At 69.1% G+C, this 44,767-nt stretch carries 38 protein-coding genes and 1 riboswitch (1 of these 39 only partly in view); of the genes, 24 read left to right on the top strand and 14 right to left on the bottom strand.

Translation table 11 applies throughout. The annotated features are described in order from the left end of the window. Nucleotides 1–975 (top strand): HNH endonuclease signature motif containing protein (locus DL991_RS34905; protein ID WP_148106375.1); only part of this gene is annotated, 975 nt, incomplete at its 5' end. Nucleotides 976–1,015: 40 nt separating this feature from the next. Here DL991_RS34905 and DL991_RS34900 read toward each other — a convergent pair. Beyond that, a complete protein-coding gene (locus DL991_RS34900) occupies nt 1,016–1,567 on the bottom strand; it encodes a hypothetical protein (RefSeq protein ID WP_199754193.1) in 552 nt (183 codons plus the stop codon). A 292-nt stretch (nt 1,568–1,859) separates the two neighbouring features. Here DL991_RS34900 and ileS point away from each other — a divergent pair, with 292 nt between their 5' ends. The 9 genes from ileS (at nt 1,860) to DL991_RS34855 (ending at nt 13,774) form a co-directional block, all read left to right on the top strand. Continuing rightward, entirely contained in the window at nt 1,860–5,021 is a 3,162-nt protein-coding gene (ileS, locus tag DL991_RS34895; RefSeq protein WP_125788620.1) for an isoleucine--tRNA ligase, read from the top strand. A gap of 207 nt (nt 5,022–5,228) precedes the next feature. Further along, nucleotides 5,229–6,833, top strand: a complete 1,605-nt coding sequence (locus DL991_RS34890) for a penicillin-binding transpeptidase domain-containing protein (RefSeq protein ID WP_125788619.1) — start codon at nt 5,229–5,231, stop codon at nt 6,831–6,833. A gap of 43 nt (nt 6,834–6,876) precedes the next feature. Then, nucleotides 6,877–7,560 (top strand): helix-turn-helix transcriptional regulator, encoded by a 684-nt coding sequence (locus tag DL991_RS34885; protein WP_125788618.1) that lies wholly within the window; start codon nt 6,877–6,879, stop codon nt 7,558–7,560. Between the two features lie 111 nt (nt 7,561–7,671). After that, nucleotides 7,672–9,150, top strand: coding sequence for a potassium/proton antiporter (locus DL991_RS34880; protein ID WP_125788617.1), 1,479 nt, complete (start codon nt 7,672–7,674; stop codon nt 9,148–9,150). Between the two features lie 131 nt (nt 9,151–9,281). After that, entirely contained in the window at nt 9,282–9,965 is a 684-nt protein-coding gene (locus DL991_RS34875; RefSeq protein WP_125788616.1) for a M23 family metallopeptidase, read from the top strand. Between the two features lie 161 nt (nt 9,966–10,126). Next, nucleotides 10,127–10,241, top strand: a riboswitch (SAM riboswitch). 32 nt (nt 10,242–10,273) lie between these two features. Next, nucleotides 10,274–11,647: an aminotransferase class V-fold PLP-dependent enzyme gene (locus DL991_RS34870; RefSeq protein WP_125788615.1), complete on the top strand. Its 1,374-nt coding sequence runs from the start codon at nt 10,274–10,276 to the stop codon at nt 11,645–11,647. A 19-nt stretch (nt 11,648–11,666) separates the two neighbouring features. Continuing rightward, the gene (locus DL991_RS34865; RefSeq protein WP_125788614.1) at nt 11,667–12,263 is read left to right on the top strand and encodes a hypothetical protein; all 597 of its coding nucleotides are present in this window, start codon (nt 11,667–11,669) and stop codon (nt 12,261–12,263) included. Between the two features lie 24 nt (nt 12,264–12,287). Next, nucleotides 12,288–12,851, top strand: a complete 564-nt coding sequence (gene lspA / locus DL991_RS34860; protein ID WP_034319164.1) for a signal peptidase II — start codon at nt 12,288–12,290, stop codon at nt 12,849–12,851. Further along, the gene (locus tag DL991_RS34855; protein ID WP_125788613.1) at nt 12,848–13,774 is read left to right on the top strand and encodes an RluA family pseudouridine synthase; all 927 of its coding nucleotides are present in this window, start codon (nt 12,848–12,850) and stop codon (nt 13,772–13,774) included. Before lspA ends, DL991_RS34855 begins: the two co-directional genes overlap by 4 nt. Nucleotides 13,775–13,889: 115 nt before the next feature. Here the strand turns inward: DL991_RS34855 and DL991_RS34850 are convergent, their stop codons facing one another. Beyond that, nucleotides 13,890–14,912, bottom strand: a complete 1,023-nt coding sequence (locus tag DL991_RS34850) for an AsnC family protein (RefSeq protein ID WP_125788612.1) — start codon at nt 14,910–14,912, stop codon at nt 13,890–13,892. Nucleotides 14,913–15,046: 134 nt separating this feature from the next. Here DL991_RS34850 and DL991_RS34845 point away from each other — a divergent pair, with 134 nt between their 5' ends. The 4 genes from DL991_RS34845 to DL991_RS34830 all read left to right on the top strand — a co-directional run bounded on the left by DL991_RS34845 (nt 15,047) and on the right by DL991_RS34830 (nt 20,826). Further along, on the top strand, nt 15,047–18,370 hold the full coding sequence (locus DL991_RS34845; protein WP_125788611.1) for a DUF885 family protein: 3,324 nt from the start codon (nt 15,047–15,049) through the stop codon (nt 18,368–18,370). Nucleotides 18,371–18,407: 37 nt separating this feature from the next. Beyond that, nucleotides 18,408–19,448, top strand: coding sequence for an LLM class F420-dependent oxidoreductase (locus DL991_RS34840; RefSeq protein ID WP_125788610.1), 1,041 nt, complete (start codon nt 18,408–18,410; stop codon nt 19,446–19,448). A 202-nt stretch (nt 19,449–19,650) separates the two neighbouring features. Next, the gene (locus DL991_RS34835) at nt 19,651–20,607 is read left to right on the top strand and encodes a Ppx/GppA phosphatase family protein (RefSeq protein WP_125788609.1); all 957 of its coding nucleotides are present in this window, start codon (nt 19,651–19,653) and stop codon (nt 20,605–20,607) included. Nucleotides 20,608–20,646: 39 nt separating this feature from the next. After that, complete coding sequence (locus DL991_RS34830) at nt 20,647–20,826, top strand: hypothetical protein (protein WP_125788608.1); 180 nt, start codon at nt 20,647–20,649, stop codon at nt 20,824–20,826. Nucleotides 20,827–20,920: 94 nt separating this feature from the next. Here the strand turns inward: DL991_RS34830 and DL991_RS34825 are convergent, their stop codons facing one another. Genes DL991_RS34825 through DL991_RS34815 form a run of 3 tightly spaced genes read right to left on the bottom strand, consistent with a single transcriptional unit; the run spans nt 20,921 to nt 24,620 of the window. After that, nucleotides 20,921–23,281 carry a glycoside hydrolase family 65 protein gene (locus tag DL991_RS34825; protein ID WP_199754188.1) on the bottom strand — a complete coding sequence of 787 codons (2,361 nt, stop codon included), beginning with the start codon at nt 23,279–23,281 and terminating at the stop codon, nt 20,921–20,923. Continuing rightward, nucleotides 23,278–24,012, bottom strand: coding sequence for an HAD family phosphatase (locus DL991_RS34820; RefSeq protein WP_125788607.1), 735 nt, complete (start codon nt 24,010–24,012; stop codon nt 23,278–23,280). Before DL991_RS34820 ends, DL991_RS34825 begins: the two co-directional genes overlap by 4 nt. A gap of 44 nt (nt 24,013–24,056) precedes the next feature. Continuing rightward, nucleotides 24,057–24,620 carry a TetR/AcrR family transcriptional regulator gene (locus DL991_RS34815; protein ID WP_233599176.1) on the bottom strand — a complete coding sequence of 188 codons (564 nt, stop codon included), beginning with the start codon at nt 24,618–24,620 and terminating at the stop codon, nt 24,057–24,059. 71 nt (nt 24,621–24,691) lie between these two features. Between DL991_RS34815 and DL991_RS34810 the strand changes: the two genes are divergently transcribed. Next, nucleotides 24,692–25,198 carry a PaaI family thioesterase gene (locus DL991_RS34810; protein ID WP_125788605.1) on the top strand — a complete coding sequence of 169 codons (507 nt, stop codon included), beginning with the start codon at nt 24,692–24,694 and terminating at the stop codon, nt 25,196–25,198. Here DL991_RS34810 and DL991_RS34805 read toward each other — a convergent pair. From DL991_RS34805 to DL991_RS34795, 3 genes are all read right to left on the bottom strand, one after another. Next, on the bottom strand, nt 25,195–25,548 hold the full coding sequence (locus tag DL991_RS34805; protein WP_125788604.1) for a nuclear transport factor 2 family protein: 354 nt from the start codon (nt 25,546–25,548) through the stop codon (nt 25,195–25,197). The genes DL991_RS34810 and DL991_RS34805 overlap by 4 nt on opposite strands. A 53-nt stretch (nt 25,549–25,601) precedes the next feature. Continuing rightward, entirely contained in the window at nt 25,602–26,804 is a 1,203-nt protein-coding gene (locus tag DL991_RS34800) for an ROK family protein (protein ID WP_125788603.1), read from the bottom strand. 208 nt (nt 26,805–27,012) lie between these two features. Then, the gene (locus DL991_RS34795; RefSeq protein ID WP_125788602.1) at nt 27,013–27,741 is read right to left on the bottom strand and encodes a zf-HC2 domain-containing protein; all 729 of its coding nucleotides are present in this window, start codon (nt 27,739–27,741) and stop codon (nt 27,013–27,015) included. 58 nt (nt 27,742–27,799) lie between these two features. Between DL991_RS34795 and sigC the strand changes: the two genes are divergently transcribed. From sigC to DL991_RS34770, 5 genes are all read left to right on the top strand, one after another. Next, nucleotides 27,800–28,369 (top strand): RNA polymerase sigma factor SigC, encoded by a 570-nt coding sequence (gene sigC, locus DL991_RS34790; protein WP_125788601.1) that lies wholly within the window; start codon nt 27,800–27,802, stop codon nt 28,367–28,369. 179 nt (nt 28,370–28,548) lie between these two features. After that, nucleotides 28,549–30,795 carry a xanthine dehydrogenase family protein molybdopterin-binding subunit gene (locus tag DL991_RS34785; RefSeq protein ID WP_125788600.1) on the top strand — a complete coding sequence of 749 codons (2,247 nt, stop codon included), beginning with the start codon at nt 28,549–28,551 and terminating at the stop codon, nt 30,793–30,795. A 26-nt stretch (nt 30,796–30,821) separates the two neighbouring features. Beyond that, nucleotides 30,822–31,277, top strand: coding sequence for a (2Fe-2S)-binding protein (locus tag DL991_RS34780; protein ID WP_125788599.1), 456 nt, complete (start codon nt 30,822–30,824; stop codon nt 31,275–31,277). Between the two features lie 140 nt (nt 31,278–31,417). Next, nucleotides 31,418–32,659, top strand: a complete 1,242-nt coding sequence (locus DL991_RS34775; protein WP_125788598.1) for a CdaR family transcriptional regulator — start codon at nt 31,418–31,420, stop codon at nt 32,657–32,659. A 9-nt stretch (nt 32,660–32,668) separates the two neighbouring features. Continuing rightward, complete coding sequence (locus DL991_RS34770) at nt 32,669–33,481, top strand: aldo/keto reductase (RefSeq protein ID WP_125788597.1); 813 nt, start codon at nt 32,669–32,671, stop codon at nt 33,479–33,481. Here DL991_RS34770 and DL991_RS34765 read toward each other — a convergent pair. The 5 genes from DL991_RS34765 to DL991_RS34745 all read right to left on the bottom strand — a co-directional run bounded on the left by DL991_RS34765 (nt 33,441) and on the right by DL991_RS34745 (nt 38,209). Beyond that, nucleotides 33,441–34,364: a TIGR03564 family F420-dependent LLM class oxidoreductase gene (locus DL991_RS34765; RefSeq protein ID WP_125788596.1), complete on the bottom strand. Its 924-nt coding sequence runs from the start codon at nt 34,362–34,364 to the stop codon at nt 33,441–33,443. The two genes, DL991_RS34770 and DL991_RS34765, sit on opposite strands and share 41 nt — an antisense overlap. 12 nt (nt 34,365–34,376) lie before the next feature. After that, nucleotides 34,377–35,048, bottom strand: a complete 672-nt coding sequence (locus DL991_RS34760; protein ID WP_125788595.1) for a TetR/AcrR family transcriptional regulator — start codon at nt 35,046–35,048, stop codon at nt 34,377–34,379. Nucleotides 35,049–35,105: 57 nt separating this feature from the next. Beyond that, a complete protein-coding gene (locus tag DL991_RS34755; protein ID WP_125788594.1) occupies nt 35,106–35,864 on the bottom strand; it encodes a class I SAM-dependent methyltransferase in 759 nt (252 codons plus the stop codon). A gap of 343 nt (nt 35,865–36,207) precedes the next feature. After that, entirely contained in the window at nt 36,208–37,242 is a 1,035-nt protein-coding gene (mgrA, locus tag DL991_RS34750; RefSeq protein ID WP_125788593.1) for an L-glyceraldehyde 3-phosphate reductase, read from the bottom strand. 10 nt (nt 37,243–37,252) lie between these two features. Next, complete coding sequence (locus DL991_RS34745; protein ID WP_233599174.1) at nt 37,253–38,209, bottom strand: YafY family protein; 957 nt, start codon at nt 38,207–38,209, stop codon at nt 37,253–37,255. Between the two features lie 62 nt (nt 38,210–38,271). Between DL991_RS34745 and DL991_RS34740 the strand changes: the two genes are divergently transcribed. Genes DL991_RS34740 through DL991_RS34730 form a run of 3 tightly spaced genes read left to right on the top strand, consistent with a single transcriptional unit; the run spans nt 38,272 to nt 41,960 of the window. Next, nucleotides 38,272–39,711: an MFS transporter gene (locus DL991_RS34740; protein ID WP_125788592.1), complete on the top strand. Its 1,440-nt coding sequence runs from the start codon at nt 38,272–38,274 to the stop codon at nt 39,709–39,711. Nucleotides 39,712–39,732: 21 nt separating this feature from the next. Beyond that, nucleotides 39,733–40,614, top strand: a complete 882-nt coding sequence (locus DL991_RS34735; protein WP_125788591.1) for a MoxR family ATPase — start codon at nt 39,733–39,735, stop codon at nt 40,612–40,614. Beyond that, entirely contained in the window at nt 40,611–41,960 is a 1,350-nt protein-coding gene (locus DL991_RS34730) for a VWA domain-containing protein (RefSeq protein WP_125788590.1), read from the top strand. The genes DL991_RS34735 and DL991_RS34730 overlap by 4 nt, the downstream gene beginning before the upstream one ends. Before the next feature lie 20 nt (nt 41,961–41,980). Here the strand turns inward: DL991_RS34730 and DL991_RS34725 are convergent, their stop codons facing one another. Further along, on the bottom strand, nt 41,981–42,808 hold the full coding sequence (locus tag DL991_RS34725) for a lytic transglycosylase domain-containing protein (RefSeq protein WP_125788589.1): 828 nt from the start codon (nt 42,806–42,808) through the stop codon (nt 41,981–41,983). Nucleotides 42,809–43,083: 275 nt separating this feature from the next. Between DL991_RS34725 and DL991_RS43110 the strand changes: the two genes are divergently transcribed. After that, nucleotides 43,084–44,767, top strand: partial view of a cellulase family glycosylhydrolase gene (locus DL991_RS43110; protein WP_199754186.1) — the 5' portion only. Its footprint extends 20 nt past the window's final position; 1,684 of the gene's 1,704 nt are visible here — the first part of the coding sequence; it begins with the start codon at nt 43,084–43,086; its stop codon lies off the right edge, out of view.

The following is a 44,767-nucleotide window of genomic DNA, read 5'->3' as shown; positions in this document are numbered from 1 at the left end:
GGCACCGTGCCACCCCTGGCACCCTTGACCGCTCGAGCCGCCGCCGAGGGCGCGATCGGCGGCTCGCAGATCGACGCCATCATCCGCACCCTCGCCCGCATCCCCTCCACCGTCCCCGACGAAGACACCCGAGCCGGGGAAAAGATCCTCGTCGACCTGGCCCGGCACGCCGGGCCGCGGCAGATCGCCCGCGCCGGACGCCGCCTGCTCGACAAACTCGACCCCGATGGCAAAGAACCCCGCAACGAGGATCCGAAGGACGTCCGTCCGGAAATGCGGTTCGTCAAACACCGCGATGGCACCCTCGGCCTGAAAGCCACCCTCGACCTCGAAACCTACGCCCGCCTCAAATCCGATTTGGATCCCATGGCCAAACCCCACAAAGCCATCGACGGCATCCGGGACTCCCGCACCCAAGACGAACGCTACGGCGACGCCTTCACCGACTACGTCCGACTCAAAACCACCAGCCGCAACCTCCCCGGCCAAGCAGGCGAGGCCACCCACATCCTGGTCACTATGTCCTACGACGACTTGATCCGCGACATCGGCGAAGCCCACCTCGACCTCGTCGGACCGATCAGCGCCACCGACGCCCGCATCCTCGCCTGCGACGCCCGCGTCCGACCAGGTGTCCTCGGCACCGCGGGCGAACCCCTCGACATAGGACGGTCGAAACGCACCGTCTCCCTCGCCCAGAAGTATGCGTTGACCCTCCGCGACGGCGGCTGCGCGTTCCCCGGCTGCGACATGCCCGTCCCCCGCTGCACCGCACACCACATTGTTTTCTGGCGCCACCACGGCGACACGAAAATCGACAACCTCGTACTCCTGTGCACCAAACACCACCGGCTCATCCACCACAGCACATGGAAAGTCCAGATCGCCCAAGACGGACTACCCGAATTCACCCCGCCCGCCTACCTCGACCCCACCGGGACACCAAGGAGGAACACCATGCACCTCAGGATCTAGGCCGACCCGCGGCCGTATAACGACCTACACGTCCTCGCTCTCAGAAAGCTGCGAGGTGGATTTGGCGCGCCGTGTTCCACGGGACGCGGTCGACCGCGACAAGATCGGTGAAGGCGAGGACCGATTCGTCGAGTCGTTGGAAGATCAGCCCGCCCTCGTGCGTCTCCTCCAGTTCACCCGCGACCAGTGCCAGCGGCCGTGCTCCGATCCGGAAGTGAACCTCGGCCAGGAAATGCCGCTCGTGGAAGACGGCGACGTGATCGACCGGACCGGTGGGTAACTCGGGAAAGGACCGCCAGCGATAGATCCCGTTCCAATGGTCGTCATCGGACGCTTTGTCCGGCGATTGGCCGTGGAGGCCGAAGCCATCGTCGTCCTGACAGGTGCCGATCTCCAGCGCACTGCCGTCATCCAGCCAAGCTTGAAGCCAGTACAGCTGAAGGCAGGGAACGTCGGGGTCTGCGAATTGCGGGCCGGTACCCGCCACATCTTCCCGCAGTGCCATCTCCACGCCGGTCCACTTGTCGACCCGCTTGCCGTGCAGTGCGGTGAAGGTCCGTGTCTGTCCGGCCAGCCAGTCGTCTCGCGTCATGTCCGCAGTATCGATAAGCCCACCCCGGACAACCCGGTTGCCCCCGCGCGCTACCCTTGAATCAACTGGCACCGATCCGGTCATCACCGGGGAGCCTCCGGAAGAACAGGGCCAAGGCCCTCAGTAGAACCGGACGGGTACGGCCCGTCACAGCCGTCGAATGAGCGGCCCAGCCGGAACACCGCCGGCCGGGCAAGCGGGGTGGTACCGCGGAACGCGCCGGAAACGGCCGTCTCGTCCCCGTGTGGGCGCGAGCCCGTACGAGAGAGACGAACCGCGAGGAGCACCGAAGATGTATCCCAAGGCACAGATGGACGGCGAGACCGGCGTCCCGTCCCAGCCTTCGTTCCCCGAGTCGGAAAAGCGCGTCCTCGCGTACTGGGAATCCGATCGGACCTTCCAGGCTTCGATCGACGCCCGCGACCCCGGCGTCAACGGTTCGAACGAGTACGTCTTCTACGACGGCCCGCCGTTCGCCAACGGTCTCCCGCACTATGGTCACCTGCTCACCGGGTACGTGAAGGACCTGGTGCCGCGTTACCAGACGATGAAGGGTAAGCGCGTCGAGCGCCGCTTCGGCTGGGACACCCACGGCCTGCCCGCCGAACTCGAGGCCATGCGCCAGCTCGGGATCACCGAGAAGTCCGAGATCGACGCGATGGGCATCGACGTCTTCAACGAGGCCTGCCGCGAGTCCGTGCTGCGCTACACCGGCGAATGGCAGGACTACGTCACCCGCCAGGCCCGCTGGGTCGACTTCGACAACGACTACAAAACGCTCGACCTGTCCTACATGGAGTCGGTCATCTGGGCGTTCAAGCAGCTGTGGGACAAGGGCCTGGTCTACGAGGGCTACCGGGTCCTGCCCTACTGCTGGCGCGACGAGACACCGCTGTCCAACCATGAGCTGCGCATGGACGACGACGTCTACGCCAGCCGCCAGGACCCGGCCGTCACGGTCGGTTTCCGCTTGGAGGGCAACGACAACGAGCTCGACGGCACGTACCTCCTGATCTGGACGACGACCCCGTGGACGCTGCCGTCCAACCTCGCGACCGCGGTGCACCCCGACGTGCGCTACGTCGTGGTGGAATCCGGCGGCAAGCGGTTCCTGCTCGCCGAAGCACGTGTCGCCTCGTATGCTCGCGAGCTCGGCGAAGAGCCGGCCGTCGTCGGGCACTACACCGGCACCGAACTGCTCGGAACCCGTTACGCCCCACCGTTCCCGTTTTTCACCGGACACGAGAACGCGCACCGCGTACTGTCCGCGGACTACGTCACCACCGAGGACGGCACCGGTGTCGTCCACATCGCGCCCGCCTACGGTGAAGAGGACAAGGCCGTCACCGACGCGGCAGGCATCGTGCCGGTCACCCCGGTCGACGCGCAGGGCAAGTTCGACGCCACCGTCTCGGACTACGCGGGCCAGCAGGTGTTCGACGCCAACCCGAACATCATCAAGGATCTCAAGAACGGCACCGGATCCGCCGGCCGTCAGGGCGCGGTGCTGCTGCGCCACGAGACCTACGAGCACCCGTATCCGCACTGCTGGCGCTGCCGCAACCCGCTGATCTACCGCGCCGTCTCGTCGTGGTTCGTCGCGGTGACCGAGTTCAAGGACCGGATGATCGAGCTGAACCAGCAGATCACCTGGTACCCGGAGAACGTCAAGGACGGCCAGTTCGGCAAGTGGCTGGAGAACGCCCGCGACTGGTCGGTCTCCCGCAACCGGTACTTCGGCACGCCGATCCCGGTGTGGCAGTCGGACGACCCGGCGTACCCGCGCACGGACGTCTACGGCTCGCTCGACGAACTCGAACGCGACTTCGGCGTGCGGCTGGAGAACTTGCACCGGCCGTTCATCGACGAGCTGACCCGGCCCAACCCGGACGACCCGACCGGGAAGTCCACCATGCGCCGGATCGAGGACGTGTTCGACGTCTGGTTCGACTCGGGTTCGATGCCGTACGCGCAGGTGCATTACCCGTTCGAGAACACCGAGTGGTTCGAGCACCACTACCCGGGCGACTTCATCGTCGAGTACATCGGCCAGACCCGCGGCTGGTTCTACCTGCTGCATGTGCTGGCGACCGCGCTGTTCGACCGGCCGGCGTTCCGCACCTGCGTCTCGCACGGGATCGTGCTCGGCTCGGACGGCCAGAAGATGTCCAAGTCGCTGCGCAACTACCCGGACGTCAACGAGGTCTTCGACCGCGACGGCTCCGACGCGATGCGCTGGTACCTGATGGCGAGCCCGATCCTGCGCGGCGGGAACCTGGTCGTCACCGACAAGGGCATCCGCGACGCCGTCCGCCAGGCCGTGCTGCCGCTGTGGAACTCGTACTACTTCCTCGCGCTCTACGCGAACGCCGAGGGCGTGGAAGGCCAGTGGCGCACGGATTCGAAGCACGTCCTCGACCGGTACGTGCTGGCGAAGACACACGAACTGGTGACCGACGTCGAGCACGCGCTCGACACCTACGACGTCGCCGGCGCCTGCTCGACCGTCCGTGACTTCCTCGAAGTGCTGACGAACTGGTACGTGCGCCGGTCGCGCGACCGGTTCTGGGCAGGCGAGCAGGACGCGATCGACACCCTGCACACCGTGCTGGAGGTGACGTCGCGGGTGGTGGCGCCGCTGCTGCCGCTGACCACCGAGGTCGTCTGGCGCGGGCTGACCGGCGGCCGCTCGGTGCACCTGACCGACTGGCCGAACGCGCTCGACCTGCCCGCCGACGCGGCGCTGGTGACGGCGATGGACCGGGTCCGCCAGGTGGCGTCCTCGGCGCTTTCGCTGCGGAAGTCGAACAAGCTGCGGGTGCGGCTGCCGCTGGCCAAGCTGGTCGTCGCCGCGCACGAGGCCGGCTCGCTGCGCGAGTTCACCGACATCCTGCGCGACGAGGTCAACGTCAAGTCCGTCGAGCTGACCACGGACGTCGCCGCGCACGGCGGTTTCGAGGTCGCGGTGAACGCGCGTGCCGCCGGACCGCGGCTGGGCAAGGACGTCCAGACGGTGATCAAGGCCGTCAAGGCAGGCGAGTGGACGACGTCGGAGAGCGGTGCCGTCGTGGCCGCCGGGATCGAACTCGTCGAAGGCGAGTACGACCGGCGTCTGGTCGCCAAGGGCGGCGGCGCGGCGGCGGAACTGCCGGGTGGCGCCGGGCTGGTGCTGCTCGACACCGAGGTGACCGGCGAACTGGCGGCCGAGGGTCTCGCCCGCGACCTGGTCCGGGTCGTGCAGCAGGCCCGCCGTGACGCCGGGCTCGACGTCGCCGACCGGATCGCGCTGACGGTCGACGCGCCGGAAGACGTGGTCACGGCCGCGAAGACGCACGAGGAGTTCATCGCTTCGGAGACGCTGGCGACTTCGGTGGCCTACGGCGCCGTCGCCGACGGCTCCGCCGGGACGGTCGGGGAGGGCACCAAGGTGACCGTGGCGGTCGCCAAGGCCTGACTCTCGCAAGTGACATGAAAGGCCCCTTCATTGCAAATTTTGCAATGAAGGGGCCTTTCATTGCATCCGGGAGGTCCCGATCGCCGGGATCACGAATCGGATTCGGAACAGCCGCTTTCCCGCCCGAAGGCAGCCTTGCCCCTGGGGAAATCGGCAGGCTGGCCCGAGGCGCGCGAGGGGCGCGCCGCACTGGGGGAGAGCGAATCCATGAGTCCTGCCCGGAAAAGAGGGATCCTGATCGGCGCCGTGCTGGCGGTCGTCGCCATCGTGGTGGCCGCGGTGGTGTTGCTGGTCAAGGAGGATCAGGCGCCCGCGGCCGACGGGGGACCAGGCGAGCCGGCCGCGAACGTGCAGGAGAGCCCGGCGCAGGTCGCCGCCCGGTTCCTGCGGCTGTTCGACCTCGGTGACCTGAGCACGGCCCCGGTCGACGATCCGGCGGCGGCCACGGCCGCGCTGACGGGGACGCGCAACACGCTCAACGGGGCGTCCGTCAAGACGTCACTCGGCGAGGTCCCGACGACGCCGGGCGAGGCGACCTCGACGTCGGCCACCTTCCACGCCGCGTGGACCTTCGCGGGCAACAGTGTCTGGAAGTACGAAGGCAAGCTGGACCTGGTGCGCAACGGCGGGAAATGGGTGGTCCGCTGGGCGATGTCGGCGATTCACCCGAAGCTCGAAGCCGGGCAGCGGCTTTCCGTCGCTCCGGTTTCGGCCAAACCGGTCGTGGCCGACCGGGACGGCAAGGCCCTCGTCGGCGGTGACTCGGCCGGTGTCGCACCGATCCTGCAGGGGGCGCTGTCCAAGGTCGCCTCCGAGCAGAACGGCGGCACCGGGACTCCGGCCACCGTCACGGTGTCGCGCGTCGACGCCTCCGGCAAACCGGTCGAAACGCTCTTCGGACAGGCTGCCGAGACCGAAAAACCGCTGGTCTCGACGTTGAGCGTGGCGTCACAGGCCGCCGCGCAGAAAGCCGTCGACGGCTTCGGCGGATCGGCGATCATCGTCGCGATGAAGACCTCGGGCGAACTGCTGGCGATCGCGCAGAACGCCGCCGCCGGGAACCAGCCGAAGGCGCTCAGCGGTCTCTACGCGCCGGGTTCGGCCTTCAAGATCGCCACGGCGGCCGCGGCGTTGCAGCAGGGCGGGGTTTCCGCCGACTCGCCGGTGGCCTGCCCGGGCAGCGAGCAGATCGGCACCCGCACGCTCAAGAACGACAACGGGTTCGACCTGGGGACGGTGTCGCTGAAGACGGCGTTCGCCGCGTCGTGCAACACGACCTTCGGGCGGCTCGCCGGGCAACTGCCCGCGGACGGCCTCGCGAAGGCCGCGAGCCAGTTCGGCCTCAACGCCGACTTCGAGATCCCGGGGCTGGCCACCGAGACCGGCAAGGTGGAGTCGTCGGGTAGCGGCGACGAGCAGGTCGAGGCCGGGATCGGTCAGGGAAGGGTGCAGGTCAGCCCGCTGGGCGCGGCGCTGATGGCCGCGACGGTCGCCACGGGGAAACCGGTGGTGCCGAAGCTGTGGCAGGGGCTGGAGACCAAGGTCAACGCCGGTTACCAGGCTCCGTCCGCCGGGGTGTTGAACCAGGTCCGCGCGATGATGCGCGAGGTCTGCACGACAGGGACCGCGAAGGCGCTGAAGGGCAGCGGAGCAGTCTTCGGCAAGACGGGGACGGCGCAGTTCGGTTCGGGTGCCGACGCCAACGGCTGGTTCGTCGGCTACCGCGGGGACGTCGCCTTCGCCGTCATGCTCGAGGGTGCCAACGACTCCAAGCCCGCGGTGCAGCTGGCGGCGAAGTTCCTGGCCGGCTGACGGTTCGGCGCTCGCCGAAGCGTCGGTCTTCTACGGTGAACGCATGGAAACGATCGCACTGGCCGAGGTCGCGGCCGTGCTCGCCGATCCGAGTCGCGCGTCGATGTGCCTCGCGCTGCTCGACGGGCGCGCCTGGACGGTGACGGAGCTGGCAGGCGCGGCCGAGGTGGCCGCGTCGACGGCGAGCGAGCACGTGACGAAGCTGACCGAGGCCGGGTTCGTCGTGCGGGTGAAACAGGGACGGCACAGTTACGTCCGGATAGCCGACCCCCGGGTGGCGGAGCTGATCGAGCATCTGGCGCAGCATGCCGAGCACCGCCCGGTGAAGGGATTGCGTTCGTCGGTGCGGGTGAAACGGCTGGAGTTCGCCCGGACCTGCTACGACCACCTCGCCGGGAGGGTCGGCGTCGCGCTGCGGGACGGGATGCTCGCCGGCGGGCTGATCGACGAGGCCGACGGCCTGACGCTGACCGGTCGCGGACGCGAGGTGCTCGGCGGGCTCGGGGTGGAGATCGCCGACGGCCGCCGCCCGATACTGCGCGACTGTCTGGATTGGACGGTCCGGCGTGATCATTTGGCGGGCCGGGCCCCCGCGGCGCTACTGTCTCACGCAGTGAGTGCCGGCTGGTTGTCCCGTGAGGGCAACCGCGCGGTGAAAGTCCTGCCCGCGGCGGAGAAACCGTTCGCGGACCTCGGTGTCGACCTGGTGGCCCTGCGCAGTCCCTAGTGGACAGTCTGTAACACAGGCTATCCGGACGCTTTCCGGCCGGTACACGAACGAGTGACGACCACCGCCTCACTATTCTGGAGCCCTCACGGCGGCCGGACGGGAGGCGACATGGAGCAGCTCCCGCTCATTCTCGGTACCGGTGGTGCGGTGCTCCTCGTCGCCGTGATCGCCGTCCGGGTGTCGATCCGGGTCGGCCTTCCCTCGCTGCTGCTGTACCTGGGGATGGGGGTCCTGCTCGGCGAAGCCGGGTTCGGCATCCAGTACGACAACCCCGAGCTCACCCAGTCACTCGGCCTCGCCGCGCTGGTGATGATCCTTTCCGAGGGTGGCCTCACCACCCGCTGGACGGCCGTGAAACCGTCGCTGGGCATCGGAATCGCACTGTCCACAGTGGCCGTCGTGGTGAGTATCGCGGTCACCGGCGCGGCCCTGCACTGGTTGCTGGGCCTGGACTGGCGGATGGCGTTGCTGTGGGGCGCGGTGCTGGCCTCGACCGACGCCGCCGCGGTCTTCTCCGTGCTGAGATCGGCGGGGATCGGCAAACGGCTGGTCGGCGCGCTGGAGATCGAGTCGGGGATCAACGACGCCCCGGCCTACATCGCCGTCGTCGTGCTGGCCGAGGGCGCGACCGTCGACTGGTCGCTGCCGCTGCTGGTGGTCTACGAACTGGCCGCCGGCCTGGTGATCGGCCTCGCGTTCGGCTGGGGTGGGGCGTTCGCGCTGCGCCGGGCGGCGCTTCCCGCCACCGGTCTGTACCCGTTGGCCACGGTCGCGGTCTGCGTCGTGGCGTACTCGAGCGGTCAGCTCGCCCACGCGTCGGGCCTGCTCGCCACCTACGTCGCGGCACTGGTGCTGGGGAACTCGAAGCTGCCGCACCGGTCGGACACGCTGTCCTTCGCCGAGGGGCTCGGCTGGCTCGCGCAGATCGGGCTGTTCGTGCTGCTCGGCCTGTTCGCCTCGCCGAGCAGGATCCTCGAAAGCCTGGTCCAGGGCCTGGTCGCGGGCGCGGTCGTGTTGTTGCTCGCCCGTCCGTTGTCGGTGGTGCTCTCGGCGCTGCCGTTCAAGATCCCTTGGCGAGAACAGGTGTTCCTGTCCTGGGCGGGCTTGCGCGGGGCGGTCCCGATCGTGCTCGCGCTGATCCCCCTGTCGTCGGGGGTGCCCGGCGCGCAGGAGCTGGTCGACGCGGTGTTCGTGCTGGTCATCGTGCTGACGCTGCTCCAGGGCGCGACGCTGACCCCGCTCGCGCGCGTGCTCGGACTCGCCCAGCACACCGAAGCGCACGAGATCGACGTCGACTCCGCCCCGCTCGACGAGATGGGCGCGGAACTCCTGCAGGTCCGGATCAACGCCGGATCCAAGATGCACGGCGTCTACCTGGCCGAACTACGGCTGCCCATCGGGGCGACGATCAGCCTCCTCGTCCGTGACGGCACCGGCTTCACGCCCAACAAGAACACCCGGCTCCAGGAACGGGATCAGTTACTCGTCGTGACCACCGCCGAAGTCCGTGACGCGGCCGAGCGGCGCCTGCGGGCCGTCGACCGCGCCGGACGCCTCGCCAGGTGGAAGGGCGAATCCGGCCAGTAGGTCACGGCCCGGCACCAGCTGTTCGTCGGTTGATCTCAGATAATTCTTCCCTTGCGTCCTCCTTTTGGATTACTTTCCCGGCAATCGACTCCATCGAATGGGTGAGTGTCGCGGGGTAAGGAGTACGCAAGGTGACGAAACTTCCTGTGCGGTTCGCCGGTCTGGGGGTCGCCGCGGCACTCGCCGGGGTGGTTCTCACCGCCCCGGTGGCGACAGCGGCCGGCGCGTTTCCCGTGTTCGGGCTGCCCTTCGAAACAGGCCAGTCGGTCTACTCGGCGGGGATCCACTCGGACAACGGGACCTCCGGCGTGAAGAACGCCATCGACTTCAGCCCCGGCGACCGGACCGTTCGCGCCCCGCTGGCGGGCACGGTCCGGATCCAGCACTGCGACGGCGGCGACTGGGTGACCGTCGACCACGACGGCGGCTGGCGGACCGGGTACTACCACCTGGAAGGCATCGCGGTCACCGACGGCCAGAAGGTCGCCCCTGGCGACGCACTCGGCCGGACCGGTAACGCGCTGCCCTGCGGTGGCAGCAGCACCGGCGCCCACGTGCACTTCACCCTGTGGACGCTGCCCGCGGCCGCCGCGCAGGGCGGCGACTCGCGCGACTTCGGCGTCGGCGCGGGCAACTGGAACGGCATGTCCTACGACGAGGTCTCCACCAAGGTCGCGGCGGCCTACGGCGAGGCCGTCGACGGCAAGACCTTCGGCGGCTGGCAGTTCACCGCGGGCACCGATCAGTACTCGGGGACCGCGACCTCGGTGTCCTCCCGCGCGATCGTCCCGCTGCCCGGCCGATTCCGCGCCTGACCTGCCGCAATTCGGCACCTGATTGCGCTGGTCCAGGCCGCGAACCAGCGCAATCAGGTGCCGAATTGCGGGTTTCCTCGCTTGCGGAGCACGTGAGCGGCGTCTCAAGATGCGGACGAGGGGTGGCTCGATCGCCTGCCCGTCCGCTAACTTCGTCCGTAGGTCACGAGTGTCAGCGTCAAGCCCCGGCTAGCTGACCGGCAACCCTCCTTCCGCGGTGGGGTGCCCCGGGTGAGGACCTGGCTCGTCGCGTGGTGCGACGGGCAAGCGCGGGATCCTCGTCGGGTCCCCTGGCCCGGAGGATGACGATGACTCTCGCTATCGAACGCACCAACACCCCCGCCGCTGTCGCGGAAACCGTTGCCACACACGAAATCCCGACGGTCGCGTGCGCCGATCTGCGGGTCCCGCTGGTGACCGGCGGCGGCAGTGACCATATCGGATACGCCAACCTCGACCACGCGGCGAGCGCCCCCTGCCTGGACAAGGTGCGTGCCGCCGTCGACGAATTCCTGCCCTGGTACGCCAGCGTGCATCGCGGCGCCGGGTTCGCTTCGCAGATCTCCACCAAGCTTTACGAGCGCACGCGCGGAATCCTGCGGGACTTCGTCGACGCGCGGTCGACCGACGCCGTCGTGTTCACCCGCAATACCACCGATTCCTTCAACCTTCTCGCGCGCAGCCTGCCGAAGCACACGTCGGTCGTCGTGTTCGACACCGATCACCACGCCGCGCTGCTGCCGTGGCGGGGCCCGAACGTCCGCCGGATCCAGACCCCTCGCACCCGTCTCGCCGCGGTGTCCGCTGTGGACGAAGCACTCGCGGACTGCCCACAGGGGCCGCGGCTGGTGGTCATCACCGGCGCGTCCAACGTGACCGGGGAACTGTTGCCGGTCAAGGAGATCGCCGCGGTCGCGCGGCGGCACGGCGCCCGGATCGCGCTCGACGCGGCGCAGCTCGCCCCGCATCGGAAGATCTCGGTGCGTGAACTGGACGTCGACTACGTCGCGCTGTCTGGCCACAAGCTGTACGCGCCTTTCGGTGCCGGAGCGCTGATCGGCCGCGCCGACTGGCTGCGCGCCGCCCAGCCGTACCTCGCCGGTGGCGGTGCGACGAAGCTCGTCAACCGTGACTCCGAAAACCTCGGCGTGGTCTGGAATTCCGGCCCCGAGCGGCACGAAGCCGGTTCTCCCAACACCGTCGGCGTCTACGCGCTCGGTGTCGCCTGCGAGACACTGGCCGGGAACTGGGACGCGATCGTCGCCCACGAGGACGAACTGCTGGCGCGGCTGCGTCGCGGTCTCGCCGCGGTTCCCGGATTCGCCGAACTGCGGCTGTTCGACGCGCCGGTCGACAGGGTCGGCACGCTCAGCTTCGTCGTCGACGGGTTCGACCCGGGCTGGCTCGCTGCGGTCCTTTCGGCGGAGTACGGCATCGGCGTGCGGGACGGCGCGTTCTGCGCGCACATCGCCACCAAACGGCTGATCTCCGCCGCCGGTTCGACCGGGCAGCAGGCCGTCCGGGTCAGCCTCGGCCTCGGCAGCACCACCGAACACGTCGACCGGCTCGTGCTGGCACTGCGCCAGATCGTCGCCCGCGGCGCCCGCTGGCAGTACGAGAAGCCCGAGGGCCGCTGGGTGCCGGAGAACGATCCGCGGGAACTGCCCCCGTTCTGCGCCTGACCCACTAGCCTCACCCCGCATGGGGAACGAGCGACCACGTTATTGGTTTCCGCTGGCGTTGCTGGGATTCGCCCAGCTGGCGGTGGTGGCCCTGTCCGTCGGCGCGCGCCGGTCCGAGGGATGGTTCGCCTACGCGCCGTACGCGAACGGCGGCATGTTCGGATCCGTCCACGGCGGGGAGACGAGCCGTGAGGCCCTGACCGCGGTTTCGGTCGTCGGCATGGGCAGGATGGACAACTGGCTGTTCGCCGTCCTCGCGGTCTACCTCGGCACGGTGCTGTTCTACGCGTTCCGGGCGAAGACCGTTCGGTGGTGGAAGGTCGCCGGGATCGCGCTCGGCGGGCTGGTCGCCATCGTGCTGGCGGATCTGGTCGGCTACTGGGAACTCGACATGGACGGCGACGCGCGGAGCGCGGTTCTGCTGACGCTCGGCCTGGTCGGGCTCGCCTGGCTGGAGCGCAGCGTGCTGGTGCTCGTCGTGGCCGCGGCGTTCGTGCTCTGCGCGGTCGTGCTCGCGCGAGGGCAGCTCGCGTTGGTGCTGTCGTCGCTGGTCGCGCTCGCCGGCGCGTTCGCGGCCCTGCTGAGCAGGCCGAAGACAGCCGCCGAGGAGGCCTGAGCGGGCTCAGTGGACAATGGGAGAGTGAGTACAGAGCCCGAAACCGCGCCACCGTCGCCGCCGCTGCCCAAGAAGCGCGTCGCTGTGGTGTTCGCCGTCGCCGCGGTGCTGTGGGGGATCGACCTCCTCACCAAGCAGATCGCCGTGTCCACGCTCGAGGGCAAGCAGCCGGTCGAGTTCCTCGGCGGGCTGGTGTACTTCCAGCTGGTACGCAACCCCGGCGCCGCCTTCTCGATGGCGACCGGGCTCACCTGGGTGCTCGCGCTGGTCGCGATCGCCGTCGTGATCGCCATCGTCTGGCTGTCCCGGCGGCTGCGCTCGGTGGGCTGGGCGATCGGTCTCGGCCTGGTACTGGCCGGTGCGCTCGGCAACCTCACCGACCGGATCTTCCGCGCGCCGGGCCCGCTGCAGGGACACGTGGTCGACATGATCTCCGCGTTCGCGCCGAACGGGCAGGGCTGGGCGATCTTCAACGTCGCCGACTCCGCGATCTGTGTCGGCGGCGTGCTCATCGTGATCCTTTCCTTGCTGGGCAAGGACTACGACGGAACATCCACAAAAGACAAGAAGAAAGCGGCGAGCGAATGAGCGCGCGGATGTTGCCCGTTCCCGATGGGCTCGACGGCATGCGCGTCGACGCGGGGCTGGCGAAACTGCTGGGACTTTCCCGCACGATCGTGGCGGAACTGGCCGAATCCGGCGAGATCCTGCTCGACGGCAGGCAGGCCGGGAAGTCGGACCGGCTGACCGCAGGCGGGCTGCTCGAAGTGACGCTGCCCGATCCGGCCTCGCCCATCGAGGTCGTCGTGGAACCCGTCGAAGGCATGAAGATCCTGCACGACGATGACGACATCGTGGTGATCTCGAAGCCGGTCGGCGTCGCCGTGCACCCGAGCCCCGGCTGGACCGGGCCGACCGTCGTCGGCGGGCTCGCCGCCGCCGGGCTGCGGATCGCGACCTCGGGCGCCGCCGAACGCCAGGGCGTCGTGCACCGGCTGGACGCCGGCACCACCGGCGTTATGGTCGTGGCGAAGAGCGAGCACGCGTACACCGTGCTGAAGCGGGCGTTCAAGGAACGCACCGTCGACAAGGGCTACCACGCCATCGTGCAGGGCCACCCCGATCCGACGCGTGGCACCATCGACGCGCCGATCGACCGGCACCCCCGGCACGACTACAAGTTCGCGGTCGTCCAGGGCGGGCGGCCCAGCGTCACGCACTACGAGGTCGTCGAGGCCTTCCGCGCCGCGTCGCTGGCGCAGATCAAACTGGAGACCGGCCGCACGCACCAGATCCGCGTGCACTTCTCGGCGCTCAAGCACCCCTGCGTCGGTGATTTGACCTACGGTGCCGACCCGGTGCTGGCGCGCAAGCTCGGGCTTTCCCGGCAATGGCTGCACGCGAAGACGCTCGGCTTCGCCCACCCGTCCGACGGGCGCTGGGTCGAGTTCGAATCGGAGTACCCGGACGACCTCGCCACCGCGCTGCGGATCCTGCAGGACGAAAACTAGGCACGATGTGACCGGTGGGGCCGGGCGGCGCGAAGGGCGAGTTCCCTCGGCTGAGCCGCGTGAAGGGGCCTTCACGCGCAGCCGTTGTGACGTGTGGGGTTTCTGTGACGGGGGATCAGTCGTCGATGGACCAGGTCAGCGTGCGCTCGTCCGGCTCGGGCCGGGGCGACCAGCGCACGGCGACCACGCGGGTGGCGTCCGGCAGCACATAGACGGTGTGCCCGCCGAGGGTCTCACCGGGCCGGACGCCGATCTTGTGCGGCGGCCGCGAGGTCAGCGAGACCGGCGCCTTCGCGATCGGCTTGCCGTCCGCGGTGAGCAGTTCGAGGTAGTTGTCCGGAAGCGACACGAACGGGATGTTCCCGCGGTTGGTGATCTCGGTGTGCACGACGACCGATCGTTCGCCGGCCTCCAGCGAGTAGCCCGCCGCGCTGAACAGGTAGTCCGCCGGGTCCTGGACCTCGAGCAACTGGACGGTGAGCTGTTCGCCCTCCAGGCCCTGGGTCTCCATCACGTCACCGGTCCGGCCCTTCTTGCCCTCCGGGGCCGCCTGCGGGGTGACCTGCTGTTCGTCGCCGCGGGCCCAGGACGCGGTCTGCGGCACGCCCCAGGTGCTCATCACCGGGTCGGCGGGCGCCATCGGGGGCGGGGCGAACTGCTGCTGCGGCGGGGCGGGTGGCCGCGGCGGCGGCGCCATCGGCTGGCGCACCGGGGCCGACGGCGGGCCGGGATAGCGCCCCGACGGCGTGCCATGGACGTTGTACGCGCCCGACGGCGTGCCGTGCACGTTGTACGCGCCGGACGGCGTCCCCTGGACGTTGTACGGCCCCGAGGACGTGCCATGGATGTTGTGCGGCCCGGAGTGACCGGGTGGACGCTGGGGCTGCTGTGGTTGTTGAGGCTGCGGGGGCTGCTGAGCCCAGGAGGGCGGCGCCCCGGCGATGGCGGCCCGTAGCCCGTTCGGGTCGCTCTCGACGCCGACGAGCAGCGGCAATCCGCTGCCGGAGAGGGCGACCAGGCGGTACGCGACCTCGCGCGGATCCATCCCGACCTTGGCCGCGAGTTCGTGTACGGCCGCCTTGCCCAGGTCCGCGAGGGCGGCGAGCAAGCGGATGTCCACGGGATCGGTCACGGCCACGTCCGGGAACGCTACCGCCTCGCCTCCGGCGCCGCGTGAAGAGGCCGTCCGAGTGCCGCAAAACCCGGCTTCGGTAGGTCGCGGTCTCCATTAGGGTCGGGGATACCGCCTCCACCGATCACTGGGGAAGAAACATGAGCGAAGTCTCCGCCCTCGCCGACGAGTTCGTCGAAGCCCTCTTCGACGCCGAGCCGGTCATGCCCGCTTTGCAGGGCTTCCGTCCGGAATCGACCGGGCTCACCGATCTCGGCGAGGCCGCGGGAGACGCCTTCCGCGCGCAGCTGGCCGGGCTCGCCGAGCGGGCCGAGGCGCTCATCACCGAGGGGCTGAGCGCGGAGGAGAAGACCACCCGCGACGTCCTGATCGCGATGGCGCGGGCGAGGATCGCGCTGCTGGACTCGCGGTTCGTCGAGTTCACCGTCAGCGACCTGTTCATCTCGCCCGCCGCCGAGGTGCTCACCGTGCTGCCGATGATGTCGGTCGGGACGGGCGCGCAGGCGGAGGCGCACCTCGGGCGCATCGCCGCGATCCCCGAGTACCTGCGGCAGGCCGCGCAGCGGCATCGTGACGGCGTCGCCCGCGGCCTGGTCCCGGTCGCGTACCTCGTCGACGCCGCGGTCGCGTACCTCGACCGGCACCTCGCCGATCCGTCGGCCGATCCGCTGCTGCGCCAGCCCGCGCCGGACGAAGACTTCGAGACCCGCCGCGCCGACCTGTTGCGTGACGTCGTCCGGCCCGCGATCGCCGAGTACCGCGAGGTGCTCGCGAAGGAGATCGCGCCGCACGGCCGTCCCGAGGACAAGCCCGGCGTCTGCTGGCTGCCCGACGGCGAGCGGATCTACGCCCTGCTCGCCGAGATGCACACGACGACCGTCCGCACCCCGCGTGAACTGCACCAGACCGGGCTCGACGTGATCGCGAACCTGGCCGCCGAGTACCGCGAGTACGGCTCCCGGGTCTTCGGCACCAGCGACCTGGCCGAGATCTTCACCAAGCTTCGCAGCGACCCGGCACTGCGGTGGTCCAGCGCCGACGAGATGCTCGACTCCGCCCGCGCGGCCATCACCAGGGCCGAGGCCGAGGCGCCGAAGTGGTTCGGCCGGATCCCGCCGCAGCCGTGGACGGTCGAGCCGGTCCCCGCCGAATCCGCGCCCGGCGCGCCCGCCGCGTACTACATGTGGCCCGCGGTCGACGGCTCCCGGCCGGGCATCTACTTCGCCAACACCCACAAGGCGGAGGAGCGGTTCCGGCACGCGGCCGAGGCGACGGCGTTCCACGAGGCCATCCCCGGCCACCACTTCCAGCTGAGCCTCGCGCAGGGACTCACCGAGCTCCCGCTGCTGCGCCGCATCGGCGACTTCACCGCGTACGCCGAGGGCTGGGGCCTGTACACCGAGCGCCTCGCCGACGAGATGGGCCTGTACTCCGACGACGTCGCGAAGCTCGGCATGCTGACCATGGACTCGATGCGCGCCGGACGGCTCGTCGTCGACACCGGGCTGCACGCGCTGGGCTGGAGCCGCCGCCAGGCCATCGACTTCCTCACCGAGAACACGCCGATGGCGCTGGTGGAGATCGAGTCCGAAGTGGACCGATACATCGCGTTCCCAGGGCAGGCGCTGTCGTACATGGTGGGACGGCTGGAGATCCAGCGCATCCGCGCGCGGGCCGAGCTGACGCTGGGCAGCCGGTTCGACATCAAGGCCTTCCACGACGTCGTGCTCGGCGGCGGGGCGCTGCCGCTTTCGGTGCTGGACGGGGTGGTCCGCGACTGGATCGCCGGGCACGGCGACACCCCGAACGGTCTCGCCGACGAGCTGATGGAGCTGAAGTTCGAGGAGCTCCCGCTGTGGCGGTCCCTGCTCGGGCTGCCCGGCGACCACGGTGCGCTGCCCGATCCGAGTGCGGAGGCCGCGGCCGCGCAGCGCGCGTCGGCGGCCGACATCGCCGAGCGGGCCGAAGCCCTTGCCACCGAAGGACTTTCCCCGGCAGAGGCGGTCACCCGCGAGGTCGTGATCCAGCAGGCGAAGGCGATGATCGACGTGATCGACGCCCGGGCCGCCGAGTTCTCGGTCAGCGACGGGCTGGCGTCGCCGGCACTGTTCATGCTGAACGAACTCGCGGTGCTGTCGCTGAACGACGAGGAAAAGGTCCGCGGCTACCTGAAGCGGCTGGACGGCATGGGCACCTACCTGGACGCTTTGATCGTGCGCCAGCGCGCTGCGGCGGCCGAAGGGCTGGTCCCGCCCGGGTTCCTCGTCGAAGGCGGGATCGCTTACGTGGAGCGCTATCTCGGTGACGAGGCGGGTGACCCGCTGGCGCTCACCGCGTCCGTTTCCGTGGAGGGCTACGAAACCGAACGGGATCGGCTGCTGGCCGAGGTCGTCCGGCCCGCCTACGCCCGGTATCGCGACTTCCTCGCCGACGAGCTGCGTCCCGTGGCGAAGCCCGAAACCGAGCCGGGTCTCTGCGCGCTCCCTGGCGGGCAGGAGAAGTACGCCGCGCTGATCCGGGCGCACACCTCCACCGAGCGCACCGCGCGGGATCTGCACGACACCGGGCTCGGCATGATCGCGAAACTGGCCGACCAGTACCGCGAACTGGGCGACAAGATCTTCGGCACCAAGGATCTCGACGAGATCTTCGAGCGGCTGCGCACCGACCCGGCCCTGCGCTGGCGGGACGGCGACGAACTGCTCGACGCCGCGCGTGACGCCATCATCCGCGCCGAAGCCGTTGCCCCGCAGTGGTTCTCGACCGTCCCCGAGCAGCGGTGCCAGGTCGAGCCGGTCCCGCCGGCGGAGGCGCCCGGCGGCACGCTGGCGTACTACATCGAGGCGGCGCTCGACGGATCGCGGCCGGGCACCTACTACGCGAACACCCACGAGGCCGAGCAGCGCCCGAAGCACACGAGCGAGGCGATCGCCTTCCACGAAGCCGTTCCTGGGCACCACTTCCAGATCTGCATCGCGCACGAACTCGAAGGCCTGCCGATGTTGCGCGGCCACGCCGACGTCAACGCCTACGTCGAAGGCTGGGGTCTCTACTCGGAGCGCCTCGCCGACGAGATGGGCCTGTACTCCAGCGATCTGACCAGGTTCGGCATGCTCACCCAGGATTCGATGCGCGCCGGACGGCTGGTCGTCGACACCGGGATGCACGCGCTCGGCTGGAGCCGTCAGCAGGCCGTCGACTTCCTCGCCGAGAACACGCCCATGGCGAGGGTGGAGATCGAGGCCGAGATCGATCGCTACGCCGCCGTTCCCGGGCAGGCGCTGTCGTACATGGTGGGACGGCTGGAGATCGAGCGGATCCGTGCCGAGGCCGAGGCCGCGCTCGGCGACCGGTTCGACATCAAGGGCTTCCACGAGGTCGTGCTGAGCAACGGGATCCTGCCGCTGCGGGTGCTGGACGACGTCGTCAAGGAGTGGGTGGCCGCGCACGACCCCTCGGTCTAAGCTAAGCGAACGCTCAGTAACTTGTGAGGAGATGTCGATGAGGATCGGGACCGCGATCAGCTACGCCGGTGGTTTCGCCGACAGCGTGGCGGACATCGTCGAGCTGGAGAAGGCCGGACTGGACATCGTCTTCGTCCCCGAGGCCTATTCGTTCGACGCGGTCAGCCAGCTCGGCTACGTCGCGGCGAAGACCGAGCGGGTCCAGATCGCGTCCGGCATCTTCCAGATCTACACGCGGACGCCGACGCTGACCGCGATGACCGCCGCCGGGCTCGACTTCGTCTCCGACGGCCGGTTCACCCTCGGCATCGGCGCGTCCGGTCCGCAGGTCATCGAAGGTTTCCACGGCGTGAAGTACGACGCGCCGCTCGGTCGCACGCGCGAGATCATCGACATCTGCCGTCAGGTGTGGCGGCGGGAGAAGGTGGTGCACTCCGGCACGCACTACTCGATCCCGCTGCCACCCGAGCAGGGCACGGGCCTCGGCAAACCGCTGAAGCTGATCAACCACCCGGTGCGCGAGCGGATCCCGATCCTGCTGGCCTCGATCGGCCCGAAGAACGTCGCGCTCACGGCCGAACTCGCCGAGGGCTGGGAGCCGATCTTCTTCCACCCGGAGAAGGCGGCCGACGTCTGGGGAGCGTCTTTGGCCGAGGGCAAGGCGAAGCGCGACCCGTCGCTGGGCGAGCTGGACACCTTCGTCGGCACCGCGCTGGCGATCGGCGACGACGTCGACGGGATGCTGGACCACCTGCGCGGCATGCTGGCGCTCTACATCGGCGGGATGGGCGCGCGCGGCAAGAACTTCTACAACAGTCTCGCTCAGCGGTACGGCTACGAGGCCGAAGCGAAGCTCATCCAGGACCTGTACCTGGACGGCAAGAAGGACGAAGCCGCCGCGGCGGTGCCGAAGGAGCTGATCAAGGCGATCTCGCTGATCGGGCCGGAGGGTTACGTCAAGGAGCGGCTGGCCGCCTTCCGTGAGGCCGGCGCGACCACCCTGGTCGTCAACCCGCTGCTGCCCGGCCGCGAAGCCCGTGTGGCGCAGGTTTCGAAGCTGCGCGAACTCATCGGCTAGGCACGCGGGGGAGGTGAACCTCTCACCTGTATCGATACGGTATACTTGACCTGCGCCGGTGTATCTTCTTCGTGGTCAAAAAGCGTCCTTCCGGTGGAAAGAGAACGTAAACCACGCCTGAACGGCGGGAAAATCCGCCATTATCAGGAGTGGAAGCGAGACCTCGGGGGAATACGTTCGCGATGAAGGTGAGGTGCCTCGCGTGCGCAAGCAGATCGGGGAACCGTCCGCCGCGGTCCTGGACGTCGGGTCGTTCAGTGCACGGCTGGTGGTTCTGGCCAAGGGTGGCTCGCCGCTCGATCCCGTGCTGAGCCACCAGACGCGACTGCGGCTCGACAGGGAACTCGACGACGGCGGGAGCCTGACCCGGCGCGGTATCGACGCCGTCTCGTCCGCGGTCGAGGCGGGGATGACCATGGCCGCCAAGCACAGCGTCGGGGACGTGTTCCCGCTGGCCACTTCTTCGATCCGCGACGCGGCCAACGTGAAGCAGGTCGTCCGCGACGTCGCGAAGGCCACCGGGGTCGAGCTGCGGTTCCTCACCGGCCGCCGCGAGGCCGAGCTGGCATACGTCGGCGCGCGCCGGTGGTACGGGGCTTCGGCCGGCGGTCTGCTGGTGCTCGACATCGGCGGCGGGACCGTCGAACTCGCCGCGGGAAGCGCCGAAGAAGCCGAGTTCGCGCACTCGCTGCCCCTCGGCGCGCGTTCGCTGACGCGGGACTGGTTCGCCACCGAATGCCCGTCGCCCAAGGTCGTGCGGGCGATGCGGGAGCACGTGCTCGACGAGGTCCGCGACGCGATGCAGGACGTTCTGCCGCAGATCCGCGACCATCGCGCTGTCGGCTGCTCCAAGGTGCTGCGGCAGCTCGCCCGGCTCGCCGGCGACCGGCCGTCCCGTGCCAGGGAACTGCACCTCGAGGACCTTCGCGCGTGGATCCCGAGGCTGGCGAAGCTGCCCGCGAAACGCCGCGCCGAACTGCCGGGCATCTCGCGGCAACGCTCGCATCAGGCACTCGCGGGCGCGATCGTCGCCGAGGCGCTGCTGACGCTTTCCGGTGGCCAGGTCGCCATCTGCCCGTGGTCCACCAGGGACGGACTGCTGCTCGGCATGCTCGACGGGCTCGTCACGCTGGAGGGCAAACCGGCGAAAGCCGCCTGAAAACTGGCGTTTCCGGCCGCGAGCGGGTACCCCGGACACATGAGGGAAAGCAAGAAGAACTTCGGGCAGGACGACGAAGAAGACCTCGACGACCTCCGCGGGATCCAGCCGAAGACCGACGTGCCGAGCGCGCCCAACCGTGACGTCGGCCCGCACGGCACGAAGGACGTCGACGGCGTGCCGGGCAGTGGCGAAGTGCCGATCGAACCCCCGGACTGACTTGGTGCCGCGCGTGCGATGAAGGGGCCTTTCATTGCAAAATTTGCTATGAAAGGCCCCTTCATTGCAACCGTGGCCGGACTGAGCGGCCCGGTCACCCGTCCTTCGGTCGCCTCCGTACCGGAGCGCGGCCCGCGGGCTGCATCGGCGTCGGACCCGGATCGACCACCGGGATCGGCAGCCGCACCGGCACGGCGGTCACCGTGAACGTCTCGCCGTGGTGCGCCAGTTCCAGCGGCTCCCCGGTGATCACGTGATACGTCGCGCCCTCGCCGTCGATTTCGACCTGGAACCGGGTGCCGCGGAAGGTCAGCCGGAACGCGATCCGCCGGAGTTGCGGCGGTAGCCGCGGCGCGAAGGTCAGCCGTCCGCCGTGATCGCGCAGCCCGCCGAACCCGGCGACGGTGCCCTGCCACGCGCCCGCCAGCGAGGCCAGGTGCAGACCGTTGCGGACGTTGTTGTGCACGTCGTGCAGGTCCGTGAGCGCCGCTTCGGCGAGGTAGTCGTACGCCAGTTCCAGATGCCCGACCTCGGCGGCCACCACGGCCTGCGTTCCCGCCGACAGCGAGGAATCCCGCACCGTTCGAGCCTCGTAGTAGGCGAAGTCGCGCGCCTTTTGCTCCGGGGTGAAGGAATCCCCGCACAGGTGCAGCGCGAGTACCAGATCCGCCTGTTTGACGACTTGCTTGCGGTACAGGTCGAAATACGGGAAGTTCAGCAGGAGCGGGTAGAAGTCCAGGTCCGTGCTCTCGAAATCCCACTCGTCGTGCTCGAGGAACCCTTCGGACTGCGGATGGACGCCGAGGTCCCCGTCGTAGGGCACCAGCATCGCCTCGGCAGCCTTGCGCCACGAGGCGACTTCCTCCTCGCTGACGTCGAACCGCCGCGCAACGTCGTCGTGCTGGCCGACGATTTCGGCGGCGTAGAACAGGTTCCGGCGGGCCATCAGGTTCGTGTAGACGTTGTTGTCCGCCACCGCGGAGTACTCGTCCGGTCCGGTGACACCGTCGATCCGGAACCGGCCCTGCCGGTCGAAATGCCCCAGTGACGCCCACATCCGTGCGGTTTCGAGGAGCAGTTCCGCCCCGCAGGTCCGCATGAACTCGTCGTCGCCGGTGGCGTTGAGATACCGCACGACGGCGTCGGAGATGTCCGCGCTGACGTGGAACGCCGCGGTACCCGCCGGCCAGTACGCCGAACATTCCGCGCCGTTGATGGACCGCCAAGGGAACGCCGCGCCGCGCAAACCCAGCTGTGCGGCCCTTTCCCGGGCTTTGTCCAAAGTGGAGTGACGCCAGCGCAGTGCGTCGCGGGCGGCGTCCGGCATGCTGTAGGTGAGCACGGGCAGCACGAAGGTCTCGGTGTCCCAGAACGCGTGGCCATCGTAGCCCGGGCCGGTCAAACCCTTGCCCGCCAAGGCCCTCGTCTCGCCACGGGCCCCGGCCTGCAGGAGGTGGAAGAGCGCGAACCGTACGGCCTGCTGCAGTTCCGGGTCGCCCTCGATTTCGATGTCCGAGGTTTCCCAGAAGTCGTCGAGGAATTCCTTCTGCTCGGCGAGCAGGCCCTTCCAGCCGGTCTGCCGGGCCCCGGCCAGCGCGGCCTCGACCTGGGCTCGCACGGCCGGCACCGAACGTTGCGCGGACCAGCCGTAGGCGAGGTACTTGGTGATCCGCAGCCGTCCGCCCTTGGGCACGTCGACGGCGATGGTGAGCCGTGCCAAATCCTCTTCGGCCTCGATATGCGTGCGCACGCCGTCGGAGACGTCGATCTTGTGGTCCATCGCGGCGGCCATCCGCAACCCGGACTTCCGGGTCTGATGCACCAGCACCGCGTGGTACGCGTCCGCGTGGTGGTATTCCGAGACCAGCGGCGACTCCAGCGCCGCCGCGACCCGCGGGTCACGAGTGTCGGACTCGATCGGTTCGTTCGCCAGCAGATCCGACTGCGCCACCAGCTGGAGCTCGTCGTCGAGCGGTTCGACCTCGTACCGGATCGCGGCGACGGCACGCTGGGTGAAGGAGACCAGGCGTTCGGTCTTCACCCTGACCCGGCGGCCGGTCGGTGACGACCAGACGGTGTGGCGCGCGAGGGTGCCCTTCCGGAAGTCGAGCACGCGGTCGTGCTCCGTCGCCTGTCCGTACCGCATGTCGAGTGGTTCGTCCTCGACCAGCAGCCGGATGATCTTGCCATCGGTCACGTTGACGACGGTCTGCCCCTCTTCGGGGTAGCCGTAGCCGGTCTCCGCGTAGGGAAGATCGTGCTGCTCGTAGAAACCGTTCAGGTAGGTGCCCGGCAGGCCACGCGGCTCGGCCTCCTCCAGCGTCCCGCGCAGGCCGATGTGCCCATTGGACACCGCGAACGCCGATTCGGTGCGCTGCAACGCGTCGACGTCCATCCCGTGCCAGCGAAGCTCCCATGGCGAGACCTCGTAACCGCGGAAAAGCGATTCGGTCACTTGCGGTCCTCCAGGAGTTCGGCGAGGTCGTCCACCACGACGTCGGCACCGTGCGCGAGCAGTTCGCCCGCCTGATGCGCGCGGTTCACCCCGACCACGTAGCCGAAACCGCCTTCCTTGCCCGCCTGCACGCCCGCGAGGGCGTCCTCGAAGACGGCCGCGTTCTCCGGGGCGACACCGAACGCCTCGGCACCGGCGAGGAACGAATCGGGGGCGGGCTTGCCGCGCAGATTCCTTTCGGTGATCACGATCCCGTCGATCCGCGCTTCGGCGAACCTGGTCAGGTCGGCGGCGTCGAGCACCTTCGCGCCATTGGCCGACGAGGTGACGACGCCGATGCGCAAGCCGGCCGCCTTCGCCGCTTCGAGGTATCGGACGGAACCGGGATACGGAGTGACCCCCTCTTCGTCGATGATCTTCAGTACCAGCTGGTTCTTGCGGTTCCCGACGCCGTTGACGGTGGCGGCGCCGATGCCGTCGTCCGGGCTTCCCTCGGGCAGCTCGATACCGCGCGAAGTGAGGAAGGTGCGGACGCCGTCGGCCCTCGGCATTCCGTCGACGTAGGCCGCGTAGTCGGCGTCGGTGAACGGGGAGAACGCGTCACCGTCGCGAGCGCGCAGGAATTCGTCGAACGTGCGTTTCCATGCTTCGCGATGCTGGGCCGCGGTGCCGGTCAGCACGCCGTCGAGGTCGAAGAGGCAGGCCGTGATGGAGTCGGGCAGACCGATCATGCCTCCGAACGCTACCCGCGCTCGCCGGTGCCCGCTCGGCTCTTTCAGGCGGCGCGGACCACGAGCGCGACGTGCCGCGCGGCCCGGTCCAGCGGTTCGGGGGACCGGCGGACCCGGCTGACCAGAAGGGCTCCTTCGAGGTTGTTCATGATGGCCGTGGCGACGTCTTCGGAGTCCTTCACACCACGTCCGCCGAGCAATTCGACCAGCAGCACGTGCCAGGCGGCGAACGCGTCCTGGCACGCCTTGGTGATCGCGGGCGAGGCGTGGGCCATCTCCAGCGTGATCGTGGCGAGCGGGCAGCCGCCGCGGTAGTCGTCGGCGGCCAATGCCTCGCCCGCCTTGCGGTACCACCAGCTCACGGCGTCCTCGACGGTCTCGTTGCGCTCGAAGGCGCGGCGGACCGTCTTCGCCACGACGGCTGTGCCGAGTTCGATCGCGGCGACCGCGAGTTGTTCCTTGCCGCCGGGGAAATGGTGGTACGCCGACCCCCACGGGGTCCCGGCCTGCTCGACCAGCCGCCGCCACGAGGTCGCCTGGTAGCCCTCGCGGCGGAAGAGCGTCATCGCGGTCGAGATCATCCGCTCGCGGGTGGTGGTGTCGGACACGTCGCTCAGCATAGCCCTTGACTAGGACGACCGTCTTAGGAAAGCCTAGGACGATCGTCTTAGGAGGCAGGATGACCATCGACGTCACCGGGCAGACCAGGCAGAAGACCGTGACCTGGAAGGATCCGCTGCCCACCGCTCGGCTCGGCCGGGAGCTGTCCGGGCTCGACTACCTGACCGGTATCGCCGAGGGCCGGATCCCGCCACCGCCGATCTCGGCGCATTTCGGCATGCGCTGGGTTAGCGTGGCCGAAGGCGACGTCGTCCTCGCCGCGACACCGGACGAGTCGCTGTACAACCCGATCGGGACCGTGCACGGCGGCGTCGCGGCGACCCTGCTGGATTCGGCGGTGGCGTGCGCGGTGCACTCGACCCTGCCCGCCGGCGTCGGGTACACCTCTGTGGAGCTGAAGGTGAACTACCTGCGTGCCATTTCCGGTTCGGTGGGGGAGATCCGCGCGCACGGCTGGGTCGTGAAGGCCGGTTCGCGCGTCGCGTTCGCCGAGGGCGACATCCGCGACGGGCAGGGCAAGGTGCTCGCGACCGCGTCGAGCACCTGCCTGATCATCAAGCCCTAGAACATTTCGGCGGCGGGCGGAACCGGCTGCTTGACGTCCCAGTGCTCCACGATGAGCCCGTCCTCCACACGCACGATGTCGACGACGGCCGTGCCGAGCTCCTCGCCCGGCGGGACCACGTGCAGGTGCACGACGACGTGATCCTCGTCGGCGATCACGCGTTTCACGGAGACGTCGGCGCCGGCCATCGGTGAATTCCGCATCGCTTCGACGAAAGCGTCACGGCCGGAGGGGAAACCCGGGCTGTGCGTGACGAAATCCGCGTGCACGTTCGCGCCCGCCGCGGCGAAGTCCTTGCGTACGAACAGGTTCTCGAAACAGTCGAGGACGATCTTCTTGGCTGTGGTCATGCGGACATCGTTCCGCGCGGGTCCGCCGCCGTCGATTACCGCTGAGGTAAGGCCTAGGCCGCGCCGACCTTGCGTTCGAAGACCAGGCCTTCGGCGGCGCGCAACCCGACGCTGATCGCGCCGGTCAGCACCCCGTCGTCGCCCAGTTCGCCCTGGACCACCGCGGGCACCAGGGGAGTGAACGAGCGCAGCGCGCGGTCGATCGGGTCGAGCAGCAAATCGGCCGCGGTGCCGATCCCGCCGCCGAGCACGATCAGTTCGGGGTCGATCACCGCCGCCACCGACGCCACGGTGTACGCGAGCCTGTCCGCCTCCGCCTCGACGGCGCGCAGGGCGAGTTCGTCGCCGTCGCGGGCGAGCCGGAAGACCTCGCGGGCCGATTTCGCCGTGCCGAGGCCGAGTTCGCGTGCGCCGCGGACGACGGACTGTGCCGCCGTCGCCTCTTCGAGGTGGCCGCGGACCGGCGGGGCGTCCTCGCCTTCGCCCGGCGCGTCCGACTGCCCGTACGGCAGGTATCCGATTTCGCCGGCCGCGCCCGTCGCGCCGCGGAAGACCTGGCCGTCGACCATCACGCCCATACCGACACCGGTGCCGATGGTGATGCAGCCGAACACCGACGCCCCGCGCGCGGCACCGCGTTCCCATTCGCCGACGGCGGTGAGGTTCGCGTCGTTCTCGACCATGAGGTCCGGGCCGAGGGCGGCTTCTAGTTCGTCGAGCAGACCGGCCTTGCCCCAGCCGGGCAGGTTCGGCGCGTGCCGGAAGCAGCGCTTCGCCGGATCCGCGACGCCGGGTGAGCCGAGGACCCGCACGACGATGTCGGTCTGGCTGAGCCCCGCTTCGCGCACCGTCGCCGCCGCGAGGGCGCCCACCGCGCTGACGAGCGCGGTGCCCGAACGAGACGTGTTCCGCTCGTCACGGCGGGCGACCACGGTGTGGCCGAGATCCGAGACGGCGACCCGGAGATGTTCGCGTCCGATGTCGACCCCCAGCACGTACCCGGCCGTGGGATCCGCTTCGTAGAGGACGGCGGACCGGCCGGTGCCGGTCGAGGTGTGCCCGGTCGCCCTGGCGAGACCGGCCGCTTCGAGCGCCAGTAACGCTTGGCTCACCGTGGGTTTCGAAAGACCGGTGTCCTTGGCGACTTGGGGTCGCGTCGCCGGGCCGCTGCGGCGCAGGAGGTCCAGTACGGCGCGCTGATTGATCTTCCGCATCCCGGCGGGGGTGCCGACGGGCGGATTTTCTGCGCCAACCACGAGCTTCGCCTCCTGTCGAACCAAGGTGTTCCACCAAAGTTATCCGGGTCCGGCCCGAAATGGGCAAGAAGGTTTACATTCGGTGGTTCCCGGTGACGATAAACGTGCCGGCGCCGCGAATCGCGCACGCCGCGCGCGAAAACCCGGTGATTCACCCGGTATCCGGGCATGCGCTCCCAGTGACCGGTAATGGTCTAGACCAGAAGGTTCACGCCACGTGGCGGCTCGCGGGACGCCGGAATCCCCTGTGCTGACGGGGCCGCTCGGGGATTTCGCCGGTCTCGTGGTCCGTTTCCGCGAGGTGGGAACCCGAACCGTCGGCCGTCGTCGCCGGACTGGGCCGGTTGCGCAGACGGTGCTGGCGGTTCACCACGTAGAGCAAAAGCAGCCCGGCGACGACCAGGCCATGGGTGAGCACGCGTCCGGCGGTGACCTGTCCGGTGACGAGGTCGCCCGCCGACAACGCCAGGAGGAGCGCGACGAAACCGGTCAGCGCCGGTAGTTGCCCGGCCGCCGCCTTCGTGCGAACGGCCGCCCAGCCGAGTCCGACACCGACGGCCAGGTTCCACGCGCTGCTTTCGTGGGAAAGGTGCCCGACCAGGGATTCCGTGCCGTGTCCCGCACCGTGGTCGTCGACGCCCAGCAGCTGGGCGAAGGCGAGACCGAGCTGCGCGATCGCGACCATGCCGAGCGCGATCCTGGCGGGCCAGCCCTCCCTCGGCGGGGCGGGGGTGCGCTCGAGGATGACGGCGGTGAGGTCCGGGACCGGCGGAGCGGGCCGCAGCAGCATCGTGCGGTGCAGCCGCTCGGCGCGCGAGAGCCACGACCGGCAGGCGGCGCAGCCCGTCACATGCCGATCGACCACCTCGGGCGGGGCGGGTTCGGTTTCGCCGTCGAGCCGGGCCGACAGGGCCTCGCGGCAGGTCTCGCACTTCACGTCTCACTTGTCGGGCGCGGGCCTGCCCGGGTTCCCGGGACGCTGCTACGTTTCTCGTATGGCCGGGCCGCGCAACCACGACGACGAGCGGGTGACCGCGCTCGCCCTCGCCGCGGCCCGCGGTGACCGGCGGGCTCTCGAGGACTGGGTGCGGGCCACCCAGGCGGACGTCTGGCGCTTCGTGGCGCACCTCGCCGACGTCAGCGCCGCCGACGATCTCACCCAGGAGACGTACCTGCGCGCGTTCGGCAGCCTGCGCCGGTTCGCCGGCCGGTCCTCTTCGCGGACCTGGCTCCTGTCGATCGCGCGCCGGGTGGTCGTCGACCGCATCCGGGCGGCATCGGCGCGTCCGAAGCTCGCCGATGTCGACTGGGAAGCCACCGCCGAGCGTCGCGGCGCTCGTCAGGCGGAGGGTGTCGCGGGGTTCGAAGACCTCGTGGAGCTGCGGATGCTGCTCGACGGGCTCGACCCGGAGCGGCGCGAGGTCCTCGTCCTCACCCAGGTGCTGGGCCTCTCGTACGCCGAGGCGGCCGAGATCTGCGGTTGCCCGGTCGGCACCGTGCGCTCGCGTATCGCGCGTGCCCGCGAAGACCTGCTCGAAGCGGGCCGGGAGCGCGACTCCATCTAGTGCTCGCTGTGGCGCGCCACACATTTGGGGCACTTCGCTGTCACCGCGTCACACAGATGGGCTGACTCGACTACTCCGCGTTGACTAGGCCGAATGCCGATGCCTAGCGTGTCGCCATCCGACCCCAGGCCGCGCGAGGGTCCCCGCCTTCTCCGCGCGCTCTCGAAGGGATCTTCCCGATGGCCAGTCCCACCACTGGAACCCCAGGCGAGACTCAGGACCCCGGCGGTCTCGGCCGCCGCCGGTTCCTGAGCTTCCTCGTCGCGGCGCCCACGCTCACGATCGCCACGAAGATCGGCATCGACGGCTTCGCGCCCGAAGAGGCCGAAGCCGTCATCCCGACTCCGCCCGGTCCTGCCGAGATCCTCGACCTCGGCGACGTCCTCATCCTTTCGAACGCCCCCACCGCCAACCTGCTCGTCCTCGAAGTCCGCGAAGACGGCAGCGTCCGGCTGGAACTGCCCCGGACCGAGGTCGGCCAGGGCATCACCACGGCCAACGCGATGCTGGTCGCCGAGGAGATGGACCTGCCGCTCGACCGCGTCGACGTCGTGCTCTCCGACGCCCGCTCCGAACTGCTGTTCAACCAGCTGACCGGCGGTTCCAACACGATGCGCTCGCTCTACACCCCGGTGCGGACCGCGGCGGCCGCCGCCCGCGCCCGGCTGGTGGCGACGGCGGCTCGGCAGTGGGGGGCCAAGGCCGATCGTCTGTCCACAAGGGATGGTGCGGTGATCGCGCCCGACGGCCGCCGCGCGGACTACGGCGCGCTGTCCAAGCCCGCCGCCCGTGCCGATCTGGGGAAGCTCACGGCGACCCCGAAGGCGGAGTCCGCGCACCGGCTCGTCGGCACGCCGCAATCGCGCAAGGACGCGCGCGCGATGGTCACCGGGCAGCTGAAGTACACGCTCGACCTGGACATCCCCGGTGCGAACCCGGCGATGGTCCGCCGCCCGCCGACGATCAACGGCACGGTCGAGAAGGTCAACAACGAGGCCGCCGTGCGCGCGATGCCCGGCATCATCGACATCGCCGTGATCAAGACCGGGGTCGCGGTGCTGGCGGAGACCTTCGGCCAGGCACTCGACGGCAAGAACGCCCTCGACGTCACCTGGAACGCCGGCACCGTCGACGGCGAGAACAACGCGACGATCAAGAAGAAGCTGCAAGCCGCGGCGCTGCCGTTCGTCGTGCCGCCGCTGCTGACCCAGTACGTCGACGGCGAATTCGACTTCGCCTTCGCCAGCCACGCGCCGCTGGAGACCAACTCCGCGGTCGCCGACGTCCGCGAGGACAGCGCGACCATCTGGTCCGGGATGAAGGTCCCGATCCTCGCGAAGCAGAACATCGCGCAGGAACTCGGACTGCCGGAGAACAAGGTCACCGTGCATGTCCAGCAGGCGGGCGGATCGTTCGGCCGCCGCCTGTTCTCCGACGGCGCGATCGAAGCCGCGCGGATCTCGAAGGCGATGAAGCGGCCGGTGCGGCTGATGTGGAGCCGTATCGACGACATGCGTCACGGCCGCGCGCGGGCCGCGAGCCACCACAAGATCCGCGCCACCTTCGCGCTCGGACAGGTGCTGACCTTCGAGCACCGTGTCGCCAGCGTGGAAACCGACTGGAGCCACGGACTCGGCGAGGTTTTGACCGCTTTCGCCGCGGAACTGCCGGTCGGCGGGAACCTGAGCTTCGCGCAGACGGTGTTCCTGTTGACGGTGAAGTCGCCGTACAACTTCGGCGTCACCACGCAGCTGCTCAACGAGGTCCCGGTGGACTTCCACACCGGTGCCTGGCGGTCGGTGTACTCCGCGAGCACGCGCGGCGCGGAAGAGATCATGGTCGACGAGATCGCCGCGAAACTCGGCAAGGACCCGGTCGAGTTCCGGCGCGAGTTCATCAAGAACGACCGGCAGCGCGCGGTGCTGGACAAGGTCGCCGAACTCGGCGAGTGGGGCAAGAAGATGCCCAAGGGGTTCGCGCAGGGTGTCGCCGTGCACGGCGAGTACAAGTCGTACACCGCCTGCCTCGTCGAGATGGACGCCCGTGACCCGAAGAAACCGCGCGTCACCAAGGCGACCATCGCGGTCGACGTCGGCAAGCCGATCAATCCGCGCGGCATCGAGGCGCAGATGCTCGGCGGCCTGACCGACGGCATCTCGACCACGCTGACCGCGGGTCTGCACATCGACAAGGGCCTGCCGCTGGAGGGCAGCTACTCGCAGTTCCACTACGCGCGGCAGAAGAACTCGCCGACGGACGTCAAGATCCACGTGATGCCGGAGACGGGCGAGATCGGCGGCGCCGGGGAACTCGGCGTACCCGCGCCGGTCGGCGCGATCGGGAACGCCTACGCGCGGGCGACCGGGATCAAACCGCGCAGCTTCCCGATCGACTTCCCGGTCGACTTCGAACCCTTCCCCCGCTGACTTTCCTTCCCCGTCAAGGAGTTCCGATGCCCAACTACACCTTCACGGTGAACGGGAAGTCCGTCACCGTCGACGCGCCCGCGGATCTGCCCATGCTGTGGGCGCTGCGGGACAAACTCGGCGTCCGCGGCCCGAAGTACGGCTGCGGGATCAACGTCTGCAAGGCCTGCACCAGCCACCTCGACGGCGAGGCGTTCAATCCGTGCGTGACGCCGGTGTCCGACTGCTCTGGCAAGGAGGTCACCACCATCGAAGGCCTCGCCGACGGCGATGACCTGCACCCGGTGCAGGAGGCCTGGCTGGAGCAGGACGTCGCGCAGTGCGGCTACTGTCAGCCGGGGCAGATCATGGCCGCGGTGGCGCTGCTGAAGAAGACGAAGAACCCGACCGACGCCGAGATCGACGCGATCCAGAACGTCTGCCGGTGCGGCACCTACTTCCGGATCCGCGAAGCCATCAAGAGCGCGGCCGCGAAGATGTGAAATCCCGCCGGTGCGGCGGGAATCCCGATTTTCCGCCGCACCGGCGGAGCCTTCCGGCTTCGACAGGCCACCTCCGGGCAAGTCGTGTTAGATGACGTCCCCAGGGATTCGACGAGGAGTCCCTGCCCCGGAGGACGTCCATGCACTACCGAACTGTGCTCCGCGAAGGCTCGGCCGCCGTCGTCGCCGAATTGGCCTTCGAGGTCGAAAAACAGCTGCCTCAGCTGATCGAGAGCACCGTCGCGCAGATCCGTGCCGAGATGCCGGTGTACCGCGACGCGCAGTTCGTCACCCTCGCCGAACTGCGGACCTCGGTGCGGAACAACCTCGAGTTCGTCATGCGGACCCTGGGCGGCACCGAGGAACCCGACCTCACGCAGGCGCGGGCGACCGGGCGCGCACGGGCGTTGCAGGGCGCGCCGCTGCCGGAACTGCTGCGGGCCTACCGGATCGGGCTCACCGAGGTGTGGAACCGGTTCGTCGAACTGACCGCTTCGGGCGAGCATCAGGACCTCCGCGGCCTCGTCGCCGCGACGTCGGCCATCTGGGCGCTGATCGACGACTACGCCGAGGCGCTGACGACGACGTATCGCGACACCACGGCCGAAGTCATGCTGGCGCACCAAAGCAGACGCTCCGCGTTGGTCGAGGCGTTGTTCGCCGGCGGCGCGGCCACCGAGGGCACGCTGTGGGACATCGCGCGCGTGCTGGAACTCTCGCTCGACGGGACCTATGTGGTCGTCGCGGCGGAGACCCCGCGCGTCGGACACGAACCGTTGCCCCAGATCGAAAACCGGCTCCGCGACCGGCATCACGCGTCCGCCTGGCGGCTCACGCCGGACCTGCAGGTCGGGGTCGTGTCGATGCGGGACCCGTCGGCGTCGCAGCTGATCGTCGAGTTGCTGCGGGAGAACCAGATCGGCCGGATCGGGGTCAGCCCGGTGTTCACCGGCCTCGGGAACACCTCCCGCGCGCTGCACCTCGCCAGGGTCGCGCTCTCCAGCATGCTGCCGGGGACGACGGGAATGGTGCAGTTCAACGAATCCCCGCTCGCCGGCCTCGTCGCCAGCGCGCCGGAGGCGTCGGTCCAGCTCGCGCACCACGTGCTGCGGCCGATCCTCGACCTGCCCGGTGACGACCGGAACGTGCTGCTGCTGACGTTGCGCGCGTGGTTCGAATGCCAGGGCTCCACGAAACTGACGTCGGAGCGGATGTTCTGTCACCCCAACACGATCCGGCATCGACTGAAGCGGATTTCCGAGGAACTGGGCCGTTCGCTGACGGACCCGGCCGACATCGCCGAGCTGGGTGCTGCCCTGCGTGCGCTCCACATGTTCCCGGACACCTCTCATCTGCCCTCGCCGAGGGATCCGCTGCGCTAGGTTTCCCGGATGAACGAATTCGCCATCGGCGGAGATCTGACCGTGCACCGCCTCGGTTTCGGCGCCATGCGCCTGCCGACCGAAGCAGGCCCCGCGCGTGAGGCGTCCATCGCCTTGGCGCGAAGGGCCGTGGAGCTGGGCATCACCCTGATCGACACCGCGCATCTGTACGGCGGCGGTGCCAACGAGGAACTCCTTGCGGAAGCGCTGTACCCGTACCCGGACGATCTGGTGGTCACCACCAAGGTCGGCGTCGTGCGGACCGGGGACGACTGGAAGTACGACGCGCGGCCGGAATCGCTGCGGGTGCAGGTCGACGAGGGGCTGCGACGGTTGCGCGTCGAACGGATCGAGCTGCTGCAGCTGCACCGTCTCGATCCGGAGACCCCGCTGGCCGATCAGCTCGGCGCGCTGCGGGACCTGCGGGACGAGGGCAAGATCGGCCGGATCGGGCTGTCCGAGGTCACCGTCGACGAACTCGCGCGGGCACGCGAGATCGTCGACATCGCCAGCGTGCAGAACCGCTACAGCCTCTCGGACCGCTCGTACGAAGCGGTGCTGGACGCGTGCGAGGCGGCCGGGATCGCTTTCCTGCCTTGGCGTCCGGTGCTCGGCGCCGCGTCGGAGGCCGGTTCCGGGCTCACCGCCGTCGCCGCGGAGCTGGGGGTGACCACGGCGCAGGTCGGGCTCGCCTGGCTGCTCGCCAGGTCGCCGGTCGTCCTGCCGATCCCGGGGACGGCGAACATCGCGCACCTGGAGGAGAACTTCGCCGCGGCGGAGGTCAAACTGACGGCCGAGCACCTGGAGCGCTTGGGGGGCTGAGCAGTTCCCGGGTCCGCGCTTGCTCTTCGGGCGTCCCCACCGGCATCAGGATCAGCTCCGTCGCACCGGCCTCTTCGAGTTCGCGGATCCGTGCCCGGACGAACTCCTCGTCGCCGGCGAGTACCGTCCCGCCAGGGCCGTCGACCCGGTCGCGGGTGAAAATCGCTTGGTACGCTGGGATGTTCGCCGCCATGCCGTAGTTCTCGGCGACCCAGTTCCGCGGCCCGTCGGGGTTGTGGGTGACGGAGATCAGCTGCCCGGTGATGACGCGCGGTGCCGTACGCCCGGCCTCCGTCGCCGCTTTCGTCAGCGTCGGGACGATGTACTCCGCCAGCGAGCGCGGCCCGGCCCAGGTGGACACCACGCCGTCGGAGTAGGCGCCGCTGACCTTCAGCGACAGCGGGCTCAGCGCGCCGACGACGACCGAAGGTGGCTCGGCGCCGGGCGCCTCGATGGTGCCGACAGCGGTCAGCGTCTCGCCGTGCACGTCGGCCTTTTCGTGGTGTAGTAACGGGTAGAGCGCCTGAAGGTACTCGCGCAGATGCCGGACAGGGCGGTCGAAGGAGTAGCCGTACTGGTCTTCGATGATCGGCCGGTGGCTCAGCCCGACGCCGAGCGAGACCGGCGCGCCCGTGGCGGCTTGTAGCGTCAAAGCCTGCGCAGCCAAGGAAATCGGGTGCCTCGGGTAGGTGGGGAGCACCGAAGTGCCCAGCGCGAGGCCGGGGGCGGCCGCGCCCAGCGCCGTCAACGCGGTGAGGGCGTCCCAGCCGCCGCGCTGTGCGAGCCAGATCGCGTCGTAGCCCAGCCTGGCGGCTTCTTTCGCTTGCGCGACGACGTCGCCGAAGGGGACACCGATTTCGTCGAGGAGGATTCCGGTCCGCATGCGCGGCTCCCGTCAGTAGGCGCGCCGGAGGTTGGCGCGGTCGATTTCCGCGGTCGCGCGGAAGAGGGCGATGGCGCCCGGTGCCGCCGCGCGTACCTTCGCGGCGGGCGGAGTGGCCGTCGGCTGGAAGGCGTGGGCGACGGTGTCGGCCAGCAGGTCGGCGGCGGCTTCGGGATCCGCCGCCGGGGCGAGCAGGAAGCCGTGCAGGACGGCCAGATAAGCCTTCGCCAGGTCTTCGACCTCGATGTCGATGCGGATCAGGCCGTGCTCGGCTTGCAGTTTCAGGTAGTCCAGGAACGCCTCGTGGTGCCGGGGGTCCTGGTTTTCGTGGAGCTTCGCCGCGAGCTTGCCCAGTACGCCGGAGTCGGCGAGGTAGGGCGCGTGGAGCAGGGGCCTGCGCACGACGTTGAGGAACTGGGTGCGGGTCATCCGGTGCAGCAGGGTGAGGTCGGGATCGTCCTCGATCGCCTGTGCCAGGTTCTCGATGGACCGCGCCGCCTCGCGCAGCATCACCGCGAGGAACAGCTGTTCCCGGGTTTTCCAGTGCAGGTAAAGGGTTCCCTTGCCGACGTCGGCATGCTCGGCGACGTCCTCCACGGTCACCCGCCGGTAGCCGTGCCGCAGGAGCAGGTCCGCGGCGGCGTCGAGAATACGTTCGGCGCGTTCCTGCCGGTCCTCGGTCACGCCGCTAGTTTATGACTGATTTTGAAATTTGGTCAAGCGGCGGGCGGTGGAGAGTGGTCACTCGAAGGTGTGGCCGGGTTTGACGGCCTCCACGAGCACCCGCCGCGAGTACGCGACGAACTTCCCGTCGGTCTCGATCATCCGATGGAGTTCCGCGAGCCGGTCGCGGTACTTCTCCACCTCGAACCCCGGCACGATCCAGATCACCTTCCGCAGGAAGTGCACCACCGCGGCGAGGTCGAAGAACTCCATCCGGAGTTTCGCCGGTTCGAGCCGCTCCACCCGCAGCCCGACGGCGTCCGCCTCGGTGCGCAGCACCTCGGGGGTCCAGCCGCCGTAATCCTGCGGGCCGAGGAAGAACTCCTTCAGTTCGCGGACGGTTCCGGCGCCGATCTGTTGCGACAGGAAGATCCCGCCCGGCCGCAGGACGCGCGCGATCTCCCGCCACGGGTTCGCGATCGGATGGCGGCTGCTCACCACGTCGAAGGACTCGTCGGGGAAGGGCAAAGGTGCGTCGTACTCGGCCTCGACCACTTCGGCGCCCAAGGGCGCGAGGGTCTTCCTGGCGACCTCGACGTTCGGCGGCCAGCCTTCGGTCGCGGCGAGGACCGGCGGCGGTTTCGGGATGCCCGCGAGCACCTCACCGCCGCCGGTCTGCAGGTCGAGTCCGGCGGACGCCGCCGCCATCCGCTCACCGAGCAGCCGCGAGTATCCCCACGGCGGCCGTTCCTCCGTAGCCCGGCCTTCGAACCACGAGAAGTCCCAGCCTTCGACCGGGACGGCCTCTCCCTCGGCGAGCAGCTCTTCGAAAGTCATGCCCGCAGTTTCGGCTCCCTGGCCGGGTGGGGCAACGCGATTACGGGTGTCATCGAGGGGTAAGGCAAAGGTGGCGTGATCGAGTCGACGGGGGAGTGGGGTCGCCAAGGAGTCTGGCACGCTCTTGACCGTCCATAAGGGACGGCGACCAGGCAGAGATGTCAATTTGGGTACTTTGCGTGGGGGGTCGTGAGTGGCGATTCGGGTTCTAACCCGAATCGCCACTCACGACCACCACCGCAGGTGTCTCTTGTGGACACTCAAGGCGCGGCAGGCTCCCTTGAAGCCATCGAAGGAGCCCTTCATTGAAGGCGCAGCTACGCCATTTTTGCCTTACCTCTTGTCATCCGGCGTCGGTCGAGCGCTTCCAGAGGTTGATGTCGGCCTCGGTGGCGTAGCGGTCGATCTCGGCCAGCTCCTCATTGGTGAAGTGCAGGTTCTTCAGCGCGCCGACGTTGTCCTCCAGCTGGGCGACGCTGCTCGCGCCGATCAGCACCGACGTCATCCGCGGGTCACGCAGGCCCCACGCGAGCGCGAGCTGCGCCAGCGTCTGCCCGCGTCGCTCGGCGATCTCGTTCAGCGCCCGGATCTTGCCGACGGTGTTCTCGGTGATCGTGTCCGGGTTGAGTGACTTCCCTTGCGCCGCACGGGAATTCTCGGGAACGCCGTCGAGGTAGCGGCTGGTCAGCAGTCCCTGCGCCAGCGGTGAGAAGGCGATGCAGCCCGCACCTTCGGCTTCGAGCGTGTCGAGCAGTTGGTCGCCTTCGAGCCAGCGGTTGAACATCGAGTACGACGGCTGGTGGATCAGCAGCGGAGTGCCCAGTTCGCGCAGGAGCCGCGCGGCCTCGGCGGTCTTCTCCGACGAATACGACGAGATGCCGACGTACAGAGCGCGTCCGGAGCGGACGGCGGTGTCGAGCGCACCGACGGTCTCTTCGAGCGGCGTCTCGGGGTCGAACCGGTGCGAGTAGAAGATGTCGACGTAGTCCAGGCCCATCCGGCCGAGTGACTGGTCCAAAGAGGACAGCAGGTACTTGCGCGAACCCCATTCCCCGTACGGGCCCGGCCACATGTCGTAGCCCGCCTTGGTCGAGACGACCAGTTCGTCACGGTACGGCTTGAAGTCCGAAGCCAGCAGCCTGCCGAAGTTCTCCTCGGCCGAACCGTAGGGCGGGCCGTAGTTGTTGGCGAGGTCGAAGTGGGTGATGCCCAGATCGAACGCGCGCCGCGCGATGTCCCGCTGCGTGCCGAGCGGCTTGTCGTTGCCGAAGTTGTGCCACAGGCCCAGCGAGATCGCGGGCAGCTTCAGGCCGCTGCGCCCGGTACGGCGGTAGGGGATGCTCTCGTATCGGCCCTCGGCCGCGACATAGGTGCTCACGGGCCCGATGCTAGCCGCCGGAGGCGCGGGAGAAGAGGGTGGCGACGGCGCCCAGGTGATCTTTGAACGCCGCAGGTCCCTCGACCTCGAAGGGCACCCCGATGGCGGCGAGGATCAGGACGGGCCAGTCGAAGGTGTCGACGTTCATCGTCAGACGGCAGGACGTCTCGTCGATCGCTTCGAGCGCGCCACCGATATAGCGCACGGCCGCCTCGACCCGTGCCTTCGGTGCCTCGACCCGGACCACCAGTTCGTACGTGGTCGGCCTGGCCTTGATCTGGGCCTCGACGAACTTGACCGCGTCCCCGCCGGGGATCTCCCGTGGCCGGTAGCGGGCGCCGGTGGTGCGCGGCTCACTGAGCCGGTCGACACGGAAAGTGCGCCAATCCACCCGGTCGAGGTCCCACGCCACCAGGTACCAGCGTCGTCCGAGCGAGACGAGCCGGTGCGGCTCGACCAGCCGCGCGGACTCCTCGCCGCCGCGTGCGGCGTAGTCGAACTTCAGCCGCTCGTCGTCCCGGCACGCCTGCGCGATCACCGTCAGGCTGGCCGCGTTGACCCGGGGACCCGTGACGGCCGCCGGCGTCGTGTACGCCTGGAGCGCGTCGACGCGTCTGCGCAGCCGGGGCGGCATCACCTGGACGACCTTCGTCAGCGCCCGGACCGAGGTCTCCTCGATGCCCTCCACCGAACCGCCCGCCGCCGTCCGCAGGCCGACCGCGATCGCCACGGCCTCCTCGTCGTCCAGCAGCAGCGGCGGCATGACCGTGCCCGACCGCAACTGGTAGCCGCCCGCGACGCCGCGGCTCGCGTTGACCGGATAGCCCAGCTCGCGGAGGCGTTCGACGTCGCGCCGCAGCGTCCGCTCGCTCACCTCGAGCTTGTCGCTCAGTTCGATCCCCGACCAGAAGCGGTGTGTCTGCAGCAGCGACAGCAGCCGCAGCATCCGCGCACTCGTATTCGCCATGAATCCAGGTTCGCTCCGATTCCGGTCAGAAAGTGGCCGGAATTGACTTTAGCGTTGTTCCCATGACGATGACACTGGACACCCCGAGCGGTGTGACCACGGAAAACGTGGAGAAGTCCTACCGCTGGCGCTGGCCCGCGCTGTTCGTGATCCTGACCGGTTCGGTGATGGAACTGCTCGACATGACGGTCACGAGCATCGCCGGACCGGTCATGCGGGCCTCGCTCGGCGGCGGCACGGCGATGATCCAGTGGCTCGGCGTCGCCTACACCCTCGCGATGGTGTCCGGCCTGCTCACCGGCGGACGGCTCGGCGACATCTTCGGCCGCAAGCGCATGTTCCTGATCGGCGCGATCGGCTTCGTCGTCGGCTCGTTGTTCTGCGCGATCGCGGTGAGCCCCGAGATGATCATCACCGCCAGGGTGGTGCAGGGTCTGTTCGGCGCCGCGATGATCCCGCAGGGCCTCGGCATGATGAAGGAGATGTTCACCGGAAAGGAGCTTCAGTCCGCGTTCGGCATGTTCGGCCCGGTGATGGGGCTCGCCGCGGTCGGCGGTCCGATCCTCGCGGGCTGGCTGGTCGACGCCGATCTCTTCGGGACCGGCTGGCGGATGATCTTCCTGATCAACCTGCCGATCGGCGCGCTGGCGGTACTCGCCGCGATCAAGTTCCTTCCCGAGTCCAGGCCCGGTGGTTCGCTCAAACTCGACATCCCCGGCGCGCTGCTCGCCACGACCGGTGCACTGCTGATCGTCTTCCCGCTGGTACAGGGTCGTGAGTACGGCTGGCCGCTGTGGACGTTCGCGATGATGGCCGCCGCGATCGTGGTGTTCGGTGTCTTCGCCTGGTTCGAGAAGCGCAAGAGCGGTCGCGGTGGTGACCCGCTGGTCGAACCCAGCCTGTTCCGCAAGCGCAGCTTCCTCGCCGGGATGGCGACCGGGACGATCTACTTCGCGGCGTTCTCCGGCTTCGGGCTCGTCTTCACGCTGTACCTGCAGCTCGGGCTCGGTTTCTCGCCGCTCAAGGCCGGGCTGACCGGGGTGCCGATGTCGCTGGGGATGATCGTCGGGATGGGTCTGGTGCAGGTGGTGCGCAAGCACGGCCGCAAGGTGCTGCACACCGGCGCGCTGATCATGACCGCGGGCGTGGTCGCGCTGCTGCTGCTCCTCGGCCCGGAAACCGGTCCGTGGCTGATCGCCCCCGCGTTGCTGGTGGTCGGGATCGGATCCGGGCTGATCATGGGGCCGTACTTCGAGATCGCACTGTCCGGAGTGGAGCCGTCGGAGGCCGGATCGGCGTCGGGCGCGCTGACCTCGCTCCAGCAGGTCGGCGGCGCGCTGGGGATGGCGCTGCTGGGCACGGTGTTCTTCGACGCCGGGACCGCCGACCCGACCGACGCCGCGCAGCGGACGTTCTGGGTGGTCGCGGTGATGGTGATGCTCACGTTCGCGGTCGGGTTCCTGCTGCCCAAGCGGATCCGCGACGTAGAGTCGGCCGGGTAGGCGATCGAGCTGGGAGGCCGCGTGGCTGGGACCGGGTACTTCACATCCGTCGAAGACGTGACGGCGAAGCTCGCCGACACCGGCTACCTGGCCTCCGCGGCCGTCGCCACCACGGTGTTCCTCGCGGACGCCCTCGGTAAGCCGTTGCTGATCGAGGGCCCCGCGGGCGTCGGCAAGACCGAGCTGGCGAAGGCGGTCGCGCAGGCGAGCGGCTCCCGGCTCGTGCGGTTGCAGTGCTACGAAGGCGTCGACGAGTCGCGTGCGCTGTACGAGTGGAACCACGCGAAGCAGCTTCTCCGGATCACCGCCGGCAAGGACGAGACGTGGGACGAAGCCCGCAACGACATCTTCGGTGAAGAGTTCCTGCTGGCCAGGCCGCTGCTGACGGCGATCAAGGGCGACGAGCCGACCGTCCTGCTCATCGACGAGACCGACAAGGCCGACGTCGAGATCGAGGGCCTGCTGCTGGAGGTGCTCGGCGACTTCCAGATCACCGTCCCGGAACTCGGCACGATCACCGCCGGGCGCCGGCCGTTCGTGGTGCTGACCTCCAACGCGACGCGCGAACTCTCCGAGGCGCTGCGCCGCCGGTGCCTGTTCCTGCACATCGATTTCCCCGACGCGGCACTGGAACAGCGCATCGTGCGGCTCAAGGTGCCTGGCGTCGACGACGCGCTCGCCGCGTCCTTGGTCAAGGTCATCACCGCGCTGCGGGCGATGGAACTGCGGAAGGCGCCGTCGGTCGCGGAGACCATCGACTGGGCCCGCACGCTGCTGGCGCTCGGCGCGGACAGCCTCGGCGAGGACGTCGTCCGCGCGAGTCTCGGCGTGATCCTCAAACACCAGGAAGACGTCGTGAAGGCGGACGCGCGGCTGGAGCTCGGCAAGGTCCTCGACTCGTGAGCGGCGTGCCGGGCAGGCTCGTCGAGTTCGTGGAAGCGTTGCGGGAACACGGGATCCCGGCGGGTCCGAGTGAGACGGTCGACGCCGCCGCGGCACTCGAAGTGCTGGGCCTGGCTTCCCGCGAGCAGATGCGGGAAGGGCTCGCGGCGGCGCTCGTCCGGCGCGGCGGCCAGCGCGCGGTGTTCGACGCGACGTTCGACATCTACTTCCCGCTCGGCGTCGGCGCGCCCTCGCAGGACCCGGTCGAAGACCTGGCCGCGCTGCGGGACCGGCTCGCCGCCGCGCTCGCGGCGAACGATCAGACGGAACTGACGCAACTGTCCGGGCTCGCCGTCGACATGCTGGGGGAGTACGGCGGCACGTCGGGCTCCGGCGGCTGGTCGGCGCACCAGACCCTGGAACGGCTCCAGCCGCAGACCCTCGTGGTCCGCGTGCTCGAAGCGATCCGTGCGGGCGCTTCCAACGATTTCACTGACAGGCTGGACCGCGACGACGTCCGGCGGCGGGTCGAGGGCTTCCGTGGACTGGTGCGGACCGAAGCACGCCGCAGGGTGGCGGAAGTCCGTGGCAGGGAACGGGTTTCGCGGCACGCCGTCCCGCCCGCGGCCGACCGCGTCGACTTCCTGCTCGCCAGCCGCGCGCAACTCGCCGAACTCCGCCGTGTCGTGCAGCCCCTGTCCCGCAAGCTCGCCACCCGGCTGGCCGCCCGGCGACGGCGGCACGCGCGCGGGCAGATCGACCTGCGCCGGACGCTGCGACGCTCGCTGTCCACCGGCGGTGTCCCGATGCGTCCGTCGTACCGGCGGCACCGGCCAGGGAGGCCGGAAATCGTGCTGCTGTGCGACATGTCGGGCTCGGTTGCCGGTTTCGCGAACTTCACCATGCTGCTGGTGCAGGCCTTGCGCGACCAGTTCAGCAAGGTGCGGGTGTTCGCGTTCATCGACGCGTGCGACGAGATCACCCACCTCGTCGACACCGGCGCCGCCGATCCGGAGGACCTCGGCGCGCGCATCCTCGCCGACGCGGAACTGACCCGCTGGGACGGGCACAGCGATTACGGGCACGCGCTCGGCGAGTTCGTCGAGCGGTACTCGGATGCCGTGGGGCCCAAGACGTCCATGCTCATCCTCGGGGACGCCAGGACCAACGGAGGCGACCCGAACCTGGCGGCGGTTCGCGGGATCGCCGCGGCCGCGAGGCATACCTACTGGCTCAATCCCGAGCGGACGGCGTTGTGGTCCACCGGTGACTCCGAGGCGCACGCGTACGCGGAGGTCGTCGAGATGCACGAATGCCGGAACGTGCACCAGCTGACCAAGTTGGTGACGCGCCTCTTGCCCGCGTAGGGCGTCACGCAATTAGTCACCTAGTTGCGCGGGGTTACCGCGGCCTTCCCGTAGGCGTCGGCGTTGCTGAACACTTCCTGCCCGTACGCGGCGGAGTTGTTGTAGGTCAGCACCGCGGTCCACCATCCGGCGGGTTTGCCGAGGTCGCCGCCCCGGGCGCACAGGTACCGGGCGGTCGTCATCGCGGCGTCGTCGATGTTCTGCGGATCCGGCGCGGCGCCGTCACCGCTCGCACGGACGCCGTACCGCTTCCAGGTGGCGGGCAGGAACTGCATCGGCCCGACCGCGCGATCCCATTTCGGGTCGCCGTCGAGGGCGCCCTTGTCGGTGTCGACGACCGCCAGCACGCCGGGGGAGCCGTCGAGCGGGATGCCGATGATCGGCGGCGTCACGACGCCGTCCTCGCCGGCGCGGGAGCCGTCGTGCCGGGCGTGCTGGGATTCGGTCCGGCCGATCCCGGCGATGGTCGCCCAGGTGATTCCGCAGCGTGGCGTGGTCTTCGCGGTCTTCTCGGCGGCGTTCACGTACGCCCGCAGCGCGCGCGAAGGAATGTCCGTGTTCTCCGACACCTTCGCGATCCAGGCGTCCTTCGCGGGCTCCGCGGGCAGCGGTCCGGCGTCGCCGGGGATCGCCGAACGCGGGGCGGGTTTGAGCGCGGGGACGACGAATTCCGGTTTGACCGGCACCGGCTCGCGGTCGGTGAGGCTGACCACGACCCATACGACGCCCGCCACCAAGGCGCCCACGACCAGCAGCGCGAGCATCACGCAGCCGCGCGGGCCGCGCCTCTTGGGCGGTGGTTGCCACTGGTCCATGAGGTCCAGTGCCGAAGGGGACGAAGCGGTCACCGGTTCCACGGTACGTGACTGTTGTGGAGAACTTGTGTAGCCCGCCTTCCCGGGTGAGCCTGCCCACGACCCGCGATTCGTCACCTACTTGCGCTCTCACGCCTGCGCGACTACCGCAAGTAGGTGACGAATTGCGGGGTGCGATCGCCCCCTTTGCCCGGTTGACAGCGGTTCGGCCGGATGGTGAGACTGGTCCGCGTTAGGAAAGTTTCTTAACAAGGGCTCGCCGCGCCCCTGCCCACGGAACGCAACGATGCTTCTGAAGGAGGCACAAAGTGGTACGCCCAAGATGGCGGGCGGCGCTGGTCACGGTGCTCGCGGCCGCTTCGGTCCCGATCTCCGCCCAGGCCGCTTCCGCGGCTCCCGTCCGCTACGAGTCCGAGAACGCGACGGTCTCCCGCGGCGTGGTCGAATCCAATCACCAGGGCTTCACCGGATCCGGCTTCGTCAACTACGACAACGTCACCGGCAGCTACGTCGAGTACACCGTCAACGCGGCGCAGGCGGGACAGCACACGCTGACCTTCCGCTACGCCAACGGCACCACCGCCAACCGTCCGCTCGACATCACCGTCAACGGCGCCATCGCCGTCGACGACCTCGGGTTCGCCGGCACCGGCGCGTGGACGACCTGGCGCACCGTCACCACCACGGTGAACCTCGCGGCGGGCGGCAACAGGATCCGCACGACCGCCGTCACGTCGAACGGCGGGCCCAACGCGGATTCGCTTTCGGTCGAGGGCAGTGGTGGTTCCAACGACACCGAAGCGCCCTCGGCGCCGGGCTCGCCCACCACGTCGAACGTGACCTGCGGCAGCGCGACCCTGAGCTGGCAGGCGTCGGCGGACAACGTCGGGGTCGCCGGGTACCGCGTCCTCCGGAGTGGTCAAACCGTCGCCACGACGGCGAATTCGCCCGCGACGGTGACCGGTCTCTCCGCGTCGACGTCGTACTCGTTCACGGTGGTCGCCTACGACGCGGCGGGGAACACGTCCGCTCCGAGCAACGCCGTCTCGATCACCACTCCGGCGTGCGGTACCGGGACGCCGGTGTCGATCAACGGAAAGCTCCACGTCTGCGGCGTCAAACTGTGCAACCAGTACGGCAAGCCCATCCAGCTGCGAGGGATGAGCACGCACGGGATCCAGTGGTACAGCCAATGCGTGAAGACCGCTTCGCTGGACGCGCTGGCCAACGACTGGAAGGCCGACATCCTGCGTGTCGCCATGTACATCCAGGACGGCGGTTACGAAAGCAACCCGCGCAAGTTCACCGACATGATGCACAACTACATCGAAGAAGCGACGAAACGCGGGATGTACGTCCTCGTCGACTGGCACCAGCTCGATCCCGGTGACCCGAACGCGAACACCCACCTCGCGAAGACGTTCTTCGCCGAGATCGCCCAACGGCACAAGGACAAGGTCAACATCATCTACGACGTCGCGAACGAGCCCAACGGGGTCAGCTGGGCTGACGTCAAGCGATACGCCGAAGAGGTCATCCCGGTGATCCGGGCCCAGGACCCGGACAGCGTCGTCTTCCTCGGCACGCACGGATGGTCGACCTTCGGCATCTCCGACGGCCGCGACGAGAACGACATCCTCGACAACCCGGTCAACGCCACCAACATCATGTACACGTTCCACTTCTACGCGGCATCGCACCAGGACGAGCACTACGACGCGCTGGCGCGGACCGCGGACCGGATCCCGGTGTTCGTCACGGAATTCGGCACCCAGACCTACACGGGTGACGGCGGGAACGACTTCACGTACTCGCAGAAGTACCTTGATCTGCTGGCCGCCAAGAAGATCGGCTGGACGAACTGGAACTTCTCCGACGACTTCCGTTCCGGTGCCGTGTTCAAGACCGGAACCTGCGCCGGGAACTCCTTCACCGGCACTTCGATGCTGAAGCCCGCCGGTGTCTGGGTGCGGGACCGCATCCGCACGCCGG

It is taken from the genome of Amycolatopsis sp. WAC 01375 (genome assembly GCF_003947325.1).
In the GTDB taxonomy this organism is placed as follows: domain Bacteria; phylum Actinomycetota; class Actinomycetes; order Mycobacteriales; family Pseudonocardiaceae; genus Amycolatopsis.
The sequence above is the reverse complement of the archived record's forward strand: the minus strand, read 5'-3'. Positions and strand labels throughout refer to the sequence as shown.

Coding starts and splice junctions, on each gene's coding strand:
- DL991_RS34900 (WP_199754193.1), bottom strand. CDS start 1,567: ATGACGCGAGACGACTGGCTGGCCGGACAGACACGGACCTTCACCGCA.
- ileS (WP_125788620.1), top strand. CDS start 1,860: ATGTATCCCAAGGCACAGATGGACGGCGAGACCGGCGTCCCGTCCCAG.
- DL991_RS34890 (WP_125788619.1), top strand. CDS start 5,229: ATGAGTCCTGCCCGGAAAAGAGGGATCCTGATCGGCGCCGTGCTGGCG.
- DL991_RS34885 (WP_125788618.1), top strand. CDS start 6,877: ATGGAAACGATCGCACTGGCCGAGGTCGCGGCCGTGCTCGCCGATCCG.
- DL991_RS34880 (WP_125788617.1), top strand. CDS start 7,672: ATGGAGCAGCTCCCGCTCATTCTCGGTACCGGTGGTGCGGTGCTCCTC.
- DL991_RS34870 (WP_125788615.1), top strand. CDS start 10,274: ATGACTCTCGCTATCGAACGCACCAACACCCCCGCCGCTGTCGCGGAA.
- DL991_RS34865 (WP_125788614.1), top strand. CDS start 11,667: ATGGGGAACGAGCGACCACGTTATTGGTTTCCGCTGGCGTTGCTGGGA.
- DL991_RS34855 (WP_125788613.1), top strand. CDS start 12,848: ATGAGCGCGCGGATGTTGCCCGTTCCCGATGGGCTCGACGGCATGCGC.
- DL991_RS34845 (WP_125788611.1), top strand. CDS start 15,047: ATGAGCGAAGTCTCCGCCCTCGCCGACGAGTTCGTCGAAGCCCTCTTC.
- DL991_RS34840 (WP_125788610.1), top strand. CDS start 18,408: ATGAGGATCGGGACCGCGATCAGCTACGCCGGTGGTTTCGCCGACAGC.
- DL991_RS34830 (WP_125788608.1), top strand. CDS start 20,647: ATGAGGGAAAGCAAGAAGAACTTCGGGCAGGACGACGAAGAAGACCTC.
- DL991_RS34820 (WP_125788607.1), bottom strand. CDS start 24,012: ATGATCGGTCTGCCCGACTCCATCACGGCCTGCCTCTTCGACCTCGAC.
- DL991_RS34810 (WP_125788605.1), top strand. CDS start 24,692: ATGACCATCGACGTCACCGGGCAGACCAGGCAGAAGACCGTGACCTGG.
- DL991_RS34805 (WP_125788604.1), bottom strand. CDS start 25,548: ATGACCACAGCCAAGAAGATCGTCCTCGACTGTTTCGAGAACCTGTTC.
- sigC (WP_125788601.1), top strand. CDS start 27,800: ATGGCCGGGCCGCGCAACCACGACGACGAGCGGGTGACCGCGCTCGCC.
- DL991_RS34785 (WP_125788600.1), top strand. CDS start 28,549: ATGGCCAGTCCCACCACTGGAACCCCAGGCGAGACTCAGGACCCCGGC.
- DL991_RS34780 (WP_125788599.1), top strand. CDS start 30,822: ATGCCCAACTACACCTTCACGGTGAACGGGAAGTCCGTCACCGTCGAC.
- DL991_RS34775 (WP_125788598.1), top strand. CDS start 31,418: ATGCACTACCGAACTGTGCTCCGCGAAGGCTCGGCCGCCGTCGTCGCC.
- DL991_RS34770 (WP_125788597.1), top strand. CDS start 32,669: ATGAACGAATTCGCCATCGGCGGAGATCTGACCGTGCACCGCCTCGGT.
- DL991_RS34765 (WP_125788596.1), bottom strand. CDS start 34,364: ATGCGGACCGGAATCCTCCTCGACGAAATCGGTGTCCCCTTCGGCGAC.
- DL991_RS34755 (WP_125788594.1), bottom strand. CDS start 35,864: ATGACTTTCGAAGAGCTGCTCGCCGAGGGAGAGGCCGTCCCGGTCGAA.
- DL991_RS34745 (WP_233599174.1), bottom strand. CDS start 38,209: ATGGCGAATACGAGTGCGCGGATGCTGCGGCTGCTGTCGCTGCTGCAG.
- DL991_RS34740 (WP_125788592.1), top strand. CDS start 38,272: ATGACGATGACACTGGACACCCCGAGCGGTGTGACCACGGAAAACGTG.